At 60.7% G+C, this 54,008-nt stretch carries 58 protein-coding genes (1 of these 58 running past the window's edge); 27 read left to right on the top strand and 31 right to left on the bottom strand.

What is annotated here, in order from left to right; translation table 11 throughout:
- Nucleotides 1-1,023: the 5' portion of a methylenetetrahydrofolate reductase C-terminal domain-containing protein gene (locus tag ACF8EF_RS25230; protein WP_339534836.1), read on the bottom strand. 465 nt of this gene lie to the left of the window's left edge; the window shows 1,023 of its 1,488 coding nt (coding positions 1-1,023); the start codon lies at nt 1,021-1,023; the stop codon falls past the left edge of the window.
- A gap of 295 nt (nt 1,024-1,318) precedes the next feature.
- Between ACF8EF_RS25230 and ACF8EF_RS25225 the strand changes: the two genes are divergently transcribed.
- Nucleotides 1,319-2,143, top strand: coding sequence for a 5-methyltetrahydropteroyltriglutamate--homocysteine methyltransferase (locus tag ACF8EF_RS25225; RefSeq protein WP_176682522.1), 825 nt, complete (start codon nt 1,319-1,321; stop codon nt 2,141-2,143).
- Nucleotides 2,144-2,430: 287 nt separating this feature from the next.
- Here the strand turns inward: ACF8EF_RS25225 and ACF8EF_RS25220 are convergent, their stop codons facing one another.
- Nucleotides 2,431-3,609, bottom strand: a complete 1,179-nt coding sequence (locus tag ACF8EF_RS25220; protein ID WP_392462180.1) for an acetyl-CoA C-acetyltransferase — start codon at nt 3,607-3,609, stop codon at nt 2,431-2,433.
- 301 nt (nt 3,610-3,910) lie between these two features.
- On the opposite strand from ACF8EF_RS25220, the gene fabV reads away from it, so the two are divergent.
- Together fabV and ACF8EF_RS25210 are read left to right on the top strand one after the other, a co-directional pair.
- Nucleotides 3,911-5,122, top strand: a complete 1,212-nt coding sequence (gene fabV / locus ACF8EF_RS25215; protein WP_176682524.1) for an enoyl-ACP reductase FabV — start codon at nt 3,911-3,913, stop codon at nt 5,120-5,122.
- A 143-nt stretch (nt 5,123-5,265) separates the two neighbouring features.
- Nucleotides 5,266-6,174 (top strand): alpha/beta fold hydrolase, encoded by a 909-nt coding sequence (locus ACF8EF_RS25210; protein ID WP_176682525.1) that lies wholly within the window; start codon nt 5,266-5,268, stop codon nt 6,172-6,174.
- Nucleotides 6,175-6,218: 44 nt separating this feature from the next.
- Here the strand turns inward: ACF8EF_RS25210 and ACF8EF_RS25205 are convergent, their stop codons facing one another.
- Genes ACF8EF_RS25205 through ACF8EF_RS25190 form a run of 4 tightly spaced genes read right to left on the bottom strand, consistent with a single transcriptional unit; the run spans nt 6,219 to nt 8,190 of the window.
- Nucleotides 6,219-6,560: a HopJ type III effector protein gene (locus tag ACF8EF_RS25205; protein ID WP_003251646.1), complete on the bottom strand. Its 342-nt coding sequence runs from the start codon at nt 6,558-6,560 to the stop codon at nt 6,219-6,221.
- Entirely contained in the window at nt 6,553-6,849 is a 297-nt protein-coding gene (locus tag ACF8EF_RS25200) for a DUF1244 domain-containing protein (RefSeq protein ID WP_010955294.1), read from the bottom strand. Before ACF8EF_RS25200 ends, ACF8EF_RS25205 begins: the two co-directional genes overlap by 8 nt.
- A gap of 9 nt (nt 6,850-6,858) precedes the next feature.
- On the bottom strand, nt 6,859-7,596 hold the full coding sequence (gene folM / locus ACF8EF_RS25195; protein ID WP_176682527.1) for a dihydromonapterin reductase: 738 nt from the start codon (nt 7,594-7,596) through the stop codon (nt 6,859-6,861).
- A 33-nt stretch (nt 7,597-7,629) separates the two neighbouring features.
- Complete coding sequence (locus ACF8EF_RS25190; protein ID WP_176682528.1) at nt 7,630-8,190, bottom strand: antibiotic biosynthesis monooxygenase; 561 nt, start codon at nt 8,188-8,190, stop codon at nt 7,630-7,632.
- Between the two features lie 219 nt (nt 8,191-8,409).
- Here ACF8EF_RS25190 and ACF8EF_RS25185 point away from each other — a divergent pair, with 219 nt between their 5' ends.
- Complete coding sequence (locus tag ACF8EF_RS25185; RefSeq protein ID WP_392462178.1) at nt 8,410-9,345, top strand: MerR family transcriptional regulator; 936 nt, start codon at nt 8,410-8,412, stop codon at nt 9,343-9,345.
- On the opposite strand, the gene ACF8EF_RS25180 is transcribed toward ACF8EF_RS25185, so the two are convergent.
- A complete protein-coding gene (locus tag ACF8EF_RS25180; RefSeq protein WP_176682530.1) occupies nt 9,330-9,947 on the bottom strand; it encodes a hypothetical protein in 618 nt (205 codons plus the stop codon). The genes ACF8EF_RS25185 and ACF8EF_RS25180 overlap by 16 nt on opposite strands.
- Nucleotides 9,948-10,006: 59 nt before the next feature.
- The gene (locus tag ACF8EF_RS25175; protein ID WP_392462176.1) at nt 10,007-10,435 is read right to left on the bottom strand and encodes a PAS domain-containing protein; all 429 of its coding nucleotides are present in this window, start codon (nt 10,433-10,435) and stop codon (nt 10,007-10,009) included.
- Between the two features lie 115 nt (nt 10,436-10,550).
- Here ACF8EF_RS25175 and ACF8EF_RS25170 point away from each other — a divergent pair, with 115 nt between their 5' ends.
- A complete protein-coding gene (locus ACF8EF_RS25170) occupies nt 10,551-11,006 on the top strand; it encodes a flavodoxin (protein WP_339444055.1) in 456 nt (151 codons plus the stop codon).
- Between the two features lie 21 nt (nt 11,007-11,027).
- Here ACF8EF_RS25170 and ACF8EF_RS25165 read toward each other — a convergent pair whose 3' ends face one another.
- Nucleotides 11,028-11,909, bottom strand: coding sequence for a LysR family transcriptional regulator (locus ACF8EF_RS25165; RefSeq protein ID WP_392462175.1), 882 nt, complete (start codon nt 11,907-11,909; stop codon nt 11,028-11,030).
- 97 nt (nt 11,910-12,006) lie between these two features.
- Here ACF8EF_RS25165 and ACF8EF_RS25160 point away from each other — a divergent pair, with 97 nt between their 5' ends.
- The 4 genes from ACF8EF_RS25160 to ACF8EF_RS25145 all read left to right on the top strand — a co-directional run bounded on the left by ACF8EF_RS25160 (nt 12,007) and on the right by ACF8EF_RS25145 (nt 17,767).
- Nucleotides 12,007-12,393 (top strand): CidA/LrgA family protein, encoded by a 387-nt coding sequence (locus tag ACF8EF_RS25160; protein ID WP_101196255.1) that lies wholly within the window; start codon nt 12,007-12,009, stop codon nt 12,391-12,393.
- Nucleotides 12,383-13,069, top strand: coding sequence for an LrgB family protein (locus ACF8EF_RS25155; RefSeq protein ID WP_392462173.1), 687 nt, complete (start codon nt 12,383-12,385; stop codon nt 13,067-13,069). Before ACF8EF_RS25160 ends, ACF8EF_RS25155 begins: the two co-directional genes overlap by 11 nt.
- Nucleotides 13,070-13,245: 176 nt before the next feature.
- Complete coding sequence (locus ACF8EF_RS25150) at nt 13,246-14,151, top strand: alpha/beta fold hydrolase (RefSeq protein ID WP_392462171.1); 906 nt, start codon at nt 13,246-13,248, stop codon at nt 14,149-14,151.
- A 391-nt stretch (nt 14,152-14,542) separates the two neighbouring features.
- Nucleotides 14,543-17,767 (top strand): hypothetical protein, encoded by a 3,225-nt coding sequence (locus ACF8EF_RS25145; RefSeq protein ID WP_392462170.1) that lies wholly within the window; start codon nt 14,543-14,545, stop codon nt 17,765-17,767.
- On the opposite strand, the gene ACF8EF_RS25140 is transcribed toward ACF8EF_RS25145, so the two are convergent.
- Complete coding sequence (locus tag ACF8EF_RS25140) at nt 17,698-18,531, bottom strand: IclR family transcriptional regulator (RefSeq protein WP_209963520.1); 834 nt, start codon at nt 18,529-18,531, stop codon at nt 17,698-17,700. The two genes, ACF8EF_RS25145 and ACF8EF_RS25140, sit on opposite strands and share 70 nt — an antisense overlap.
- Nucleotides 18,532-18,643: 112 nt before the next feature.
- Here ACF8EF_RS25140 and hmgA point away from each other — a divergent pair, with 112 nt between their 5' ends.
- The 3 genes from hmgA to maiA are packed head-to-tail and all read left to right on the top strand — an operon-like array spanning nt 18,644 to nt 21,886.
- Complete coding sequence (gene hmgA, locus ACF8EF_RS25135; protein WP_392462168.1) at nt 18,644-19,945, top strand: homogentisate 1,2-dioxygenase; 1,302 nt, start codon at nt 18,644-18,646, stop codon at nt 19,943-19,945.
- A gap of 3 nt (nt 19,946-19,948) precedes the next feature.
- Nucleotides 19,949-21,241, top strand: a complete 1,293-nt coding sequence (fahA, locus tag ACF8EF_RS25130; protein ID WP_392462166.1) for a fumarylacetoacetase — start codon at nt 19,949-19,951, stop codon at nt 21,239-21,241.
- Nucleotides 21,242-21,253: 12 nt separating this feature from the next.
- Entirely contained in the window at nt 21,254-21,886 is a 633-nt protein-coding gene (gene maiA, locus ACF8EF_RS25125; RefSeq protein ID WP_209963526.1) for a maleylacetoacetate isomerase, read from the top strand.
- Here maiA and ACF8EF_RS25120 read toward each other — a convergent pair.
- Nucleotides 21,880-22,686, bottom strand: coding sequence for a SirB1 family protein (locus ACF8EF_RS25120; protein ID WP_209963528.1), 807 nt, complete (start codon nt 22,684-22,686; stop codon nt 21,880-21,882). The genes maiA and ACF8EF_RS25120 overlap by 7 nt on opposite strands.
- Before the next feature lie 124 nt (nt 22,687-22,810).
- Between ACF8EF_RS25120 and ACF8EF_RS25115 the strand changes: the two genes are divergently transcribed.
- The gene (locus ACF8EF_RS25115; protein ID WP_176682543.1) at nt 22,811-23,830 is read left to right on the top strand and encodes a Glu/Leu/Phe/Val dehydrogenase; all 1,020 of its coding nucleotides are present in this window, start codon (nt 22,811-22,813) and stop codon (nt 23,828-23,830) included.
- A gap of 57 nt (nt 23,831-23,887) precedes the next feature.
- Here the strand turns inward: ACF8EF_RS25115 and ACF8EF_RS25110 are convergent, their stop codons facing one another.
- The 3 genes from ACF8EF_RS25110 to ACF8EF_RS25100 form a co-directional block, all read right to left on the bottom strand.
- On the bottom strand, nt 23,888-24,151 hold the full coding sequence (locus ACF8EF_RS25110; protein ID WP_176682544.1) for a YebG family protein: 264 nt from the start codon (nt 24,149-24,151) through the stop codon (nt 23,888-23,890).
- A 376-nt stretch (nt 24,152-24,527) separates the two neighbouring features.
- Nucleotides 24,528-24,791 (bottom strand): DUF3077 domain-containing protein, encoded by a 264-nt coding sequence (locus tag ACF8EF_RS25105; protein WP_176682545.1) that lies wholly within the window; start codon nt 24,789-24,791, stop codon nt 24,528-24,530.
- A gap of 162 nt (nt 24,792-24,953) precedes the next feature.
- Entirely contained in the window at nt 24,954-25,196 is a 243-nt protein-coding gene (locus ACF8EF_RS25100; protein ID WP_176682546.1) for a hypothetical protein, read from the bottom strand.
- A 449-nt stretch (nt 25,197-25,645) separates the two neighbouring features.
- Here ACF8EF_RS25100 and ACF8EF_RS25095 point away from each other — a divergent pair, with 449 nt between their 5' ends.
- Nucleotides 25,646-25,978 carry a phosphate-starvation-inducible PsiE family protein gene (locus ACF8EF_RS25095; RefSeq protein ID WP_392462164.1) on the top strand — a complete coding sequence of 111 codons (333 nt, stop codon included), beginning with the start codon at nt 25,646-25,648 and terminating at the stop codon, nt 25,976-25,978.
- The gene (locus tag ACF8EF_RS25090; RefSeq protein WP_392462163.1) at nt 25,975-26,448 is read left to right on the top strand and encodes a phosphate-starvation-inducible protein PsiE; all 474 of its coding nucleotides are present in this window, start codon (nt 25,975-25,977) and stop codon (nt 26,446-26,448) included. The genes ACF8EF_RS25095 and ACF8EF_RS25090 overlap by 4 nt, the downstream gene beginning before the upstream one ends.
- Nucleotides 26,449-26,506: 58 nt before the next feature.
- Here ACF8EF_RS25090 and ACF8EF_RS25085 read toward each other — a convergent pair whose 3' ends face one another.
- The 4 genes from ACF8EF_RS25085 to ACF8EF_RS25070 form a co-directional block, all read right to left on the bottom strand.
- The gene (locus tag ACF8EF_RS25085; protein WP_280076536.1) at nt 26,507-27,121 is read right to left on the bottom strand and encodes a hypothetical protein; all 615 of its coding nucleotides are present in this window, start codon (nt 27,119-27,121) and stop codon (nt 26,507-26,509) included.
- 88 nt (nt 27,122-27,209) lie between these two features.
- Entirely contained in the window at nt 27,210-27,902 is a 693-nt protein-coding gene (locus ACF8EF_RS25080; RefSeq protein ID WP_392462161.1) for a hypothetical protein, read from the bottom strand.
- Between the two features lie 23 nt (nt 27,903-27,925).
- The gene (locus tag ACF8EF_RS25075) at nt 27,926-29,020 is read right to left on the bottom strand and encodes a hypothetical protein (protein ID WP_392462159.1); all 1,095 of its coding nucleotides are present in this window, start codon (nt 29,018-29,020) and stop codon (nt 27,926-27,928) included.
- A gap of 2 nt (nt 29,021-29,022) precedes the next feature.
- Nucleotides 29,023-30,108, bottom strand: a complete 1,086-nt coding sequence (locus ACF8EF_RS25070; protein WP_392462158.1) for a hypothetical protein — start codon at nt 30,106-30,108, stop codon at nt 29,023-29,025.
- A 168-nt stretch (nt 30,109-30,276) separates the two neighbouring features.
- On the opposite strand from ACF8EF_RS25070, the gene ACF8EF_RS25065 reads away from it, so the two are divergent.
- The gene (locus ACF8EF_RS25065; RefSeq protein ID WP_392462156.1) at nt 30,277-30,528 is read left to right on the top strand and encodes a phosphate-starvation-inducible PsiE family protein; all 252 of its coding nucleotides are present in this window, start codon (nt 30,277-30,279) and stop codon (nt 30,526-30,528) included.
- A gap of 3 nt (nt 30,529-30,531) precedes the next feature.
- Here the strand turns inward: ACF8EF_RS25065 and ACF8EF_RS25060 are convergent, their stop codons facing one another.
- Entirely contained in the window at nt 30,532-30,822 is a 291-nt protein-coding gene (locus tag ACF8EF_RS25060; protein ID WP_176682547.1) for a DUF3509 domain-containing protein, read from the bottom strand.
- 143 nt (nt 30,823-30,965) lie between these two features.
- On the opposite strand from ACF8EF_RS25060, the gene ACF8EF_RS25055 reads away from it, so the two are divergent.
- Complete coding sequence (locus ACF8EF_RS25055) at nt 30,966-32,921, top strand: TadG family pilus assembly protein (protein WP_392462154.1); 1,956 nt, start codon at nt 30,966-30,968, stop codon at nt 32,919-32,921.
- Here ACF8EF_RS25055 and ACF8EF_RS25050 read toward each other — a convergent pair.
- Complete coding sequence (locus tag ACF8EF_RS25050) at nt 32,906-35,551, bottom strand: ATP-binding protein (protein ID WP_392462152.1); 2,646 nt, start codon at nt 35,549-35,551, stop codon at nt 32,906-32,908. The two genes, ACF8EF_RS25055 and ACF8EF_RS25050, sit on opposite strands and share 16 nt — an antisense overlap.
- Nucleotides 35,548-35,991, bottom strand: a complete 444-nt coding sequence (locus tag ACF8EF_RS25045) for a TadE/TadG family type IV pilus assembly protein (protein ID WP_176682549.1) — start codon at nt 35,989-35,991, stop codon at nt 35,548-35,550. The genes ACF8EF_RS25050 and ACF8EF_RS25045 overlap by 4 nt, the downstream gene beginning before the upstream one ends.
- A 75-nt stretch (nt 35,992-36,066) precedes the next feature.
- Between ACF8EF_RS25045 and ACF8EF_RS25040 the strand changes: the two genes are divergently transcribed.
- A complete protein-coding gene (locus tag ACF8EF_RS25040) occupies nt 36,067-36,489 on the top strand; it encodes a prepilin peptidase (protein ID WP_392462150.1) in 423 nt (140 codons plus the stop codon).
- A 70-nt stretch (nt 36,490-36,559) separates the two neighbouring features.
- Here the strand turns inward: ACF8EF_RS25040 and ACF8EF_RS25035 are convergent, their stop codons facing one another.
- Genes ACF8EF_RS25035 through cpaB form a run of 8 tightly spaced genes read right to left on the bottom strand, consistent with a single transcriptional unit; the run spans nt 36,560 to nt 44,005 of the window.
- Entirely contained in the window at nt 36,560-36,823 is a 264-nt protein-coding gene (locus ACF8EF_RS25035; protein WP_176682551.1) for a DUF3613 domain-containing protein, read from the bottom strand.
- Between the two features lie 15 nt (nt 36,824-36,838).
- Nucleotides 36,839-37,540: a tetratricopeptide repeat protein gene (locus ACF8EF_RS25030; RefSeq protein ID WP_176682552.1), complete on the bottom strand. Its 702-nt coding sequence runs from the start codon at nt 37,538-37,540 to the stop codon at nt 36,839-36,841.
- 10 nt (nt 37,541-37,550) lie between these two features.
- Nucleotides 37,551-38,438, bottom strand: a complete 888-nt coding sequence (locus tag ACF8EF_RS25025) for a type II secretion system F family protein (RefSeq protein WP_176682553.1) — start codon at nt 38,436-38,438, stop codon at nt 37,551-37,553.
- A 2-nt stretch (nt 38,439-38,440) separates the two neighbouring features.
- Entirely contained in the window at nt 38,441-39,322 is an 882-nt protein-coding gene (locus ACF8EF_RS25020) for a type II secretion system F family protein (protein ID WP_392462149.1), read from the bottom strand.
- Nucleotides 39,319-40,575 carry a CpaF family protein gene (locus ACF8EF_RS25015; RefSeq protein ID WP_176682555.1) on the bottom strand — a complete coding sequence of 419 codons (1,257 nt, stop codon included), beginning with the start codon at nt 40,573-40,575 and terminating at the stop codon, nt 39,319-39,321. The genes ACF8EF_RS25020 and ACF8EF_RS25015 overlap by 4 nt, the downstream gene beginning before the upstream one ends.
- A complete protein-coding gene (locus ACF8EF_RS25010) occupies nt 40,572-41,762 on the bottom strand; it encodes a pilus assembly protein (protein ID WP_176682556.1) in 1,191 nt (396 codons plus the stop codon). The genes ACF8EF_RS25015 and ACF8EF_RS25010 overlap by 4 nt, the downstream gene beginning before the upstream one ends.
- The gene (locus ACF8EF_RS25005) at nt 41,759-43,033 is read right to left on the bottom strand and encodes a type II and III secretion system protein family protein (RefSeq protein WP_176682557.1); all 1,275 of its coding nucleotides are present in this window, start codon (nt 43,031-43,033) and stop codon (nt 41,759-41,761) included. Before ACF8EF_RS25005 ends, ACF8EF_RS25010 begins: the two co-directional genes overlap by 4 nt.
- Before the next feature lie 18 nt (nt 43,034-43,051).
- Nucleotides 43,052-44,005, bottom strand: coding sequence for a Flp pilus assembly protein CpaB (cpaB, locus tag ACF8EF_RS25000; protein WP_176682558.1), 954 nt, complete (start codon nt 44,003-44,005; stop codon nt 43,052-43,054).
- A 293-nt stretch (nt 44,006-44,298) separates the two neighbouring features.
- On the opposite strand from cpaB, the gene ACF8EF_RS24995 reads away from it, so the two are divergent.
- Together ACF8EF_RS24995 and ACF8EF_RS24990 are read left to right on the top strand one after the other, a co-directional pair.
- The gene (locus ACF8EF_RS24995) at nt 44,299-44,469 is read left to right on the top strand and encodes a Flp family type IVb pilin (protein WP_176682559.1); all 171 of its coding nucleotides are present in this window, start codon (nt 44,299-44,301) and stop codon (nt 44,467-44,469) included.
- Nucleotides 44,470-44,491: 22 nt separating this feature from the next.
- The gene (locus ACF8EF_RS24990) at nt 44,492-44,905 is read left to right on the top strand and encodes a response regulator (RefSeq protein WP_176682560.1); all 414 of its coding nucleotides are present in this window, start codon (nt 44,492-44,494) and stop codon (nt 44,903-44,905) included.
- A gap of 55 nt (nt 44,906-44,960) precedes the next feature.
- On the opposite strand, the gene ACF8EF_RS24985 is transcribed toward ACF8EF_RS24990, so the two are convergent.
- Entirely contained in the window at nt 44,961-45,308 is a 348-nt protein-coding gene (locus ACF8EF_RS24985; protein ID WP_176682561.1) for an HPF/RaiA family ribosome-associated protein, read from the bottom strand.
- A gap of 256 nt (nt 45,309-45,564) precedes the next feature.
- Here ACF8EF_RS24985 and ACF8EF_RS24980 point away from each other — a divergent pair, with 256 nt between their 5' ends.
- The 6 genes from ACF8EF_RS24980 (at nt 45,565) to ACF8EF_RS24955 (ending at nt 51,914) form a co-directional block, all read left to right on the top strand.
- On the top strand, nt 45,565-45,870 hold the full coding sequence (locus ACF8EF_RS24980; protein WP_176682562.1) for a DUF3649 domain-containing protein: 306 nt from the start codon (nt 45,565-45,567) through the stop codon (nt 45,868-45,870).
- Nucleotides 45,867-47,444 carry a PepSY-associated TM helix domain-containing protein gene (locus ACF8EF_RS24975; protein WP_392462147.1) on the top strand — a complete coding sequence of 526 codons (1,578 nt, stop codon included), beginning with the start codon at nt 45,867-45,869 and terminating at the stop codon, nt 47,442-47,444. The genes ACF8EF_RS24980 and ACF8EF_RS24975 overlap by 4 nt, the downstream gene beginning before the upstream one ends.
- Complete coding sequence (locus ACF8EF_RS24970; protein ID WP_392462146.1) at nt 47,444-47,770, top strand: DUF3325 domain-containing protein; 327 nt, start codon at nt 47,444-47,446, stop codon at nt 47,768-47,770. Before ACF8EF_RS24975 ends, ACF8EF_RS24970 begins: the two co-directional genes overlap by 1 nt.
- 5 nt (nt 47,771-47,775) lie before the next feature.
- Nucleotides 47,776-48,351 carry an RNA polymerase sigma factor gene (locus ACF8EF_RS24965; protein ID WP_392462144.1) on the top strand — a complete coding sequence of 192 codons (576 nt, stop codon included), beginning with the start codon at nt 47,776-47,778 and terminating at the stop codon, nt 48,349-48,351.
- The gene (locus ACF8EF_RS24960) at nt 48,348-49,328 is read left to right on the top strand and encodes a FecR family protein (RefSeq protein ID WP_392462142.1); all 981 of its coding nucleotides are present in this window, start codon (nt 48,348-48,350) and stop codon (nt 49,326-49,328) included. The genes ACF8EF_RS24965 and ACF8EF_RS24960 overlap by 4 nt, the downstream gene beginning before the upstream one ends.
- Nucleotides 49,329-49,523: 195 nt before the next feature.
- On the top strand, nt 49,524-51,914 hold the full coding sequence (locus ACF8EF_RS24955; RefSeq protein WP_392462140.1) for a TonB-dependent siderophore receptor: 2,391 nt from the start codon (nt 49,524-49,526) through the stop codon (nt 51,912-51,914).
- A gap of 30 nt (nt 51,915-51,944) precedes the next feature.
- Here ACF8EF_RS24955 and ACF8EF_RS24950 read toward each other — a convergent pair whose 3' ends face one another.
- The gene (locus ACF8EF_RS24950) at nt 51,945-52,820 is read right to left on the bottom strand and encodes a helix-turn-helix domain-containing protein (RefSeq protein WP_176682568.1); all 876 of its coding nucleotides are present in this window, start codon (nt 52,818-52,820) and stop codon (nt 51,945-51,947) included.
- A 185-nt stretch (nt 52,821-53,005) separates the two neighbouring features.
- Between ACF8EF_RS24950 and ACF8EF_RS24945 the strand changes: the two genes are divergently transcribed.
- Nucleotides 53,006-53,908, top strand: a complete 903-nt coding sequence (locus ACF8EF_RS24945) for a DMT family transporter (RefSeq protein WP_176682569.1) — start codon at nt 53,006-53,008, stop codon at nt 53,906-53,908.
- The last annotated feature ends 100 nt before the right edge of the window (nt 53,909-54,008 follow it).

The raw sequence follows: 54,008 nt of genomic DNA, 5'->3' as shown, positions 1-54,008 counted from the left end.
CAGGTGATAGCGGGCTTTTTCCTTGAATGAGGCATCGACCCGTGACTCGCCCAGGCGCCAGCCCGCCTGTGGCGGATGAAAGGTTACCGCTGGCAGGCCGGGCATCTGCCAGCTGGCGTGCCAGGCCGGTGTCCATTGCTCCATTGACTGAACCTGGGTTTGCCAGTGCTCGATACGGGCCTCGAGGGCCAGCAGCTGTTCGAGTGTGTGAACCCCTGACAGGTGCACACCGGCGTAACCCATCAGCTTTGTACCGATAATCTGCAAGGCCAGACGGTCAACACTGCGCGCCTGGGCAAAGGCCTTGGACTGCGCCGTCTCCGCTTCGAGCATGTCGCGCATGGAGAGCGTGACAGTGACGCCGGCCACGTGGTCGAGCATCGCTGCGCGCCCGTGGGTGAGGCTCATGAGGCAGGCCAGCATGGGCTTGGGTGACGCCTGGCGGCGCATCCAGTGTATGGCTTCCTGGTGCTTGGCGGCATCGAAGCCCAGCTGCAAGGTGAAGAAGTCAGCCCCCGCTGCCAGCTTTTTCTCGGCCTTGAAATACTGGGCGCCGCCTTCTTCCTCGTGGTACTTGAACGGGTTCAGCGCCGCGCCCAGCAGCCAGTGCGGGCAAGCCTGGCGGGCAATCTGCAGGGCAGCGACCGATTCCAGATAGCGCACCGGGCGCTGGCCAGGTTCATGGCCGGGCAGGCGGTCGCCAGTCAGCAGTAACAGCTGGTCGAGGCCGGCGGCGTCCATGCGCTGCAGTTGGGCGAGCAGGTGGTGGCGCTCGCGATCCTTGCCCGAAAAATGCGGCAGGGCAGGCACCGGGTTGCTGAACGAGGCGAGGGCGTCCAGCGGTGACATGTCCAGCGGGCTGCCGACACGATCACCGATGGCCACGGTCATAGGCCAGCCGCACAGGTGCGCACGGGCCATGATCGCTTCCATGGCGGCAAAGCGTTCTGCGGAAGGTTTGGGGACGAACTCCATGACGCAGACGAAGTTCTTTTCGCGCAGGGCGGTTTTCAGCAGGCTCATGTTGGCCGGGCACCTGGTGTGGTCAGGGTGGCATTGTGCGGCAGAAGGCGAGCCGGGTCATGTCCGGATGCGCAAGGTGGTGATCTGAATGAGACATGGGGGCCGGGAAGATCATGAGAGCCGTGTAGGACTTGCCCGTGAAAGGGCCGGCACAGCCACTGCACAATCATGATCATGATCATGATCATGATCATGAAGATTTCTTGGGTTCATCTCAAATTTAATGAGTTTGTCTCAACACCCCGCCAGCCGGAGAATCTCCCTCATTCATTAAAGCATGCTGAAGGGACAAGACATGGCACTGGCACATAACCTGGGCTTTCCACACATCGGCCGTGACCGCGAGCTGCGTGCCCGCCACTGGCAGGTGCAGAAAGACGCTGGCATCGAGCTGCTGCCGGTCGGCGACTTCGCCTGGGACAGCCACGTGCTTAGCGCAGGCGATCAGCCGTTCGTTCTGAACTGGGAACCACTGTTCGAAGAAGTGGAGCACGCCAAGGCTCTGGGCCATGCAGTCAAGCCGGTAGTGATCGGCCCCTTGACCTACCTGTGGCAGGGCCAGACCCTGGGCGGTGACTTCGACAAGCTGGAGCTGCTTGACCGCCTGCTGCCCGTGTATGACCAGCTCCTCAACCGCCTGGCCGCCCTGGGCGTTGAATGGGTGCAGATCGATGAACCCATCCTCGCCCAGGCGCTGCCCCAGGACTGGAAAAATGCCTATGAACGCGTCTACAACATCCTGCAACGCGCACCGTTGAAGAAGCTGATCGCCACGTACTTCGGTGGCCTTGACGGCAACCTCGGCCTGGCCGCCAACCTGCCAGTGGATGGCTTGCACGTCGATCTGGTTCAAGCCCCTGAGCAATACCAGAGCATTCTCGACCGCCTGCCGGCTTACAAGATACTGTCGCTGGGCCTGGTCGACGGTCGCAACGACTTGCCTTGCGATCTGGGCAAGACCCTGGGGCTGCTGCACGAGGCCCATGAACGCCTGGGGGAGCGGCTGTGGTTGGCGCCGGCCTGTTCGCTGCTGGAGAGCCCAGTGGATCTGGCCGTGCAGAAGTGCCAGGAAGTGGCGGTGCTGGCTGCTTCGCTGGAGCAGGACCGAGCCGCGGCTTGAACGGTTGCTGCCTGTGCCGGCCTCTTCGCGGGTGAACCCGCTCCTACAACGGCCTGCGCCCAATCACCGATGTGTGTCCACCACCGATCAGTGTAGGAGCGGGTTTACCCGCGAATACGGTGGCGAATGCAACGGTGAATGGCTGGTGGAGATTGGCCAGCAGGCCCGGCCCTTTCGCGGGTAAACCCGCTCCTACAACGGCCTGCGCCCGATCACCGATGTGTGTCCATCACCGATCAGTGTAGGCGCGGGTTCACCCGCGAAGAGGCCGGGCCTGCTTGAATCAATCAGCGCTCGATGGCCAGCGCCACCCCTTGCCCGCCACCAATGCACAAGGTGGCCAGGCCTTTCTGGGCATCCCGCTTGATCATCTCGTGCAGCAGGGTCACCAGCACCCTGCACCCGGAAGCACCAATCGGATGGCCCAGGGCAATCGCCCCTCCATTGACGTTAACCCGTGCGGCATCCCATGCCAGCGCATTGCCCACGGCCAGCGCCTGGGCGGCAAAGGCTTCGTTGGCTTCGATCAGGTCCAGTTCGGCCAGTTGCCAACCGGCCTTGTCCAGGCAACGCTGGGTCGCCGAAACCGGACCGATACCCATGATCGCGGGGTCTACCCCGGCACTGGCATAGGCGGCGATCTTCGCCAGCACCGGCAGGCCCAAAGCCTCGGCCTTTGCGGCGCTCATCAAAAGCACGGCGGCGGCGCCGTCGTTCAGGCTGGAAGCATTGCCTGCGGTGACGCTGCCGTCCTTCTTGAAGGCCGGGCGCAGTTTGCCCAGAGACTCGGCGGTGGTGTCCGGGCGTGGTTGCTCGTCACGGGCAAAAACCTTGGGCTCTCCCTTTCTCTGCGGCAGCACGATGGGGGTGATTTCAGCGTCGAAACGGCCGGCCTCGATCGCCGCCATTGCCTTGCGCTGCGATTCGGCAGCGAAGGCATCCTGCTGTTCACGGGTTAGACCGTACTTGTCCACCAGGTTTTCGGCAGTGATGCCCATGTGGTAGTCATTGAAGGCATCCCACAATCCGTCCGTGATCATGCTGTCGATCAGTTGGCCATGGCCCATGCGCTGCCCGGTACGGGCGGAGGGCATCACGTAGGGGGCAAGGCTCATGTTCTCCTGACCACCGGCAATCACCACCTCGGCATCGCCGCAGCGAATCGCCTGGGCGGCCAGGTGCAGGGCCTTGAGGCCCGAGCCGCAGACCTTGTTCAGGGTCAGGGCCGGTACGCTGAAGGGCAGGCCAGCCTTGATCGCCGCCTGGCGTGCCGGGTTCTGACCGGCACCGGCAGTGAGCACTTGGCCGAGGATGACTTCGTCGACCTGCGCCGGGTCCAGCCCGGTTTGTTTCAGCAGTTGCTTGATCACGGCGGCGCCGAGGTCGACCGCAGGCACTGTGGCCAGGGCGCCCTGGAAGCTGCCGATGGCGGTACGGGTTGCGGCGACGATCACCACGTCGTTCATGTTGTTGTTCTCCGTGCAATGGGCGTAGTGCCGCCAGCATCGGCGGGTTTGGCTTATTTGTTAAGTTTGTTTTTCTTTCGGATTGATGTGAAAAGCAAATCAATGGGTGGCGGACGTTTTAACCCGCCAATCTGGATTTCGTGCTGCCATGTCCCTCCTGCACAGAAGAACTCTGGTTTTGCATCCCTCTGATCACCCCGTAATATGTGTCGGATAACCTGCGGGGGTAGTCTCACCCTCTGATCAATCGGAATCGCCCCAAGCGGCGCTTCCCCGGCATAAACCTGACGAGGTACAGACATTGGCCATCATTCATCCTAAGGTTCGCGGTTTCATCTGCACCACGACTCACCCGAAGGGCTGCGAGCTCAACGTCCGTGACCAGATCGAAGCCACCCGCAAGCTGGGCGTACGCGAGGATGGCCCGAAGAAGGTCCTGGTCATCGGTGCTTCCAGCGGCTACGGCCTGGCAGCCCGCATCACCGCGGCGTTCGGCTTCAAGGCCGACACCCTGGGCGTGTTCTTCGAAAAACCAGGCACCGAGACCAAGGCCGGCACTGCTGGCTGGTACAACGCTGCTGCCTTCGACAAGTTCGCCAAGGCCGAGGGCCTGTACAGCAAGTCGATCAACGGTGACGCCTTCTCCGACGAAGCCCGCGCCAAGGTCATCGAGCTGATCAAGAACGAAATGGGTGGCAAGGTCGACCTGGTCATCTATTCGCTGGCTTCGCCCGTGCGCAAGCTGCCGCAGACGGGTGAAGTCATCCGCTCGGCACTCAAGCCGATCGGCCAGCCGTACAAGTCGACCGCCATCGACACCAACAAGGACACCATCATCGAGGCCAGCATCGAGCCGGCCACCGAGCAGGAAATTGCCGACACCGTCACCGTCATGGGTGGCCAGGACTGGCAGCTGTGGATCGATGCGCTGGCTGGCGCCAATGTACTGGCCGAAGGCGCTCGCACCGTGGCCTTCAGCTATATCGGCAGCGATATCACCTGGCCGATCTACTGGCACGGTGCACTGGGCCAGGCCAAGCAGGACCTGGACGAAACTGCCCTGCGTCTGAACCAGAAGCTGGCCGGTGAAGTGAAAGGCGGCGCCAATGTGGCGGTGCTCAAGTCGGTGGTTACCCAGGCCAGCTCGGCCATCCCGGTGATGCCACTGTACCTGTCGATGGTCTTCAAGATCATGCAGGAGAAAGGTGTTCACGAAGGCACCCAGGACCAGCTTGACCGCATGTACCGCGACCGTATGTACCGTACCGACGGTGCGCCGGCAGAAGTCGACGAGAAGGGTCGCCTGCGCCTGGACGACTGGGAGCTGCGTGACGACGTGCAGAACGCTTGCAAGGCCCTGTGGCCCAAGGTGACCACCGAGAACCTGTTCGAGCTGACCGACTACGCCGGTTACAAGAAGCAGTTCCTCAACCTGTTCGGCTTCGAGCGCGCTGACGTCAACTACGACGAAGACGTAGCCACCGATGTGAAGTTCGACTGCGTCGAGCTGTAATCGGGTAAGCCTGTACCGGCCTCTTCGCGGGCAAGCCCGCTCCCACAGGTTCTCCCCCTGCAGGAGCGGGCTCACCCGCGAAGAGGCCGGTACAGGCTACAAAATCTTTGCTAGTTTTGGCGCACAACGACAGGGAATGCGCCATGAGTAGCCTCACCCAACCCGCTACCCCATTTCACCACCCCGCGGCCGACGGCTACCGCCTCGGCGGCTTCTGCTGGCGCCACGCCCAACCTGACCCCCAGCGCCCGCTGGTGATCATCAACGCTGCCACTTCGGTACGCTGCCGCTATTACGCCCGCTTTGCCGACTACCTGTTCGCCCACGGCTGCGATGTGCTGACCTATGACTACCGTGGTATCGGCGAATCCCGGCCTGCGTCGCTGCGTGGTTTCCAGGCCTCCTGGAGCGACTGGGGCCGGCTGGATTTCGAAGCCATGCTGGCGCATGCGGCAGCGCATTTCCCAGGTCAGCCGGTGGACGTGGTGGGGCACAGTTTCGGCGGTTGTGCAGTAGGCCTGGCACCGTCGGCTGGCCAGATCCGTCGGGTCGTCATGGTTGGCGCGCAGTTCGCCTACTGGCGCGACTACGCGGCCAGCCAGCGCTGGCAACTGTTCGGCAAGTGGCATGTGGTCATGCCGCTACTGACCCGGGTATTCGGCTACTTTCCCGGCAAGCGCCTGGGTTGGCTGGAAGACACGCCAGCCGGCGTGGTGCATGACTGGACCACACGCACCCCACGTTATGAGCACCGCCCCAGCGGGCGGGCGTTGGCGGCGCTACCGTTCGCCCAGGTGCGTGCGGCGACGCTGGCCATCAGTCTGACTGACGACCCTTTTGGGACCGTGGCGGCGACCGAGCGTTTATTGGGTTATCTACAGGGGGGCGAGCGCCAGCACCTGCGCATTGCACCTGTGGATATCTCGGCCGAGGAAATTGGCCATTTCGCGTTCTTCCATGACCGGTTTCGCGAAAACCTGTGGCCGGTGGCCTTGCAGTGGTTGCGGCAGGGGAGGCTGGAAGGTGGGGGGCCTGGCACCATCATGGGTTGATGGTGGGCGCAGGACAGTGGGGCCGCAAAGCGGCCCCGGCTATCTCAAGCCTTGCGCGCAAGCGGCTGCGCAGCAAACTTCACACCCGCCAGACCGTGTTTGATCAGCGCACGGATGTTGCCATGGTCGCTACCCTCAGGCGTGGCCACCACATCACGGTAGTGCTCGCCGAAGGCCAGCAGTGCTTCCTGGTCGCTCAGCCCTTCAAGCAAGGCCAGGCCCAGGGTTTTGCACGAACCTTCGTTCTGCCCTGCCGCATTCTCCACGCCGCCGTTGTTGAAGGCCTGCGGCTGGTAGCTGTAATTGTCGGCAATGAACGCCAAGGTATCGGCAAATACATGTTGGCCGCTGGCCAGGCTTGCGCGCAGGGTATTCAGATCAGTCACGAGGTTTTCCTTTTTCGAACGCCGCTTGTTGTTCGGCGCTGGCTTCTTTCTGGTATTGGGCTTTCCACTCGGCGTAGGGCATGCCGTACACCGCTTCGCGGGCATCATCCAGGCTCAGGTCCAGCTGACGCTCGTCAGCGGCGGCCTTGTACCACTTGGACAGGCAGTTGCGGCAGAAACCGGACAGGTTCATCAGGTCGATGTTCTGTACATCGGTGCGCTTTTGCAGGTGTTCAACCAGGCGCCGGAATGCGGCCGCCTCGAGCTCAAGCTGTTGTTGTGGGGTCATGGTCTTCTCTCAAGTCATGCGGTTCTTCAGGTGGCGGCCACCGTTGATGACCACCTGGCTGCCGGTGCTGTACTGGCTGGCGAGCAGGTACTTGACGGTCTCGATCAGCGGGCCGGCGCCGGGTTCGAACTCCAGCAGGGCCTTTTTCAGGGTTTGCTGGCGGTAGGCTTCGTCCCCCCCTTCCTTGAGGATCAGCAGCCCGGGCAGGATACCGTTCACATGCACCGTGGGCGCATATTTTTCGGCGAATGACAGCACCATGTTCTGCAGCGCGGCCTTGGTGGCGGCATAGCCGATGTGGCTTTTACTGCCGCGCGAAGAGGTTTCGTCGCAGATGTGGATGATGTCGGCCTTTTCCACCTTGGCCAGCAGGTCGCCCAGGGCCAGGTTGAGGTGGTAGGGCGCTTCGACGTGCAGGCGGAACATGGTCTCGAGGTTGTCGAGGCTATCGTCGAGCCATAGTGAGGCGTTGTGGATGATGGCGCGCAGTCCGTCGTAACGATCGTGCAGGTGATCGATCAGCGCCTGGCGGTCGCCCGCGTGGCACAGGTCGGCCTGAAACTGCACGATGTTGGGGTGGGCTGCCTGCGGCTGGATGCTGCGGCTGGCACTGACCACCGTATGGCCGGCCTGTGCCAGTTCGAGGGCCAGGGCCAGCCCGACGCGCTGGCTGGCTCCGGTAACGAGAATGGGGCTGTTCATGTTCGGGGTGGTCAACTTGTCTGTCCTTTGGTTGCCACCCAGCATACCCGAACTGTTTCCCTGTTGTATGGCCTGGCCTCAGCGGCTGCGCAAGGCGCCGGCAGTGGGTGGGGAGGCCTGCAGCCAACTGGCTAGCAGGCGGGTGGACAGCGGGATGAACAGGTACACCATGACCGGCGTCAGGGCCAGGGTGCTGAGCAGTACCCGGGGTATGAGGTCGAGCGCCGTCAACCAATGGCCGAACAGCAGGTTGAAGGCCAGCGAGACTGGAAAAAACGCCAGCCAGATGGCCACGGCCTGCTTCCAGCGTGGCGGTTTTTGCACCCTGTTGGTGCCGAACCAGTCGTCGATACCGCTGACGCGCGCCTCTTTGGGGCGCTCGAACAGGCCGTTGCCGCGTTGTAACCATGCGCGGCGAGAGGCGGAGTGTTCCCAGGCATGCAGGGTCGGCTCGTCGCTGAAGCGGAAGATGATCTGAAATTCGTCGCTATCCTGAGGCGGGGCAAGGATGCCCGAGCCGAGGTAGCCAGGGAAGTCGGTGGCCAGCTGTTCGCCTTCGTGCAGCCAGGCCAGCAGGTCCTGGTAGCGGCCATGGGCGGCGCGGCGCGACACCATGAGGGTAACGGGTGGGGTAGACATCGTGTATCTCCTGGCAACGGGGCTGGCGGGTAGCTGGCCCCTTTGGCTGTGTGGCCCGGGGTGATGGGCGACGCAGTCGTGCATGCAAGAATCGGGCGCGCATTATCGCGCAGTTGCGATCTTCGGCAAATATCGGCAGTTAAACGGTGGCACCAACAGACCGACACAGTCGTAGTAAGCTATGTGCCCAGTTTTTCGCACTCAGGGTACTTCGTGCAGATGAACGAACAGGGACGTAAACCGTTGATCGATGCGAGCTTCGAGCAGCAGGAGCTGTTTCCGATTCGTGAAGTGTCACGCTTGACCGGTGTCAACGCCGTCACCCTTCGTGCCTGGGAGCGCCGTTATGGACTGATCCAGCCCATCCGTACCGACAGTGGTCACCGCTTGTATTCCCAGGCTGATATCGATGAAATCCGCCGTATCCTCGGGTGGCTGGAGCGCGGCGTGGCGGTCAGCAAGGTGGGCAGTATTCTGGCCCGCGGACATGCCCTCTCCGGGCAGGCTGGCGGCGCGGTGGACACTAGCCTGCGCTGGCAAAACCAGATTCGCCTGGCGGTACAGCACTTCGATGTGGCGGGCCTGAATCGCCTTTATGACGAGGTGTTCGCAGCCAGCACCCTGGATCAGGTTTTCGCGGATGTACTCATGCCGGTGTGGCATGACATGGTAGTCCGGCAAGGTGGCTATGGGCAGGCCAGCGAATGGCTGTTCTATGACCAGTTCCTGCGCGGTCGGGTTTTCGCCCGCTTGCAGCTGGCCCGTGTGCCGTGTAGCCGCACCGTGCTATTGGCGCCATTGCCGGGGCAGTGCCATGAGCTTGAGTTGCTGGTAACCAGCCTGATCCTGGATAGCGACGAAGTTCGCGTGATCCCGTTGGCGAACGGGCAGCCGCTGCAAGAGCTTGCGCTGGTCTGCGAACGGCTGAAGCCGGACGCCCTGGTGCTGTTTTCCCATCAATCGCCCACAGCAGAACTCGCCCGGCACTTCAAGCGCCTGGCATCGATGCTGGAATGCCCATTGTTACTGGCCGGTGAAGCGGCGGAAGCGGTACAGGACAGCCTGGCTGGCAGCCCTGTAGCCTGCCTGGGCGCGCAGGGCAGTGTGATGCGCCAGCGCTTGCGGCAGTTTCTAGCCCGTCAGCTCGATACCTGAGTGTGCAGCTCGGGGTGGGCGCGGCGGTGCGCCTGGAGGATGTAGTCGCGCAGGCGTTCGATTTCTTCGGCTGGGCTTTGGCTGAGGTCGTAGGCAGCCAGGTCCGAGCCGATGCGCCGGCCCAACACACCATGCAGTTCGATCGGGTTGATGCCGCCCGGGGCGAAGCGCAGCGCGAAGCGGGCGGGTGCTGCTGGCAAATCACGGACTTCCAGCAGCACACCCTTGAAGGAAATCTCGCGTACCCACAGGCCGCTTGTTTCGTCATGGGCATCGAGCAGTGCGCTCGGCTGGTCCATCGCCAGGCGCCATGGGCGCAGCATGGGGCCGTCTTCGTAGATTTCCGGTGAACCCAGTTGCAGGTGCAGGGCGTGGAACTCGTCCTCTACCAGCTGCAGCGGGAAACTGATTTGCTGGTTGTTGAACTGGGCCTGCAAGGTCACCTGCTCGTTAGCCACCAACCGGGTGAGCAAGCTTTGTATGCGGCGGTCGCCATTGACCAGCAGGCTCGACATGGTGTCAGCCAGGTTCAGTTGCGGCGAATGCTGCATGTTCTGTATGAAATCCAGCTCGTCCTGGGTCAGGAGCGCGTCTGCTTGCATGATCGAACTCGGTGGTGGCGATTTCTTCAACGGAATTGACCGTGCGTGGCGGACTTGGTTCAGGCGCGTTCGTCGGGTTTCGGACGAGCGCGCAGTTCTGCCAGCTCCCGTTCCAGTTCGACCTGGCGGCTGACGTCTTTCTGGATGCCGATAAAGTAAGTGCGCTGGTCAAAGTCGCTCTTCACCGGCGTGATCGACAACTCGTTCCAGAAGGCGCTGCCATCCTTGCGATAGTTACGCAGCACTTCGCGACATGGGCGGCCCTCGGCCATGGCCTTGCGGATGCGTGCGCGGCCAAGCTGGTCACGGTCGTCAGCCTGCAGGAACCGGCAATCCTGATAGAGAATCTCGTCACGGTTGTAGCCAGTGAGGCATTCGAAAGCGGCGTTCACGTAGATCAGGATGGTGTCGTCGCCTTCCTTTTCGGCAACCACGATGCCGTCATTGGACGCATCGACCATCGATTGCAGCAATTGCGCGTTGATCATGTCCGGGCCATAGGTGAAGGAAAACGGAAGATGGCGACTTTGGTAAGGGCGGCCTTTTGCCAGCGTTGAATGCTAGTATCCTACGTTTTCACTCAGTTTCGGAATCCTCTACTCGATGAAAGTCGCCATTATTTCCGGCTCGGTCTATGGCACCGCCGAAGAAGTCGCCCGTCACGCTGAATCGCTGCTCAAGGCGGCAGGTTTCGAGGCTTGGCATGCTGCGCGTGCCACCCTTCAGGATCTTCAGGGTTTTGCCCCTGACGCCTTGCTGGCCGTGACCTCGACCACCGGTATGGGTGAGCTGCCGGACAACCTCATGCCGCTGTACAGCACCCTTCGTGACACGCTGCCCGCGGCCTGGCGCGGCCTGCCTGGCGCGGTGATCGCGCTGGGCGACTCCAGTTATGGCGATACCTATTGCGGTGGTGGCGAGCAGATGCGTGAGCTGTTCGCCGAACTGGGCGTGCGCGAAGTGCAGCCAATGCTGCGCCTGGATGCGAGCGAGACGGTGACCCCGGAAGCGGATGCCGAGCCTTGGCTGGCTGAGTTGGCGAACGCACTGAACGCCTGACCCGGCACCTGTGCAGGTGTGTTAGCCGTGGGGCTCGCGCAACAAGGCCAACCACGCCTGCGCTGCCCGTGACAGGTAGGCGCCGCGTCGCCAGATAAACGCGATATCCCAACGCAAATCCTCCTGCGTATTCAACGGCACACGCACCACCCCGGGGCGTTCCAGCGCTTTTGCCACCACCCGGGGCAGCATCACCACGCCCTGGCCGGCTGCCACCAGCGCCGCCAAAAAATCCGCCTGGCCGCTGCGCCCGCCTTCCTTGGGGGTGAAGCCCTGCTGCTGGCACGCCTTCAGCAGCCGGTCGTTGAGCACAAAACTGCGCTGGTACAGCAGAAACGGTGTATCGGCCAGTTGCTCCAGGCCCACGGCGTCCAGGCCGGCCAAGGCATGGCCAGCCGGCAGCAACGCATCCAGCCGTTCGTTGCAAAAGGGCTGGTAGTCGAATGCCTCGTCGGTGGGCGTCAAACAGCCGCCCAGTTCCAGTTCGCCACTTCTGACGGCCTGTTCGATGCTGCGGCTGCCGCCTTCCAGCAGTTGGATGGCGATGTTCGGATGGCGCCGCCGGTACTCGGCGAAAAAGCCGGCGAACAGCGTGTCGCTGCCAAGCATCGGCAAGCCCAGGCGTAGTTCGCCACGCTCCATCTGGCTGAGATCGTCCAGCTCGTTGAGCAGCGCCTGGCGCTGACGCAGCAAGGCTTCGCCACGCTCCAGCACGATGCGGCCGGCAGCGGTCAAGTGCAGTTGCGAAGCCTGGCGCTCCAGCAGCGGCTGGCCCACATCTTGCTCAAGCTGGGCCACCTGCTTGCTCACGGCCGACTGACTGATGTGCAGGGTCTGTGCCGCCTGGGTAAAACCGCCGCGGTGGACCACTTCGATGAAGCTGCGCAGTTGTTTGAATTCCATGCTTTGGATTCCATTTTGGAATGGTGAGCAGTCTAACAATTCGCTTCTGGCCTAGGCAGCCAAATCTTAAAATGAGGGCCTGTCGAGGAACCCCGCCATGAAACCTGCATTATTGAAAAAAGCCCTGCGCCTGCTTGTCGAGCTGGCGGTTCTCTGTGCGCTGTTCCTGCTTGGTGGTCAGATTGCCAGTTGGCTGGGCTGGCCGATCCCCGGTGGTGTGATGGGCCTGGCACTGCTGTTGATACTGTTCGCTTCGGGTGTGCTCAAACCGGCCATGCTGCAATTGGGTGCTGGCTGGCTGATGGCTGAGATGCTGTTGTTCTTCATCCCGGCGCTGATGAGCCTGCTCGACTATGGCTCACTGATCCGTGATGAGGGCTGGCGCATCTTGCTGGTGATCGCCGTGAGCACGCTGATGGTGATGATAGTGACCGCCATGACCGTTGAGCTGGTGTGCCGCTGGAGGTTGCGCCATGAGCCTTGAACCCATGCCGCTGTTCTGGTTGGCCTTGACCTTGCTGGCTTACCTGGGCAGCCGCTGGTTGTACCGGCGTAGCAAACGCTACCTGCTGTCACCGTTGATCCTGGTGCCGGTGTTGCTGTTGGCTGTGGCCGTGCCACTGCATACAGCCTATGCCGAGTATGCGCGCAACACCCACTGGTTGATGAGCGTGCTCGGCCCGGTGACCGTAGCCTTCGCGGTGCCGATCTGGCAGCAGCGGGCCATGCTGGCGCGCCACTGGCCGGCCTTGATGGTGGGCATGGTCGCTGGCAGCAGTGCCTCGATCGCCAGCTCCTGGGGGCTGGCGCACCTGTTGGCGCTGGACAGCGCAACCAGCCTGTCGCTGGTGCCGCGCTCGATCACCACGCCCTTTGCCATGCCCATGGCCCATGACCTGGGTGGGGTGCCAGAGCTGACAGCGGTGTTCGTGATGTTCACCGGCGTGCTCGGTGCCATGTTCGGCGGTGTGCTGTTGCGTTGGTTGCCGCTGCGTACGCCGCTGGCACGAGGTGCGCTGTTCGGTGTTGGCGCGCATGGTGCCGGGGTCAGCCGGGCGCAGGAAGTGGGCCGTGAGGAAGGCTCGGTGGCCGGCCTGGTGATGGTCCTGACCGGGCTACTCAACCTGTTCGCGGCCCCCTTGTTGGCCTTGCTCCTCTGACCGTTCGTGCCACTGACTCGCTCAGTCATCAAGCTGGCTGGCAACGCAAGTTCCAGCCAATGGGCTGCTGGCTAGACTTTGCCTCGACATAGAGAGCACATGTAAGTGCCGAGGTGACATGCAATGAACGCAGCCTTGCCCTATTCCGCCAACACCACTACACCGGGACACTTCTGATGCCTCTGGCCGAGATTCCATTGTGCGTCTGGCGTACCCGGGCACAGAGTTTCATCTTCCGGGGCCAGAGCATCCGCTACTGGACCGCAGGGCAAGGAGAGCCTCTGCTTCTGTTACACGGTTTCCCCACCGCCAGTTGGGACTGGCACTACCTGTGGGGCCCTCTGAGCCAACGTTTCCGGGTGATCGCTTGCGACATGCTCGGCTTTGGTGATTCGGACAAGCCCGTCGATCACACTTACAGCCTGATGGAGCAAGCAGACCTGCAGCAGGCATTGCTTGCCCACCTGCAGGTCACAGAGCCGGTACACCTGTTGGCTCACGACTACGGTGGCAGCGTCGCGCAGGAACTGCTGGCGCGACACCATGAGCAGCGTGCCGACATTGGCAGCTGTGTGTTCCTCAACAGCGGGCTGTTCCCCGAAAGCTGCCGCATGCTACTGATCCAGAAGCTGCTGCTCAGCCGGTTTGGCTGGCTGGTCGGGCGCTCGTTCGGGCGTGACGACCTGGTGCGTAATGTGATGCAGGTCTACGGCCCCTGCACCCATCCCAGTGAAAGCGCGCTGGATGACTTCTGGAGCCTGATCGCTGCCAACCGGGGCACGCGCATCCTGCACAAGCTGGTGGGCTACATGCCGGAGCGCAGGTTGCACCGCGAACGCTGGGTAGGGGCGATGCAATGTAGAGGCGTGCCGCTGCGCTTGATCAATGGCATTGTCGACCCGCTTTCCGGCGCGCACATGCTTGAGCGCTACCGGCAACTGGTGCCGGAGCCAGACACCGTGCAGTTACTGGGCATTGGCCATTACCCGCATACGGAAGCGCCAGTGCAGGTACTGCGCCACTACCTGGCCTTTCGTGAGCGGCCGCTGAGCTTTTACCCGCCGAAAGTGGCGTGGTCATGACGAGGCCTTTGCGCAAATGGAATAGAGCGCTGTCCGTGCGGCGCTCGGTCTCATCGACGCTGAAAATATCGACGGCCACGTGACAGGCAGCGTGCATTTTCAGTCGCCCAAAAAAAAGGCCGCTGCAAGCCGCAGCGGCCAATCGAGACGTCAGATCAAGGAGCTTCAAAATCTACGTCGGTGAACCTCGCAGGCCTGAAAAGCGGGGGGGAGAGCCCTTCAAGCCGGCCAGTGAGTTAAGAATAAGCGCTTGATCCGTCTGGAAAAATAGCTTCTGTCGACATTCACCTTTACGTTTCAGGCAACAGTGCCAAGTGCTGGATAAGCTTCCCTGCGCTATTGCCTTTGTCATCCGTTCACTCTGCTGCTCCCTTGTTTTGGAGCGCAGTTCATGTCTTTCGATTTCAATCTTGGCATCACCAATTTCGGTCAGGGGTGCCCGGATGCACGCTCTGTGAAAGAACAGGTGAAGGCCATGATGGCTCACGCCCAGGAGCTGCAACAGCTGATGGCTACGGTTGCGCAACTGGCCAGCCTGATCCCGGAGGCTCATCGACAACAGTTCACCGAGCAGAAGCGTTTGCCGTTGGCGGTTGTCGAGTCGCTTGTGCCGCAAAGGCAGGCAGTGCTTGACCAGTGGTGGGAGCAACAGTCCAGGTTAAGTTCGAAATCACTTACCCTGGCGTCCCATTTGATCCAGCTGATGTTTGCCGAAACGCGCCTCAAGGCCCTTACGTTCAAGGCCTGGGAAGCCGGTATCGAGGCCCTCGAGCAGGGCGGGGACGTAAACAGGCATGAGGTGTACCTGGTTGCCGGAGATTTGCGTTTTCGCTTGCCGGGTGTCGTTGCCAGCAGTCATGACCTCGAACAGAACCCGGACGCACCTGCGGATTTTCTGATCTACAGCCTGGCCAGCGGTTGCTGGTTCGACACTGAGCGCGAGCGCGCAGCCCGTGAACTCGCCCCTGCCTTTGCTGAAGGCAGCCCGTTGCGTTGGCTGTTGTCTTCGCAAGAGCGGGCAGCGCTGTCTACAGAGGGTTTGACACTCGATTTCGTGCCGCTGCAGGTGCCACTTCACAGGTATTTCATCCGTGATCTGCAGGCTATCCAGCTTGAAGCCACCCAGCGCAGCCTGCGGAGCAAGGTCGATGACGCCCGGCGTCTGGCCCAGCTCGACAGTGCGGCTCGGCTTGAGCCTCTGGTGGCTGCGCTGCAGAAACGTGCGGCGCGGCATGTGCGAGCTTACCGCACCAGCCTGCTGCCCGAATGGCGGCGGTTCATGCAGGGCGAGGAACTGCAAGCCTATCGACATCTGGAAGATGACCTGCAGGTGAAGGAGAAGCGTTGCACCGAGCGTCTGGCGCAATGGCGCGACCTGCGCAGCTTCGCCAAAAAACAGGTCCAGCAAGCCCTTGGCCTGGATATCGACCCCGAGCAGGTGCGGCTGCGAGTCAGTCACGTCGATGACCCTGAGCAGGCGATGAAACACACCCTGCTCGATTGGGCGTTGAGTGGTGGCTACAGCGGGTGCCAGCTCAAGGTTGAAGTCCTGGGTGAGCGGCACCGTTCATTGTTGGGGGGCACCTCTGTCCAGCGGGTGATCGAGAAACTGGATTTGCGCGTAAGCTACGTCAAACAGATCCGTACGCTCTATGACGACACGTTGACCATGGCCGCACTGTGTGAGGTTCTTGATGCGCGGCTGGCGCTGGCCAATCAGGCCGCTCGTCATCAAGGTTTTCACCCGGCGGCGTTCGATCTGTTGCACCACGCACGCCGGGGGGAAATGCAGGCCAATGGCATCAGCGCCGGTCTGGTTTGCCTCAATGGTGCGCCAACGCCCTTGAAGGACCTGCTGTGCCTGGTACAGGGCGATCAGTACCTGCTCTATGCCCCCGGCGCACCGGGAGGCGATTTTCATCTTTTCGACTCACTCGAAAAAATGGCGCTCGAAATCGGTAGCTGGACCTTGTTGCCGGTAGGCAGTGAGTACCTGCTGGGGCAATGCTCGCGGGCCCAGCATGATTCGCTCAAGCGCCATTTGCGCAAGGTCGGGATGCTGCCCACCGACTGGTCCATGCACAGCGTGACGCTCGCGCCGGTCAAGTCGCAGCAGTGGCCGGATGTGCTCAATGCCCTGGCCAGGCGCAAGATCACTGCCCTGATCGAGGATCAGCAGGCCACCACGCCAAGCTGGTTCATCAAAGCCAGTCGTACCGAGCAGCAGGCACTGGTTGATATCGACCAACTGCTCAAGCTGGCACAGGCCAGGTATCAGTCGCTGATGAAGATGCCGAGCTTTCGCACCTTCGCTCATCGACAGGTGACGGAAAAGGTCAATTCATACCCGGGCAATCGCGGCGGCCCAATCAACCCGGATCAGGTATTGATAGCGCTGGAAGAGGATGCTTTTCGCACACTGACGCAGACCGTCATCAAAGGGTATCCCACGTATTACAATTTTTCCGGCTTTGCCCGCATCACCTCGGCTACGGGCCAGGATATCTCGCACCTGAGCCCGGCGCTGCTGGGGAGCTACATCCGCGCTGCCGACCTGGGCAACAAGTACATCGAAGAAGTGAAAGCGCAGTTACTCGACCGCTCCAGGCCTGAATATGAAAGGCTCAGGCAGTGTTATCGCACGCTCTTCGCTTTGAAGATCAGGCGTGCCGTGCTCAGCGAGAAACTTCAGGGCAGCTTGTCGGGTCGCCATGCGCAGTGGCTGGCGTCAGTGATCGACAGCTTTTCCGGGACCTCGATCGACGCGGCGTGCAACCTTTATCCGTTATGGATGGACGATTGCCCCGTCCAGGGTGCCTACCTGCTGAAACCTGCTCGGGACCGCGAACTTGAGCCTCTGGTCTATCTGCCAGAAATCGAGCAAGGGCCCACTCTGCGGACCCTCAGTGAGCTGGCAAGGACCTGGCGTGAGCACGACTTGGCAGGTTATTGCCAGGACCGCGTGCCGTTATCGAGCCAGTCGCGCATGAACGCATTGATCGAAGAGCAACTGCGCGCCGGAGATGGCATTGAGGTGGTGCTGGACGCCGTTGCCCGAGGCAGGGGCGTGCGGGCGCCGATAGGGGAGACCGGGCGTATCGGGGATCCTGTCCAGGACCTTGAAAAGCGGATCAGGCGGATGATCAACGAAGCCGCTGAAGACAGCGCAGGCGCTGCCGAGCGTATTTCGGCCGTGGTGGTGGAGTGGGGGATCGTACTGGCTGGCATCCTCACGGTGCCGTTTCCACCGGCGGCCATGGCCGTCGGGCTTTTCTGTGCGGCCAGGTCCTTCGTCACCGGGGCCATCGCATGGAGCGATGGCGACCGTTCTGCCGCCTTGCTGTCGTTCGCGGCGGGGGTGGCAGGAACGGTGGCTTCCACGGGGGTCTTGGTACGGCTGTTCGGTGCCGCGCAGAAATACATCACCGTGCTTTCCCGGGCAGAGGTGTCGCAGCCCACGGCCTTCTCGCGTGTGATCGGGCGGCTATGCGATGACTACGGCGATTTGGTGAGCGAGGTGGCGCCCGCCCTTTATGATGGCTTCTCTCAGGAACTGCTCTGGCTCGTCGAGGAGGAAACGCTAGACGTCGAAGCGCAGTGTGGGTTGCCCGCGTAACCCATGCGCCAGCTCACGGTTCGTGCGGCCGTGAGCAGGCGCTGCGCCGCCGGCCCATGTTCATCGGCATGGAAGATCGACGTCGGCCCGACCACGGTCATCACCGCGGCGATCTGCCCCATGGCGTTGAATACCGGCGCCGACAGCGCATCCACCCCCGGCATCAGCAGGCCATGCACATGGTGCAGGCCCTTTTCGCGGATGCCGGCCAGCAGTGTGTGGTAGTCACTGGCGGTTTGTTGCAAAGCGGCCAGTTCCCTGTCGCGCAGCTCCTGGGTTTCTCGCTCGGGCAGATAGGCGGCGAATACCAGCCCGGTGGACGAACTGAGCAATGGCAGCACCGAACCGATCTGGGTCACCACGGTGACCGCGCGCACGGCAGGTTCGATGCTTACCACCGTGGCCCCCTGGTTACCCCACACGGCGATGAAGCAACTTTCGTTGAGTTCATCTCGCAACTGCGACAACGGCATTGCCGCCACCTTGAGCACATCGATGCTGCCCAACGCCGCCAGCCCCACCCGCAGTGCCTCACGCCCCAGCCCATAATGGTTGGTGGCGGCATCCTGTTCGGCAAAACCACTGGCAATCAGCGCCTGCAGGTAGCGATGCACTTTGCTTGCAGGCATCTGCACGTGCTCGGCCAGGCGTGATAGTGAAGTCGAGGGTGAGAGTTCTGCGAGGGCCTTGAGGATATCGGTGCCGACTTCCGCCGAGCGGACCTTCTGCTTGCCGGTGTCGGTGGGGGAGTTGGCTTTGGCCATGGGCGGGGAGGTTCCGGATTTATCGTGTCGCCTTTATAGCTTGACGCCTTGAGCGGAGCAAATTACGTTATTCGTAATCTGATTACGATAAAAACAAAATCCGGAGGCATCGATGAACCGCGACACGTCGCCCGACCTTCACTACCTGAGCGGCTTCGGCAACGAATTCGCCAGCGAAGCATTGCCCGGGGCGCTGCCTGTCGGGCAGAACTCCCCGCAGAAGGCCCCGTATGGCCTGTATGCCGAGCTGCTGTCGGGCACGGCGTTCACCATGACCCGCAGCGAGCTGCGCCGTACCTGGCTATACCGCATTCGGCCTTCTGCCTTGCACCCACGCTTCGAGCGTCTGGCGCGCCAGCCGCTCGGCGGGCCACTGGGTGGCATCAACCCCAATCGCCTGCGCTGGAGCCCGCAGCCGATTCCTACTGAACCGACCGATTTCATCGAAGGTTGGCTGCCCATGGTCGCCAACGCCGCAGCGGAAAAACCGGCTGGCGTGAGCATCTACATCTACCGCGCCAACCGGTCCATGGAACGGGTGTTCTTCAACGCTGACGGTGAGCTACTGCTGGTGCCGGAACAGGGCCGCTTGCGTATCGCCACCGAGCTGGGCGTGATGGAGGTCGAACCGTTGGAAATTGCGGTGATCCCACGTGGCATGAAGTTTCGCGTCGAACTGCTCGACGGCCAGGCCCGTGGCTATATCGCGGAAAACCACGGTGCGCCGCTGCGCCTGCCGGACCTGGGCCCGATCGGCAGCAACGGGCTGGCCAACCCCCGCGACTTCCTCACGCCTGTGGCCCACTACGAAGAAGCCGAAGGCCCGGTGCAACTGGTACAGAAGTTCCTGGGTGAGCACTGGGCCTGCGAGCTGCAGCACTCGCCACTGGACGTTGTGGCCTGGCATGGCAGCAACGTGCCGTACAAGTATGACCTGCGCCGCTTCAACACCATCGGCACGGTCAGCTTCGACCACCCGGACCCCTCGATCTTCACCGTGCTCACCTCGCCCACCAGCGTGCATGGCATGGCCAACATGGACTTCGTGATTTTCCCGCCACGTTGGATGGTGGCCGAGAACACCTTCCGTCCGCCATGGTTCCACCGCAACCTGATGAACGAGTTCATGGGCCTGATCAATGGCGCCTACGACGCCAAGGCCGAGGGCTTCCTGCCGGGTGGTGCCTCGTTGCACGGGGTGATGAGTGCCCATGGCCCCGACGCCGAAACCTGTGAGAAGGCCATTGCCGCCGATCTGGCGCCGCACAAGATCGACAACACCATGGCCTTCATGTTCGAGACCAGCCAGGTGTTGCGCCCGAGCCTGCAAGCCCTTGAATGCCCGCAATTGCAGGCCGACTACGATAGTTGCTGGGCAACCTTGCCGAGCACCTTCAACCCGAACCGGAGATAACCCATGAACCACACTGCCAATGCCCGTAGCTGGGTCGAGCACGCCAACGGGCACAGCGACTTCCCCCTGCAGAACCTGCCATTGGGCATCTTCAGCCGGCCGGGTGAAGCCAGGCGCTGTGGCGTGGCCATCGGCGACGCGATCCTCGACCTGGAGGCGGTGCTGGCCGCCGGCCTGTTCGACGGGGCGGCCAAGGCCGCCGTTGAAGCCACCCGCGGCGGGGCTCTGAACGCATTCTTCGCTTTGGGCCGCAACGCCCGCGTAGCCCTGCGCGAGCGTTTGCAGGTGCTGCTGGGCGAGCACAGCGAACACCAGGCAGCCCTGAAGCCGGCGCTGCTCCCGGCCAGCGACTGCCAGCTGCACGTGCCAGCGCAGATCGGTGACTACACCGATTTCTACGTTGGTATCGAGCATGCGAAGAACGTGGGCAAACTGTTCCGCCCCGACAACCCACTGCTGCCCAACTACAAGTACGTGCCGATCGGTTATCACGGCCGCGCCTCCACCATCCGCCCGTCCGGCACCGACGTGCGCCGGCCCAAGGGCCAGACCCTGCCGGCCGGGCACACCGAGCCGAGCTTCGGCCCTTGCGCTCGTCTGGACTACGAACTGGAACTGGGTATCTGGATTGGCCAGGGCAATGACATGGGCCAGGCAATTCCGGTAGGCGATGCCGCCGAGCACGTAGCCGGGCTGTGCCTGCTCAACGACTGGTCGGCGCGCGATATCCAGGCTTGGGAATACCAGCCACTGGGGCCGTTCCTGTCCAAGAGCTTCATCACCACCATTTCGCCCTGGGTGGTCACCGCCGAAGCGTTGGAACCGTTCCGCTGCGCCCAGCCGGCCCGCCCGGAAGGCGACCCGCAGCCACTGTCGTACCTGCTGGACAAGCGCGACCAAGCCAGCGGTGCATTCGATATCGAACTCGAAGTGCTGCTGCTGACCGAGCGCATGCGCGAGCAGGGCATTGCCCCGCACCGCCTGACCCTGAGCAACACCCGCAGCATGTACTGGACCGTGGCGCAGTTGGTGGCGCACCACAGCGTCAACGGCTGCCAGCTGCAGCCGGGTGACCTGTTCGGTTCGGGCACGCTGTCGGGTGCCACGCCGGGATCGTTCGGTAGCCTGCTGGAGATCACCGAAGGCGGCAAACTGCCGATCGAGCTGGCCAGCGGCGAGGTGCGCAAATTCCTTGAAGACGGCGACGAAATCATCCTGCGTGCCCGCTGCACACGTGATGGCGTGGCCAGCATCGGTTTCGGCGAATGCCGCGGCACGGTCATCGCAGCCAACTGAGGAGGCAGGGGTATGGAGCTGTACACCTATTACCGTTCCACCTCGTCCTACCGGGTGCGCATTGCCCTGGCGCTGAAGGGGCTGGCTTACCAGTCCCTGCCGGTCAACCTGCTGCAGGGTGAGCAGCGCGGTGAGGGCTATGTAGCCGTCAACCCGCAGGGCCGCGTACCGGCCTTGCGCACCGATGGTGGTGAGGTGCTGGTGCAGTCGCCGGCGATCATCGAGTACCTGGAAGAGGTTTATCCACAGCCTGCGTTGCTGCCGGCCACAGCCGAGGCACGGGCCAAGGTACGGGGGGTGGCGGCCATCATTGGATGCGACATTCACCCGCTACACAACGTCAGCGTGCTCAACCGGCTGCGCCAGGCCGGTCAGGACGAAGGGCAGGTCAACCAGTGGATCGGCCACTGGATCACCCAGGGGCTTGCGGCAGTGGAACAACTGATTGGCGATCACGGTTTCTGCTTTGGCGACACACCAGGGCTGGCGGATGTGTACCTGATCCCGCAGTTGTACGCGGCCGAACGCTTCAACATCGACCTCCACAGCTTCCCACGCATCCTGCGGGTTGCCGCATTGGCGGCCGCGCACCCGGCGTTCACCAAGGCCCACCCCGCCCAGCAACCGGACAGCCCGGCTCAGTGAAGTGAACGGTTCGCCGCCGGAAGCTTGCCGATTTGCTCGGACAGCTTCAGGCGCTGGACCGGGTCTTCCGTCAGTAGCAACGCATGCTCCAGGTCGAAGCGCTCGGCCTGCGGGCAATCCAGATGATGGTAGAGCGAGGCGCGGGTCATATAGTCGCTCACCTGTACCGGGCCCAACTGCATGATCCGCTCTGCATCGATCAACGCCGCCAGGTGGTTGTCATTACTGATGTGCAGTTGGCGCAGGTTGCGTGACAGGCGTTGCAGCATCTGCATCGGGCTGGCGCTGCGCAGGTGCTCTGCTGTCAGCGCCTGGTGCGGGCCGAACTGCCGCGCCAGCAACTCGCGGCAGTCGCTGGGGTACAGGCGCCGGCCGCCGCAGGGATCGAGCAGGTGGTCGGCACCCGGCACGCGCAGCAGGAAATGGCCAGGGAAGCCCACACCCTCCAGCGGTATGGACAGGCGCCTGGCCAGTTCCAAAGCGAGGATGGCCAGGGTCAGTGGTTGGCCGCGGCGGCGCTGCAATACCTTGTCCATCATCGCTGCATGCGGGCGCAAGGGGTGGTATTCATCCTGCTGAAAGCCCAGCGCATTAAGCTGGCGCAGCAGTGGCTGGGCCAGTTCGCACAGCGGCAGCATCGGCAGGTTGGCGCTTATCTCGCGCTGCAGGTCGTGCAGCGCAGCAAGGCTGGCCGCGGGCTCGACACCAGGGTCGTGCTCGGCGGCAATCCACAATGCGGCTTCCAGCAGGTCGACAGGCTCGCGTTCCAGGCAGGCCAGGCAGGCTTGACGTGGCTTCATGGGGCATCTCCACACACGTTTGAGTATTAGCCGTGGCGCGTGGTTTCGTCCAGTGGTCCGGCGGCGGCGTCAACGCCGAGGCCGTGCCTATACTGGAAGGAGCACCTCGTAGGGGAGCCGGTCGATGTTCGCGCTGATGCAAAGCACCCGTACCCAGTCACTGCACCTGTTCAATGACCCGTCTACGGGCCTGAAAGCCGTTGTGGCAATCCACAGTGAGCAGTTGGGCCCTGCCATGGGTGGGTGTCGTTACCTGCCTTACGCCGATGACGAAAGCGCCATGACCGACGCTATTCGCCTGGCCCAGGGCATGAGCTACAAGGCAGCACTGGCCGGCTTGCCGATGGGGGGGGGCAAAGCAGTGATCATGCGCAACCCGCATGTGGAAAACCGCGCCGCGCTGTTCGAGGCCTTTGGCCGCTTCATCGATACCTTCCATGGCCGCTTCATCATTGCCGTGGACAGTGGCACCTCGACCTTGGACATGGACTGCATTGCCCACAGTACTCCCTACGTGACCAGCACCACGGCGTCGGGCGACCCATCGCCACATGCGGCGATGGGTGTGTTCGCGGGCATACGTGCCACAACCTCGTTCCGGCTGGGCAGCGATGACCTGAGAGGCTTGCGGGTAGCGGTGCAGGGGTTGGGCAATGTCGGTTATGCACTGGCGGAGCAATTGCATGCGGTGGGCGCGGAACTGCTGGTCAGCGACCTGGACCCGGGGCGGGTGCGGCTGGCGATGGAGCAGTTCGATGCCAAACCGGTGACCAACGATGCGTTGATCAGTACCCCTTGCGATATCTTTGCACCCTGCGGCGTGGGCCCGGTACTGAACGGGCAGAGCGTGATGCAACTGCGTTGTGCGGCAGTGGCGGGGGCGGCCAACAACCAGCTGACTACCTTGCAGGTGGCAGACCAGCTGGAGTCGCGCGGCATATTGTATGCACCTGACTACGTGATCAATGCCGGTGGGCTGATCTATGTGGCACTCACCCACCGTGGCGAAGACCAGGGCACAATTACTGCGCACCTCGCGCGTATCCCTTCACGGTTGACCGAAGTGTTTGGCCATGCGCAGGCGGAGAAGCGTTCGCCGGCAAGGGTGGCGCAGATGTTGGCGGAACGGTTGTTGTATGGCTGAAGGTGATGATGGCGTTGTGGGCCACTTCGCGGGTAAACCCGCTCCCACACCTCCAGATCACTCGGCAGCAGCATCCTCAAGCAACTCGGACAACGCATCCGGCTGGCTTTTGAACGCCCGGGCGAACACATCGCGGTTCTTCGCCATGTAGATACCGGCTTCCTCGACCTGCTGCTCGGTCAGCGACGGCACCGCCTTGTGCAGCACCTCGGCCAGGCGCTCGGCCAGTTCGAGCATTTTGTCGTGACGGTCTGCTTCGGCCTTATCCATGAACAAGCGCTCCGGGTCGCGGCTGCTGCGGTACACCACTTCGACGGCCATTCATCACCTCTATGCCTTTTTGCTGGTTGTGTTGCGGTTTACTGTATCTATATACAGTAATGGCAATGCTGGTTGGTTCGCAAGCAGAAATTGTAGCGTGGCATAGACCGAGCGAATGCGGTGGCGGTTGCGACGGTGAATGGTCGGGGGATATTGGCCGGCAGGTCCGGCCTATTCGCGGGTGAACCCGCTCCTACGGGGGCGTTAACGGCTGGGTTTTGCGTCAGGCACGTGATCGCAAGGAGAGCAGTCTGGCTCAAGACATGCGCTGTAGATGTAGTAGATCGAGCGCCGCCCGCGCGGCGCTCGATCTCACAGGCGCTGAAACTGCTGCGGCAAACACATAGAGGCCTTCATCCAACCTGAAGCGAAATCCTCACGGCTTCATACCCAACTCGGCATCATCCATCAGCGCCTTGGCCATGGCACTCAGATAATGGGCGGCCCAGATCATCATGGGTTTCTCCTCCATCAGGCCAGTAATGGTCAATTCACGCACATAGCCCATCAATTCCGACGACTGCTCGCGGGCGTCCCTGCAGGGGATGCCGGGCTCGATGCGGAACAGTGGATGGGTGCTGTTTTCGCCTTGATAGAAAGTGGTCTTGCCGACGGTGAATTGGGTGTCTTCTGTTGTCATTGTTCAATCCCCTGAAGTTTCTCTAGTGCCTGGCCGACCCTTTCGCGGGCATGCCCGCTCCCACAGGCTCCCACAGGTACTGTGCAAGTCTTGAGGCTGTGGTGATCCTGTGGGAGCGGGCGAGCCCGCGAAGAGGCCGACCTCCCGGCGCATTAACCAGCCTTAGTGCGAAGTCCTGGGCTCAGCGGGCATCTGCACCTGAACCAGTGCCGACTCAAGCAGAGCCCGCAGCGCCTCCAGCTCATGCATCGAGGTCATCATCAGGATCGAAACCGGTGACTTGGGCTGAAGCAGCAACGCCTGATGCACCACGGTAGCTGCGCACAACGCGTAGTCGGTGGCCTGGATCAGGGTGTCTTCGAGGGAATGGAGGTTATGGGGTGGATCGGGAACTACTTTCAGCATGGTGAAGGCCTGTTCAAAGTTGGGGCCACCACCTCCTGCTGTCAAACAATGAGGCGGCAGCTGTACATGGGTTGACAGACCGGTGAACAGAACCAAAAGCCGGCGCACACGAGGTGCCCCATGACAGCTGCCATAAAGGCAAAGCCATGTGGTTAGTTCAGGGCGGCCTGTCAAAGCCGATCGCTGACTGGCAGCGACGACCCCAGACTAGTGCGCATGCCCGAACGCCACAATGGCAGGGAGTATCTTTGGGAAATGCCCTACAAGGAAGGGGCTAAATCTGATTTTTCCCCAAGCACGGCCGTGCATTTCTGCAATGCGCCATGCCTCAAGGTGCCTTGCGGCAATCGGTCGCCTTCCAAGACAGGGGCTTGGCCCTTTAACTGCATGGCACAAGCGTCACATCAGCGACGCATCATCCTTAAAGACGTATCGGGGAATGGAACATCGTGAACATCAAATGGGCAGAAAAACTGCGCAAGGGCCTGCACGGCTCGGCCGACTCGCTGGGCAACCTTTGCGTCGAGGCGTTCCATTACCTGGCGCTGTTCGGCATTGGCGCGATCACCGCCTACGCGGCGGTGGTGACGTTCCTGGACATGCTGGGCAAGGGCGGGATCAGTGTCGATGACATCCTGCTGTTGTTCATCTACCTGGAGCTGGGGGCGATGGTGGGGATCTACTTCAAGACCAACCACACGTATCTAACACACACCATTGTTTCCGGCGGATTATCCATACAGCAGACTGAAACTAGCTATGATTGGAGTATTCGGGTATGAAATGGGCAGAAGAAAGCCGAAAAAATATGCATGGCAAAGCAAATTCCATGGGGAATTTACTGGTAGAAGGCTTTCACTATCTTGGATTGTTTGCGATTGGTGCTGTGACGGCGTGGGCTTCTGTTATGGCTTTCTTGGAAATGGTAGAGGCAAGACATGCAAGTGTAGATGATATTTTGCTTTTGTTTATCTACTTAGAGCTTGGGGCGATGGTTGGTATTTATTTTAAAACCAATCATCTACCTATAAGGTTTCTATTGTACATCGCAATTACAGCTCTGACTCGATATCTGATAGGAGATGTCTCGCACCATAAAGCTCCTGATGTTGGTCTGATATATCTTTGTGGCGGTGTTTTCTTATTGTCTCTGTCAGTTTTGGCTGTTAGATATGCATCCTATAAATTCCCCTCAAGTAAAGCTATCGACGCATCTGGGGAAGTAATAGGGGAACAAGTTTTAGATAAGTGATTTGAGGATAAACATAGGAGGTGCTTAGCAGGTTGCCCCTCCTGTTTTTTGGCGTTCGTTAGGCCACATTTGCTTTAGAAATTAGCTGATCTCTTTCTTTTTGCGACAGGTGAGCTGTGAATATTTCTATGGCGGGATATGTTTTACTGCCATCTGCTACTTTTCGGAAATTTTTGAGAACCTCGTGCCCATCAGATGGGCGGAAAAGATAGCCGAACTGAGATTCTATAATTTCTTTGTCAACTACCGAGTACTGCCATGCTACTAGAGTGAACTCCAAAGAATTTAGATACGATACAACATGCCATCTCAGTTCTGTTGATTGAGCTTCTGAAATAGTTATTGTCTCTGTCGGCTCGTTCAGTCCGTCAAGATTTTCGCCAAAAAGTTGAATTAATAAATTTGCATACTTTTTGTTAATTTTAACCTCATTCTGTCCGAATATATCTCGGCATTGCTCCTCGCTGAGGCACTCAACAATTTTCCTAGCAACAGAGCCCTCCTTCTTTAGATTCTTAGCCCATTCCAGTAATATATCTACAGATTTTTCCCTTCTAGATCTTTCATGGTCTGATTTCACTTGCTTATGTGCAATATAAACTTGCAGTGATAATCCGACAACAGCAAATGACCCTATAATTGTGGCAACGTTTGCCCATTCTTGGAGCGACATCTATGACCTGATTTAAGTAATTTGTATGGCTAAATGATATCATAATAGTATGATTTTTGTCCATATAAGATAGTTTATGCTCGGAAAATTAAAGCTCACTTTGAGTGCTGAGAACGTATCGCAGCAGGAGTTTTTCGATTTCTGAGTTGGATTCTGAGATGCTGTATAAACAGTTACTCTTTATGTCGATTTTCAGAATATTACCTTGTCTGGAAGTTTGCATTCGTATTCGATCAAATCTAATTGTGCTTCCATTCATGATTTTGTTTGCAGCGGTTAATGCATTTTCGATGCTGTAAATGGAAAATGAGATTTTCTCGCTTTTGGAAATTACTTGGTTAGAGGTGTAGGCGTGTGTAATTGTGATTTGTGTGGGGCTAGAGCTTTTCAGATGAGTGACGAGGTTGGTAAGAGAAATCTCTATTTGAGAAATGAATACTTTTGTACCGGTCGCCTCTTGCAGTAGTTTAATCAATGGTTTGATTGATCGCGAAGATGAATCGATAATTAGTAGATACTCAAACTTCTTGATGCTCTGTAGCGTGAAGGCGAATTTATTAACTTTGTAAAAAGTTAAAGTTTCACCTGGAGTATGTAAATCTAGCTCGTTTGAAATTATTACTGTTTCACGGGCCCAGAAAAAACCAGAGACTGTATTATCTTCTCTAGCTAGATCGTAGAGTCCATGGTCCAGTGAGTTATGGTGCACGTGATGTAGTAGTTTCTCGAAGAGCTCTGCGGGAGGGCATTCGGAAACTTTGATGTTGAATATTTTTTTCACTACGAAGCTCCTTGTGATGTGCGTTATTTTGTAAGGTTTTCAATTAGCTCCCGAGCCTTTGCTTCAATTTTTGACTGGATTAGCTTTTCAATCGTACCCGTAGGTGGAAATCTATTTGTGGAATGCTTGTCACTGGAAATGTAACGATAGAATCCTTTAACTTTGTGAGAGAAGCTTGTGCAGTTGTCAGAGTCTTCAAACTTAACTTCTATCTCATATATGTCAGGCGTGGCCGAATCTTCTGTACAGGTCCATACTGCATGATAGGTATAAAAGCCTTTGCTATGTAGGAGATCAATTTCTTTGGAGTTGAGTACACCTTTTCCATTTAGGGATGCTTTGAATACATGGATGTCTGATCCAATGTCTTCCTCTTCATTCTCTGCTTGATCTATTTCTGACTCTTCGCGGCTATTTTTCTCGGGGTTAAAGATGGAGACTTTTGAAACGTCCTTAAGAGAAAAACCATCAATGTTATTTATCAGGTCTTCTAAAAATTTAGATCTGAGCTCTGCATTGTCAATAAATTCTAGAGATATGGTCTCGGCTGTAACGGGCTGCTCTTTTTTTATGCTTAGTATTTCTATGAGGTGATTGGTCCATTTCTCTGCGTCCTCATTGTAAGGAGACCTGATTACAAGCTCGTCTGAATTTGAGGATATACTTATCACAGCTTCCTTGGTGACAACCTGCTGGAGTTGGCTCTTGTTCGGATTTATGTCGCTGTATGTGATTGTTAAAATTGTTTCGTTTAGGTGTTTGGATATCGAAGCATTAGCGTCCTTAGGATAGTCTTTTGAATTGATTATGTCTTTTAATTCAGTGGCTGCATCTAATGCTTCATGGCTTGCAATGTTTTTAATGAATCTAGAAGTTATTTTTTCGCGGTGCGTCGTTGATTGAAGATTGGATGTTAAGTCGTCAAAGTCTTTATAGCCTGTAAACATTCTAGAGTAGTATAGTGCTAATGGTTTTCTCTCTGTTTTTGGGGAGACTATTATTCCTCTTTTGAAAAATATTTCCGCTAGGCTTTGGTTGTTGACTTTTGAGCTTTGAACTGCGTCGCATATTGCCTTGTCATTAGGCATGTAGATGCTTTGGTTTTTCTGGTTTTCCATGGTCACCACTCGCATTCGATTTCTTGTGTGCTAAATGTGTCACTGACTGTAGGAATCAGTTCAAAGCTTATTCCTGTAAGTACTTCATTTTTACCCCATTTTTTTATGTATTCTTGTACGGCAGTTCTGAAATGATTTTGAGCCATCTCGCCTTGGTCTTGTGCAATTGCTCTTACAGATATTTTTTTATTGCTGTTAAGCATTTGATAGTTTGATAGTGAATCAAGAAGGAAGAAAATCTCTTTCCAACTTTCAATTTTTTCTTTGTAATAGATCTTGTATCCGGGATCGACACGCTTTACTTCTTCTTGATTTCCGTTGTAAAGCACATCTCCTTGATACTCGATGATCATAAATGGAGCGGAAATCAGTTCGAGAGTAGCAGGGCGGTTGATGGGCGAGTTGTTAGTTTTGTGCAGGTTAAGGTCAGGATAAAAGAACTGATAGCTTTTTCGATTGAATTCTGATCTTGAATCGAGTTTTTCAAGGTCGTCGAAAACGGTTTTTATATATTTTATGGTCTTTGGTTCTAAAATGTGGATTTGCTGATTTGCTTGGAGGTCGATATTTGATATGTTTATGTCATTCTCATTTTCGTGAGAGCTTTTGGATCTTCTTGGGTTCTTTTTTCCGTAAAAAACATCATAAAAATTATTGTCCCAACCGCCGTCGTGATTGTAAACAAATAGCATGCCTCGGATTTCAATGTCTTCTTCGCTTAGTGAGTATCTCTCCTTCCATTCATCACTGTAGCGTGCACAGTCAATAGTATGTGCCAGCGATTTTAGTGATTTTCTGATGCTGGATTGTGTGATGGAGTTTTTTGCATAGCTTTTCAGGTCAGTATTGATCGCTACAGTTTTCTCCGTGTAAGGATCAATGTATGAATAAACTACATCTGTCGGATGGTTGTGCTTCTGCTCTGAAGTGTCATCAGGCTCTGTTTTTGATTGCTTGTGTTTAGTGACTTGCAAACAGTTAAAATTTTGATCAGGAGGGTTGTGATAATTCCATTTAAGCCAAGGAAGTAGTTCGTTCGCCACTTTCACTGCAATCGCCGCAATTCCTGCTCTCTCGCCTCCAGCCATTTTATGCTCCTTATATTTTTCATTTATCCGCAATGGCCTCATGCCATCATAAGGATGTCTTTATGTCAATGATGCTTGCTTTCAGAGGTTGGCTGCCGAGAAAAAGTAGTGCTCTTGTGAATCGCGTGTTCGGAATGGTGGGAGATTTTGGGGCACGCAACGGAAAAAATGTTAGCTCCAACGGTCAAGACCAACCACATGCCGATCCGCTTCCTGCTGTACGTGGCAATCACCGCGCTCACTCGCCTGCTGATCGGCGATGTTTCGCACCACAAGGCACCGGACGAAGGGCTGCTGTACCTGTGCGGCGGCATCCTGCTGCTGGCGTTCTCGATCCTGGTGGTGCGCTACGCCTCGTACCGCTACCCCTCGACCAAGGTGCTGGACGCCAACGGCAAGGCAGTGGAGGAGGGCAAGTAGCCCTCAGTTGGCAACGGAATGGCGCGGCTCGTGACGGACGTCACGGGTCAGCGCGGCCAGCACTTGCATGGGGTTCTGGCCGAGTTCGATCGCAAGGCCCAGGCGGATGCTGTCGATCACCCGTTGCAGGCGCACCGGGTCGTTGCGTTGGGCCTGGGTGATGAGGCGCTTGGCGACCACGCCGGCGTCGTCGGACAGGGTTAGCATGATGCTGCCGTCAAGGTTGGTAATGCTCAGGTTGACCCGGTATTCGGGGGCGAATGCAGCACTGATTCGGTCGAAAGGGTTGTTCATGGCTGGGTGCCTGTAAAAAGGTATCTGCTGAAGTTGACCGGCTACCATCAGGTTGGTTCCTGGCAGGCAATTGGCCATTATCGCAACTACACTCCTGGAATCGCAGCCGCGACGCATGGCCAATGGCCGGCAAAGGAGTGCCCGTGGTTCCCTCATCTGCAGCCCGCCAGCGTGGCGCAATCGGCCTCATGGCGGTGGTTACCTTGGGCCTTGCCTTGTTGTTCATGCTGGTGGTGATCGACAGCGGCCGGCTTTTTCTTGAGCAGCGCAAACTGCAGCGCATTACCGACATGTCGGCGCTGGAGGCGGCAGGCCAGTTTGCCGTGTGTACCGGCAGCGGTCCCCAAGCCACCGTGATTGCCCGGACTGCCGCCACACGCAACGGCCATGCGGCCAGCAACCCGCTCACGGCCAGTTGCGGGTACCTGCAGACCGGCGCCAACAGCTTGCGTACCTTCACCAGTGACAACGATCGCAATGAAGCCATCCGGGTGGATGTGAGCAACACGGTGCCCACCAGTGTTGCTGCGGGGGTCTACACGTTGGCGCAGGGCAGTGGATTGCCGTTGACCACAACCTTGCATGCACATGCGGTGGCATCGTCGCCCCTGCCGCCGCAGGCTATGTTGAGTATTCGTACCACGCTGGCGACCGTCGACTCGCGGCAGTCGGTTCTGCTAAATGCACTGCTCGGCGCACTGGGCGGTGCGGTTCAGCTTGATGTGGCCGGCTGGCAAGGCATCGCCAGTACTCAGCTGAATCTGCTCAGCTACCTTGACCAACTGGCCGTCGAACTTGACCTCAAGGCAGGCGACTATCAGCAACTGCTCACTGCCGACGCCACTGCTACGCAGTTGCTGCAAGCGGCGGTAAAGGTACTGCAGCAGAGCGGTGCGGCGGCAGATGTGGTAACCAATCTGGGCAAGGTGGCACTGGGCGCCAGCAACAGTACGCTGCTGCAACTTGGGGACTTGCTCGATATTCAGAACGGCACGGCGCAGGCCGGGCTGGATGCCAGTATTCAGTTGCTGCAACTGGTGCAGGGGGTAATCCAGCTGGCGGTCAGCGAAAGTGCAGCAACGGTGGACTTGCCAATCAACGTGCTGGGGCTGGTCAATGGTCGGGTGCGGCTGAAGGTGATCGAACCCCAGCAGATTTCTGCGGTGGGAGACCCGCGTACAGATGAGTTGCGGGTGCATACCGCTCAGGTGCGGGCGATGATCTCGTTGGACTTGCCTTTGCTCAACTCGGTGCTTGGGTTGCTCAATGCAGTGTTGGACCTCGTCGGGCCGATAACCAGTGTGCTTAACAATCTGCTCAGCCTGAACCTCGCCAGTACATTGCAATCGGTGCTATGCCTGGTCGGCGTGCCATGTACGGTCACCGATATAATCCTGGTCCCGGATAAGTTGTCTCTGGACATCGGTCTTGAGGTGGCAGAAGCGACGACGAGGCTCAACCCGTTATCGCCAGAAACCTTCAGTTGCTCACCCAAGCGTTTGACGACACAGACTCAGAGTTCAGCCGCCAAGGTGGCGGTGGGGCGTTTTGAGTCGGTGGATGCGTTCTTCACTGGTGGCACTACTGTGGTCAAACCGCTGCCGCTGGTAGATATCGGTACCAAGCGTTGTAGCCAGATCTTGGGTATCGGCACTTGCCTGGCTCGTATACCTTTTGCCGCAGGCGGTCTCGGCCTGCGCGTCAACAGCACGGTGCTGGGCAGCGGAGCGGTCGAACGCCCGCTGGTATTCCAGCCCCCCAACAGCACGCCACCGAACATCGGCCTTCCCTCGGCTTACCAGAGCATGCAACCCGCCAACAACAACGTTGTCGGCAGCCTCACCGACACGCTGCTGGGAATACAGCTGGAAGCCTACAAGCCCACCGCCAACAGTGGCCTCGGCGAAGTACTGGTAATCGTCGGCAACGTCCTTGGCGGCGTCAAAGGCATCGTCGAACCCCTGATCAAAAATCTGCTAAGCCCGTTGCTCGACCCCTTGGTCAACGTGTTACTCAAGGTCCTCGGCATAGACTTGGTCAATGCCGAGGTCGGGGCCAACCTCAGTTGCTCCGGCGGCCGTGCTCAGCTAGCGCTGTAGACGGGCAACCAAACCTGGAAGCACGCACCTTCGTTGCTGTTGTGTGCTTCCAGCCTGCCGCCCATGGCCTCGACGATACTGTGGCTTACCGACAAGCCCAAGCCGGTGCCTGCTCCGGCGGCCTTGGTGGTAAAGAATGGTTCGAAGATGCGTTCGAGCAGGCGTGGCTCGATACCGCCGCCGTTGTCTTCCACCACCAGGCACAGGTGCCCTTCCTCGACGCGCTGGCTCACGCTGATCCGCGGCTTGGCAACCCGCCGTTCGAGCAGCGCGTCACGGGCATTGACCAGCAGGTTGATCAGGACCTGTTCGAGCTGGTCCTCATGGCCCAGTACTTCCGGACACAGTTCTGGCTCTTCGATATGCAAGGCTACACCTTTGCTGCCCAACCCCTCAGCCAGCAACCCCAGCGCACCCTGCACCGCCACCCAGGCGGCGAACACTTGCTGTTCGACCTCGGACCGGCGCCCATAGGTGCGCAGATGCTCGACCAAGCGCGCAATACGATCGACCTGGGCATCGATCCGCTGCAGTTTGCCCGCCACATACTCGGCATCGACCACGCCACTTTCCAGGCGCTTGAGAGTATTGACCAGCGCAAGGCGCATGGTAGTCAACGGCTGGTTGATTTCATGCACGAAGCCCGTAGCCAATTCGCCCAGCGTGGCCATCTTGGCCCCTTGTAGCAGTTGTTGCTGGCTGTGGCGTACTGCTGTGTTGTCGCGTCCCACCGCCTGCACTTCCTGCAACTGCCCGTGCTCATCGAACAGGCCACGCTCGGCCCACACCCACCAGGATGTTCGGCGCCCGGGCAATTGCAGGCAGATTTCAGCACTGGCCAACGGCTGGGTCGGCGTCAACATCGAGAGGCGTTGGAGGAAGGCCGCTCGCTGGCTGTCGGACAGCCACTGACCGAGGTTCATGCCCGTCAATTGTTGCGGCGTGCATTCCAGCTGTTCGGCAAGCGGGTGGTTGCCAAACAGCAGCTCAAGGTCTGGGCGATAGCGACAGATCATGGCCGGCGAGTCTTCTACCAGCACCCGGTAGCGCTCTTCGCTTTGGCGCACCCGCTCGGCCGTTTCGGTCAATTCGCTGACGTCCAGCCACAGCCCCACAGCCTCCACAGGCTGGCCCAGGTCGTCACGCAGCAGGCGGGCTTCGTCCAGTATCCAGTGGTAGGCGCCAAGGTGATCGCGCAGGCGGTAGCGGCTGCGCACCTGGCCATCGCGCAGCAGGGTGCGGGTGCGTTCGAGCCACGTCGGGTGGTCGTCGGGATGCACTGCCTGAGCAGGGTGGCGCGCCAGGTCACTGTCTCTGGGCCAGCCCAGCAATGGCATCAGGCTGGCGCTGAAAAATTCACTGTGCAGTGCACCTTCGGCATAGCGCTGGATGTAAATCACCGCGGGCGAGCTGGCGATCAGGTTTTCGAGCCGGGCGCGCGCGGCTCCGGCCTGCAGTTCCTGATCCTTCAACGCGCTGATATCGAGCACAAACCCCTGAACCTGATGGCCTTGCAACTGGCCTGCCCACTGTAGCCAGCGCGGGCTTGCCAGGCTGTTGGCTGGCAGCAGGCGCAGGTTCAGGTTCAAAGCAATGCCTGCGCGCAGTTGTTCCCACGCCATGCGTGCGGCTTCACGATCGGCCGGGTGCACCCGGCCCAACCATTGCTCGGCGGTGGCCTCAGCCGGTATGCCCAGGCGCAAGGCCAGCGCCGGGTCGAACTGCAGCGGCCCTTGCAGTGGCCATGACCACCAGCCTGCCCCCAGTTGCTGTTGCAGTTCATCCAGGTGGCGTGAACGTTCCCGCAACTGGTGCTGGCGCAGGCGACTGAGCAGGGGTTCGATCAGCGCTTGCAGCAGGGCCGCGACCGTTTCGCTCGCCGGTGGCCGTTGCGCGCCTGCGCACAGCAACCAGGCCTGCACGGTATGGCCGTGCAGGTAGGGCACGGCCAGCAATGGCAAGCCGGCACATGATGGCTGCAACAGCGAGTTTCCAGCAGCCACTTCTCGACCCCGTGGCGGTAGCGTTTGCAGCCAGGGTCGCAAGCGCTCGTCATCGGCCCAGGGCCAGTCGTTGTCGCTGCATGTGTAGGTGTACCAGCCGCAATCGCCCGCCAGCATCAGGCGCAGGGAGCCGGCATGCCAGTGCTCGGCCAGGCGCTTCAGTTGTTCGGTGGCCGTCAGCATCAGACGTTCTTCGTCGCAGTCACGTAGGGCGCGGCCAAGCGCCGCTGCCAGCGCCTGTTGCGTCAGGCGATGGTCTTGTTGCTCGAGTTCCCCCAGCAGGTCACCGATATCGAACAGCTGCAGCAGCCAGCCGTCGCCCTGCCGCTGGAGCCAGCCGCGGGTGTGCAGGGCAGGGCCGTGCACGGTCGTGAAGTCAAGGTCCAGCGGTTGCCCCTGCCAGTCGGCAGGGGGGCCTTCAAGTACCAGCCAGCTGTGCCGTTGCAGGTAGTCATGCACACGGGGGGCACTGTGCGAACTCGCAGGCAGCACCGTGCGCAGGGGACCGGCCAGGCGCAACACATGCCCAAGGTCATCCAGCCAGAGTTGCAGCCCCACCGCTTGCGGGGTGGGCGCTACCTGCGCGGTGGCCTGGTCACCCAGCCAGCGATCGAACAAGCCGCTCATAGCTGCAAGCTCGCTTCGGCCCTTAGGCGATCGGGCAGGCGCGGCACCTCACCGATCAGCGGCAGTACCAGCATAGGCAGCACGTTGTTCAGTTTCGTTTTGGGGTAGTTGATGGTCACGGTCAGCAATTTGTCGGCGCCCAGGGTCACCTGGGTATCACTGGCGGGCTGGAAGTCGAACGCGGCGGGCATCCACTGCAACTGTTGGCTGATGACCTGGTGGGCCAGGGTCTGCACATCGGCGCTGTAGCTGGCGCTGTCCGGGTCCAGGGCCACGCAGCGGCGCACGGCTTCGGCGCTGGCCTGGTTGAATGACTGCAGCATTAGCATGGGCAGGGTGTAGCTGACCAGGCCGTAGAACACCGCGAAAAAGATCATGAATACGGCCGCGAACTCAATGGCCGCTGCGCCTTTTTGCCGTTTTGCCGGGCCTGCTTTCATGATTGCGTCTACCCTGACCATGAATCCTGAGTAACAGCATAGAACCGATCGTCGAACAGGGATGGCCATTTGCCTATGCATAGCCTTGCAGTGCTTGTCTGGCTGGTCTTGTGCGCTGGGCAGGATGCCTGGGAGCGGCAGATTTCCAATGTCCTGACGCTGGGGGTTGCTGCCTGTGCGCTGGCCTGGTTGCTGGCCACCGGGCACAGTTGGCTAGGTGCTCAGGGCAGCGATGCAGCGCTTGCTTTCGTCATCGTCCTGCTACTGACGCTGCCCGGCTACATGCTCGGCCAGTTCGGGGCTGGCGACGTCAAGCTGCTCGGCGCGCTTGCCCTGGCCACCAGCCTGGACCACGTACTCGGCACGTTCATTGGCGCTGGTGTGGCAATGGTTGTATGGCAAATGGTACGGCGCAGGTCACGCCAGCCAGGGGAGAAAAGGCCGTTTGCGCCTTGCTTGCTGGCAGGCTTTGCCGTTTCGCTGGCCTGGGTTGGCTAAACATCTTCAAGGTATGCAAAGAATCTGTAGGCGATTGCCCAGCCCACAGAGCCCCCGCTAAGTCAGCGAGTCAGTTGTTTCGCTCTGCCATCTTTGTCCAGCGGTAGAAGTCGGGGATTTCGTACTTGTAGGTATCCAGCCAGCGCTGCATGGACTGGTCACGCTCCCGCGCGGTTTGCACCTGCAGGTGCCTGGATGCCTGCTCACCGCTGGACTGCAAGCGCAGCAGCCGTTCGGTCGCCGTCTCGTCCAGAGGGGGATGGTGCGGGTTTTCCTCGGCCAGTAACGTCGCGCTGCCAACGCAGCAGGCCAGTACCATCACATACCTGATCATGATCACCTCCGCGTATCAATTGACCATCATGTCCTGGGCCCTGGTCGACGCGATCGGGCCTCGGCCGCCGGCCTTGATCTTGCTGGCCCGCGCCTGGGCTTCGGCAAACTGCCCAGCTTTGAGCTGCAGCCGGTATACCAGGTCGGTGGCCTGTTGCCAGTTGTCCTGCACCAGCGCCAAGGTCACCAGGTTGACCGCAGGCAGCGTGTTGTCGTCCTTCAGTTCAATGGCCGTCAGCAACTCGAAGCGAGCTTGCTCATAGCGCCCCAGGTTCATCAAGACCACGCCAAGGTCGTTGCGCACCCGTTCGTCGGTAGGCGCAAGCCGTACTGCGCGTTGCAGGTGCTGCAGGGCCTGGACGTCGTCGCCCCGGGCTGAGGCCAATTGGCCCAGGCCATGTTCGCCTTCGGCGGCCAGGCAACCGCCAAGCAGGCTGCGGTACAAGGGCTCGGCTTCGCCGAGGCCAAGCAGCCGTGACACTTTGGCCTTGCGCAGGCGAACCTGTTCGAAGGTGTCCGGCAGTTGCTGCAAGTGGGCAAGGCTGGCGTGCGGGCGCCCGTCGTTGAGCATTTCGTCTGCCAGGTTCAGTGACAGTTGCTGGTCGGCGTCTGGCTTGCTGCAACTGGCGGTAGCGAACAACTGGCGCAGGCCTTCCGGCTGCTGCCCGGCGCATCCGGTCAACAACACCAGGCTTGCGCACAACAGGATTGTCTTCATCAATCAGTCCTCATGGGCTTAACGCCCGCGCCAATGCAGAGAAACCCGGGCCGGCAAGGACAATGAGCAAGGCCGGGAACAGGAACACCATCATCACTGCCGACATCTTTGCCGACATCATCGACACCCGTTCTTGCAGGCGGGTCAGGCGACGGTCGTCGAGCAGCGCCTTCAGTGCCTGCAACGACTTCATCGCGCCACTGCCCTGTGTCAGCAACTGGCGCAGGATCACGCAGGTATCGGTGAACTCATCCACAGCCAGCAACTGGGCGACCTTTTCCAGCTCCGGGCCCAGCGCCATGCCTGAGTCCACCCGCTGCAGCACTTGGCGCAACTCTGCGCTGGTGTGCGGGATCAGCGTCCGGCCTTCCTGGCTCAGCACGCGCAGTGCCTGTTCAACGGCCAGGCCGGTCTCGAATAAAATCCGCAGCAAGGGGATCAGCAGGCTGACTTCTTCTGCAATGCGCTGCTGGCGACGTGCCGCAGCCACGGCCAGCAGTCGCTTGGGCAGCAGGTAACCTACGCCCAGCGCGCACGATGGCCAGACCAGCCAGCCGGCTGCGGCGCTGCCCTTGAACACCTGTTGCAGCAGCAGCGTCATTGCCACGGCCAGCAGCGGCAGGCCCAGCTGAACAGCGGCAAACAGGGCACGCTGGCGGCTGCGGCGCCAGCCGATACGTTCGAGCAGGGCCTGGCTTTCGCCGTCAAATCTCTGTAGGCGCTGCCCCCACGGGCTGCTGCCCAGCCAGTGCAACCAGTCCCCCAGGCGCTCGTCGCGGGTCAGCCGCCCTTGCAGCCGTCGGGCCACCAGTACTCGTGCGCGCCATTGGCGAACAGCCTGCAGGCCAAACAGGCAGGCAGCGATGAACAGGCACAAAGTGCAGATCAGCAAGGCCATGGTCACAGGCTCCTCATCATTCGCCACAGCACCAGGCAGCCGAGCACCTGCAGGGCAAAGGCCAGCAACAGCATCATCTGGCCGCTGCTGTCCCGCCACATGGTCAGCAGGTAATGCGGGTTGGCCATCAGGAAGTAACCGACCATCGCCAGCGGCAACGAGCCTAGAATGATTGCGGTGATGCGGGTTTCGCCGGTCATCGCCTTGAGCTGACGCGCCCCTTGTTCCCGCTCGCGGATCAGTTTGATCAGGTTTTCCATCAGCTCGCTGGCATTGCCGCCGTAGCGCTGGTTGATGCGCAAGCCGAGGGCGAACAGCCGCAGTTCGTCCTGTTTGTGCAGTTCGGCCAGCTCGCTCACAGCATCCTCCAGCGTCACGCCCAACTGTACGTTGCGACGCACACGCGCCATGGCTGAGCGCAGGGGATCGCGGCTACTGTCGATACCGCCCAGCACTGCATCATTGAGCGTGCGGCCGGCCTTGAGGCTGCGCACGCTGTAGTCCAGCAGGCTAGGCAACTGGTCGACGATTTGCCGCATCTGCCGGCGGCTTTGCCAGCTCAGGATCAGGTACGCAAGGGTTGGCAGGCCGACCAGCAGCATCAAGGCGGCCACCCAGCCGGCGGTGATCAGCGCCAGCACCACCACGCCCAGCCACGCCAGCAACCAGCGCTGTGGCTCGATGTCGCCAGCCCCCAAGCCAGCGCGCTGCAGCAGCGCGTCGAGCCATTCGCGCCGGGCGGTGCCATTGCGCACGATGCTGAACGCCCGCCCCAGGCGTTGCAGGATGCGCTCTTCTTGCCGCTTGTACAGGCCGCGGCGCAACAGCAGCAGGGCGACGCCCATCAACAGCGGGGACAGCGCCAGCAGCAGGGGGCCGGTCACAGCACGCCCTCTGCGCGCAGCTTGCTGCCCGCCGGGTTAGGTGCTTCGCGCAGAAAGGTATCGCCGCCGCGCCGATCGAGGCGGAACAGGGTGTTGGTCACGTACACCTCATCGCGCACGCCGATCACTTCCAGCACCTCGCTGACGCAACGTCGACCATCGGGCAGGCGGGTCAGCTGGATCACCACATCCAGCGCCGCGCAGACCATTTGCCGCAAGGTCTTTTCGGCAATCTGCCGACCGCTCAGGCCGACCAGGGTTTCCAGGCGCAGCAGCGCATCCTGCGCGGAGTTGGCGTGCACCGTGCTCATCGAACCATCGTGGCCGGTGTTCATCGCCGTGAGCACGTCGAGCACTTCGCTGCCGCGGATCTCGCCCAGAATGATGCGGTCGGGGCGCATGCGCAGGGCGTTGCGGATCAGTTCGCTGGCCTTGATTTCGCCATGCCCTTCGGCATTCGGCGGGCGAGTTTCCAGGCGCACCACATGGGGGTGGTGCAGTTGCAGTTCGGCGACGTCTTCGATGGTCACCAGGCGTTCGCGGGGCGCGATCATCTGGCTGAGGATGTTCAGCAGGGTGGTCTTGCCGGTGCCGGTACCGCCACTGACCAGGATGTTGCAACGTTTGCCCACGGCGCGCTCGAAGAAGTCGAAGATGGCCTGGTCGATGGCGCGGGTGGCCAGCAGGTCGGCACTCTTGAGCATGTCCTGGCGGAACTTGCGGATCGACAGGCACGGGCCGTCCAATGCCACAGGTGGGATGATCGCATTCACCCGGCTGCCGTCGGGCATGCGCGCGTCGACCATTGGCGAGGATTCGTCCAGGCGTCGGCCGAGCGGTGCGAGGATGCGCTGCATCACCCGTTCCACATGGTGAGCGTCGATAAAGCGCAGGTCGGTCTGTTGCAGCAGGCCCGCCCGCTCCACGAACACCCGGTGGGGGCCGTTGACCAGGATTTCCGTGACGGTGGGGTCACGCAGCAACACTTCCAGCGGGCCGAAACCGGTCAGCTCATCCACCAGCTCCTCGGCCAGGCGCTCCATTTCGTAGCGCGACATGGCCAGGTGCAGGCGCGCGACGTAATCGCCCACCTGCTCCAGCACGAACTGGGTCAGCGCTGGCCGCGCGCCTTCCAGCAGGTTGCGGCCGCTGTCCTCGATGGCGTCGATGGCAAAGCGGTGCAGGGCACGCTTTAGCGCGTAGGGGTCGCCCGAGGCGTGTTGCTGGCCACCAAAGGGTTGGTCATTGCTCATTTGTTGCCCCAAAGCCGACGCAGCCAGGTGAAGCCTGGTGGTGCGAGGTTTTCCGAGCGCCGTGCCAGGCGCTCACCCAGGCTGCGCAGGGCTTGAGTGAGGCTTTCACGCGGGGCCAGTTCGAACAGGCTCAGGCCCTGGTTTTTCACGTTCAGGCGTACTTCGGGGCTACAAGGGATGGCCTTGAGCAAGGGCAGCCCGTAACGTTTGGCGAGGGTGTCGGCGTCGGGGGCAACGTTGCCCAGGTAGCGGTCGACCAGCAAGCTGGCGTGTTCCAGCTTCATGCCGTTGTCACGCCACAGGTCGAGCACTTCAAGGTTGCGCCGGCAGTCGAGGATATTCTGGTCGGTGTAGACAATCAGTTTGTCGCAATGGCTCACCAACGTGCGCAGGGCTTCGCTGTCGGCATGCCCGGTCAGGTTCACGACAATGTGCTGGAAGTGCTGGCGCAAAGCGCTCAGCAGCATGTACAGCTCGGCGGCGCTGGTTTGTTGCAGCGGTTCATCGGCCTCGGCGTAGGTCAGCAGGCGCAAGCCCTTCTTGTCACGCGTGAATGCGCTGTCGATCAGTGTGGTGTCGAGGCGGCGCAAGTGGCGCAGGGCGTCGCCGAAGAAGAACGAAGCCTCCAGGCCGAGTAGCGCCAGGCTGTCGCCACGCGGCAGGCCCAGGTCCAGCAGCAGGGTTTGCTGGCCGCTTTCCTGCACTACGCGGGCCAGGTGGGTGGTGAGCAATGCCCCGTCCGCATTGGCTTGTATGCCGAACAGCACCGTAAGCCCGCCAAGGCTGGGGTTGCTGGCCACCGTCGGCATGCGCTTGCCCAGGCGCCGCACCAGCCCGGCCACCTCGCTGGCGCGTGAGCCATAGGCGACAAAGTCGCGGGCGCCTGCGCGCATGGCATGCAGCACCAGTTGGTTGTCCATGCCATCGCCGAGGGCGACGATTGCCAACATCGGCCTGGCCTCCAGCACCCCCTCGATCAAGGCGCACTGGCTGACCAGCTGTTCGCGGTCCAGGCCGATGAACATCAGGTTGCTGTAGGTGGCATTGACCAGTGCCAGCAACTCGTCGAGGCTGCCGGCACTGGCCCCGATTACCTGGCCTTGCGGCGCCAGTGCGCCCTGTAGCCAGTGGAGGTCCTCTTCGTTGCGGGTGATGGCGAGGAAGGTGGGGTTCAGGCTCTCGTTCATTGGGATAATCCGCCCTTGCCATCGAAGTTGCCGTTCTCGAGGAAAAACAGGCGCCCCCAGCTGGGGTCGTAGTTGCGCAGGTTCTCGCCCGGCAGTTCTGGCAGCCGTGCGTTGGCCGCCAGGGGCTGGACCAGGTGTGGAGTGACGATCATCAGCAGTTCGGTTTCTTCGCGGCGCATGGCCGAGTTGCGGAAGAACGCACCCAGTATCGGCAGGCTGCCCAGGCCGGGTAGCCGGTCTACTGCGGAACGCGTGTTGTTGCTGACCAGGCCGCTGATGATGAAACTTTCGCCATCGGCCAGGGCAATGCTGGTGTCGGTGCGCCTTACCGTCAAACCCGGCACCTGTGTGCCGGCGATGGTTACCACGTTGTTGTAGTCCAGTTCGCTGACCTCTGGCGCCACCTTGAGTGTGATCCTGCCTGGGCTAATGATGGTTGGTGTCAGCGCCAGACGTACGCCGAACTCTTTGTATTCGATCGATACGTTGTCGCTGCCTGCGCTGGGCACCGGGATCGGAATTTCACCGCCTGCCAGGAAGCTTGCTGTCTGGCCGCTGAGCACGGTCAGGCTCGGGCGCGCCAGGGTATAAGCGAAGCCGCTGTTTTCCAGAGCGTTGATCATGGCCAGGAAGCGGCTGCTGCCGCCGCCCCAGACGATGTTGAAGACGGTGTCGTCGAGGGGGATACCTGGACGCACATCCGCATACGTAACCGGGTTCTCACCTGTCTGTATTCCCGGTACATAATCAGGTCGCACGACAGTATTCGGTACGGTACCCGGCGAGCCGATCAGGCTGTTGTTCGACCCCTTGAAGAACAGCCGTGCACCGGCCTCCTTGTATTTGGTGCGGCGTACTTCCACGAAACGGATGTCGGCCTGCACCTGGCTGATCAGTTGCGCATCCTGCGACGGCAAAAAGCTGTCTTGCGCCATGTCGGCACTGGCCCGGCCTTTGACGAACACCATGGCACGGTGCGGTGACGGGGCGCATGCTGTCCACAGCATCAGGGTGGTATTACCCTGGCCCACCGCGGTAATCACCACGCCGCGCTCTCCGCTGGCCTGCACATCAGCCACCTTGGGTTCGCCTACGGCAACCCGGCTGATCGCCAGTGGCAGGCGCAGTTCCTGCTGCAGGCCCTGGTCTATCTCGATGACCGAGGGCAGTTGATTGAACGCCTCGCAGGCTTTGCCGGATGCCTGGGCCTGGGGCAACAGCACGGCCAGCAGCCCGGTACAACATGCTTGTCTCAAAAAGGAACTACGCATCGCTGCATCCTTGCCAGGTCAGGGGTTTTTATTCGTATCGTCAGCCTGTGCGCCACGGATGATGTGCATGGCGGGTTTGGGTTTACTGGTCGCCAGGCTGGCAGCGTTGGCCACCGGCGACTGGGATAGCTGGCTGAAACGGTAGAGTTCGCGGTTGGCGGCGTCGACCTGCGGTTTGGCATCGGGTTCGTTCCAGTACCGCGCCAGGCGTTGTTCATCGGCACTGCGCACGGCCAGGCGCAACGTACCGGCCTGGGCAGCCAGCATCAAACGGCTGACCAAGGCCTCGGGCACTGCCAGCGCCACGGTGCGCGTCCCCATGCCATGGCTCAGGCTGGCTTGTTCGCGCCGGGCCTTTTGCTCTTCGGCGGTCTGCGCCGGGCGGCCGTCGTTGGCCAGGCCCGTCTGCTCGCCAACACTGAGTACGCGCAAGGCCGGCAGCACCACCTGGGCGGAGGATTGCGGGTTGTTCGGCTCTTCACGCAGGAACAGCAATACGTCTACGTAGTCGCCCGGGCGCAGTTGGCCGGCGGCGCCGACCACTTCGTCCACTCCGACTGCCACGGCCCGCTCGCTGGTGCGGATCATCCGCGCCAGCGGCCCGCCGGGTTGGAAGCTGAACTCATCCAGCCAGGTGCCTGCTGCAAGCGGCCTGGCGCTGGTGCGCCCGATTACCTGCGCGGTTTGCTGGTAGGCCCCTGCGGGGGCAACCTGCAGGCGTTCGATCAGCACATCGTCTTGAGTGACCGGCGTATTGGCTGGCAAAGCCTTGCGCAGTACGACAACGGCAGTACGCGGTGGCTCCGGTGGGGTGGTGGGCGGTGGGGCGATGGCTGCAATCGGTTGTTGGGCCGTAGGGGTAGCCGGTGCGGGCGCAGTCGCAGGGCGGCTCAGCACCACACCCCAGTAGCCTGCCAACAGTGCTGCCAGCAGGAAGAACGCAGCCAGGCATAGGGTCAAGCGACTGCTCATCTCGGCCTCCCTGCACGCATCGACTGATGTCAAAAAGTCATCATTTCGCTATAGAACGGTAGCGCAGTCATCGCCATTTGCCATGCGTGAGAGGTTTTTTTTGGGGGGCGTGTGATTAAGTCGAGGCAATACAGACAGTTAGCAATTTTGCGGGTGTTAATCCTCTTGAGCTAATACTTTGTAATTAATCCTTTAATACATTTGCAGTCCGCCTCAGCTTGGCAATTCTTTGATGGCAAATGGGTGTCACTTTGATATCGCAATCGCCGGCATGTGCCGCAAGGAGCTGAGACATGAAACTGTTCATTCTGCACTGCATGAACTTCCTGCATCGCAAGGACGGTGCGTCCGGTATCGAATATGCGGTCATCGCGACGATGGTCGCAGTGGTGCTTGCCGCCTTCGTCGGGGACATCTCCACGGCCGTCAACACCACCTTCACCACGATCAAAGATGCCCTTTGACCGGTGAGCAGGAGCCAACGCCATGTCGAACTCGAACGCTTTCCCGCGCCAGCAGATCCTCTTGGTGGATGACGAGCAGGACGCTTTGCTGGAGCTGACCGAACTTCTCGAGAACGAAGGCTTCGCTTGCTTGACCGCGACATCGGCAAAAGCTGCCTTGCAACAACTTACCCGTCATCCGGACGTTGCTCTGGTCATCACCGACCTGCGTATGCCGGAGGAAAGTGGTATCGGTTTGATCAGGCGCATGCGCGACCATACGGCCCGCCAGCACCTGCCAGTGATTGTCGTGTCCGGGCAGGCTGAGCTGGATGACGTCAGCGAATTACTGCACTTGCAGGTGGTGGATTTTTTCCGCAAGCCGCTTTATCACGCGCGCTTGCTGAATACACTGGAGAACCTGTTCCCCGTACCCAAGCTGAGGATAGTGAATTGAGGGAGGCCTTGAATGAAAACGCCCGGCACTTGGCCGGGCGTTTTCATTGGTGCGATCAGGCGTCCGGGTCACTCAGTTCCAAGACGCCGCGCTTGCTGCGCAGCTTGCCGTAGAAGTGTTCCAGCGCGTGATTGAGCTTGGTGGCGGCACCGTCGACTGCCTGGTCCAGCGAAGTGGCGGTGTGGGTCACGGAAATCGGTTGGTGGCCTTTCGGGCGAGCCTCCATCTGGCAGCGTTTGTCATGCGGTCCGGGCTTGACGCCGTTCTCGTCGCGCAGGTGAACCTCGATGCGGGTGAGGTCTTCTTCGTAACGTTCCAGCGAGTTCTGCAGTGTGCTGCGGACCCACTGGTCGAGCCGGGCGTTACCGTCGAAATCGTTGCTGCTGTTGACCTGGATTTGCATGATTCAATCCTTATTCAGCTTGCTCGCATGGAGACGCGCTCAGGTCCTTGAGACCCTTGGAATTTCTGCGCCTCTTGACTCTAAGGTCAGGCAAGCGCGAGACGAATTCAAGCCCTTTTGGAAAATAAATTTCTTGTTGCAGATTGGCGGGCTGCGACGTGCCGCTATCGTGGCCAAACGGGGAGAGGATTCTGGGCTTTGCTTATGAGAATTGAAATCATTATTATTGCAGCCTTTAAAACGCCCGGACCCCGCCATGACGCGCAAAACCGCCGGCCTTCCCCTCAGCTATCGCCTGGCCGTGACCTCCCGTAGCCTTGCCGCGTTGCTGGGTGGCTACCTGCTGGCGTCCCTCGCGAGCGTCTGTATTGCCTTGCTGGCCCCACTGCCAAAGGTCGATGCCACGCTCACCGGCCTGCTGCTGTCATTCGTCTTCTACCTGCTGGCGTTTATCTGGTGTTTTGCCTGCCGCAGCGCCTGTCGCGCCTGGTTGGGCGTATTGGCGCCAAGCCTGCTGCTGGGCCTGATCAGCGGCGTTGCCTACTGGATGAAGAACGCATGAAAGAAGGCTTCCGCCAGGCCATGGCCTGGCTGCACACCTGGACTGGCCTGATCTTCGGCTGGCTGTTGTTCGCCATCTTCCTGACCGGCACGCTGTCGTACTTCAAGGAAGAAATCACTCATTGGTCGCAGCCTGAAGTGCGCAGCCATGCCCTGGACCCGATCAATAGCCTGGCTGTCGCTCAACGTTACCTGCAGGACAATGCAGGGCATTCGCGTACCTGGTTCATTCGCCTGCCGAACGAACGGGAGGCCGCCTTGAGTGTGGGCTACCGCGACCCCAACGGCGGCCCACGTGGCTTTGTCAGAAAAACCCTCGATACCCAGACCGGCCAGCCGGTGGCAGCACGTGACAGCCGCGGTGGTGAGTTCTTCTACCGCTTTCACTTCCAGCTTCAGATGCCTTACCCGGTTGGCCGTTGGCTCTCGACGTTCTGCGCTTTCATCATGCTGCTGGGGTTGGTCACCGGCATCATTACCCACAAGAAGATTTTCAAGGAGTTTTTCACCTTCCGCCCTGGCAAGGGGCAGCGTTCCTGGCTGGACGGGCACAACGCCATCGGCGTGCTGGTGCTGCCGTTCCACCTGATGATCAGCTACAGCAGCCTGGTGCTGTTCATGTACATGGTGATGCCGGCGGGCATCATGGCCAGCTACGGCAATGACACCGACAAGTACTTCAACGACCTGTTTGGCCGCAACGATGCGCCCAAGGCGGCCCAGGTGGCCACGCCGCTGGTAGCGCTGCCGAGCCTGTACGCCAAGGTGCAGGAGCTGCAGCCGGGGGCGCGTGTCGGCAACATCCAGGTGCAGAACCCGGGCGACAGCAATGCCCGCGTCACCTTCACCCAATCGGCAGCCGACCACGTGGCCTATCGGCGTAGTGCCAACTGGACATTCGATGGGGCCAGTGGTGCGCTGTTGAGCCAGGGCAAGCCAGAGAGCGGAGTAATGATGACCGCCTTCAGTTTCGCCGGGCTGCACATGGGTAACTTCGCCGGGCCTTGGCTGCGCTGGCTGTATTTCTTCTTTGGCGTGGCCGGTACTGCAGTGATTGGTACCGGGTTGGTGATGTGGCTGGGCAAGCGCCAGCTCAAGCACGCCAGGAACGGGCATATGCCAGGTGAGCTGCGTTTGGTCGAGGTGCTCAATATTGCCAGCATGAGTGGCTTGTTGCTGGCGGTGGCGGGCTTCTTCTGGGCCAACCGCCTGGTGCCCTTGGCTGTCGAAGGCCGGGCTGACTGGGAAGTGAATGCTTTCTTCATCGTCTGGGGCTTGTCGCTGGTGCACGCCGTGCTGCGTAGCGGGCGCAAGGCCTGGGGCGAGCAACTGGCGCTGGGTGCGCTGGCCTTCGCCCTGCTGCCGTTGCTCAATGGCCTGACGACTGACCGGGGCTTGAACCATTCGGTACTGGAGGGTGACTGGGCCATGGCCGGCTTCGATCTGACAGCCCTGGGGACCGGCCTGTTTCTGGCCTGGCTGGCCCGCAAGATGCTGGCCAGCCCCACGCCCGTAGCCAAGCGCGCCGCGCGTGCGACAAAAAAGCCGAGCATTGAAACGGTGGGGGCGAGCTGATGCTGGGTAACGCACTGATCGCCTTTGCAGGCTTCGTTGCCCTGTGCCTGGCGATGGAAAAGCACTTCAGCGACTTGCTCGGGCGCAAGCCGCGCCCGCGCCACTTGCACCTGTTGCGTGTCGCAGGTTGGCTGCTGCTGATACTGTCGCTGGTGCTCAGCGTGCACCAGCGTGGCTGGGCCCTCGGCCTGGTGGAGTGGACCGCGGTGATGATGGCCGGGGTAACACTGTGGGTGTTCGGCCTGCCGTACCAGCCTCGTCTGCTGCTGGGCCTGGCCGCCGTCAGCGTGGTGCTGGGCCCGATGCTCGCCGTGTTTGCCATGTGACCCCCGTGAGTGAGCCAGGGGATATCATCGAGCCTCACGCTGACAGCGCAGGCGCACGTGCACGTTTCGTTCAGGTGTTCCAGGCCCAGCGTGCGCGTATGGAGGCGCTGGTAAGCCGTCGGGTCGGCTGCCGCGCCACCGCTTCGGACCTGGTCCAGGAGTTGTTCCTGCGTTTCTGGCGTCGCCCCGAGGTCAAGGTCGAGGCGCTGGACACTTACCTGTTGCGTTGTGCGGGCAACCTGGCCATAGACCACCTGCGCAGCGAAAGTAGCCGCGAACGCGTGGCCGAAGCCACTGTGCCGGTGAACGAGGCGAGCCTGGCCCAGGCCCCTGAGCAGGCCGTGGAGGTCGACCATGACTTGCAGCGTATCGAGGCCACCTTGCGTGCCTTGCCCGAGCGCACCCGGCAGATCTTCCTGCTCAACCGCATTCACGGCTGCAAGTACAGCGAGATCGCCAAAGCCATGCAGCTGTCACAGAGCGCCGTGGAAAAGCATATGATGCGCGCCCTTGAAGCGTGCAAGGCGAGTGTTGCCGAGCCCGCGTCCACCCCACGCCGGCCAGGGAGCGCCCGTCGATGAGCCGTTTACCGCCGATCACCGAGGCGCAGTTTCAGGCTGCCCTGCAATGGTTCAACCGGATCAACGGGCAACCCGGGCAAGCCGAAGGGGCGGCATTCAAGCGCTGGTTGCTGGCCGACCCCGCGCACCGCGCAGCCTACGAACAGGCCCAGGTGCTGTGGCAGAAAAGCGCCGCCCCGGCGGCGCGGCTGGCGGACGAAGAGCAGGACGCCCTGCAGCGCTACCTCGATGCCATGGCCAGACCACCGGCGCGTGGCGGCTGGCGGCGGGTGGCAGGGTTGGCGTTGGCAGCCTGCCTGGTGCTGGCCGTGGGCGTCGCTGGTGGTTGGCACCCGGGGTACTGGTTGCGGGACCTGCAGGCGGACTACAGCAGTGCCGGGCAGATTCGCCAGGTGACCTTGGCCGACCAGTCGCAGGTGACGCTTGATGCCGGTAGCGCCATTGCGGTCGATTTCGCCCAGGGTGAGCGCCGTGTGCGGTTGCTGCATGGCGCGGCGTTCTTCGAGGTTACCCATACCGGTGAGCCGTTCCTGGTGGAAGCTGCCGGCGGCGAAGTGCGGGTGCTCGGCACCCAGTTCGAGGTGCGTGAGCAAGGCGAGGGTGCCCAGGTGACGGTACGCAGCGGGCGTGTGGGCGTCAGCCCCGCGCAGGGCACTTTGGCGCGAGAACTGACTGCCAACCAGCAGGCTACCTACAGCGCGGGCAGGGTAAGCGACACCCTGGCGGTGGACAGTGACAACCGTCTGGCCTGGCGCCAAGGGTGGCTGAACTATTATCAGGTGCCGCTGGCGCAGGTGATCGAAGACCTTGGGCGTTATTACCCAGGGCGCATCCTGTTGCTCGATGGTGACCTGGGGCAGCGCAAGGTCAGCGGCAGCTTCCCGGTGGCCGAGCCGCTGCTGGCGCTGGATTCGCTGGGCAAGGTGATGGGTTTTTCACGGCAGACCGTGTTGGGGCGTTTGACCCTGATTCGGTAGTTGCCTGTGCCGGCCTCTTCGCGGGTGAACCCGCTCCTACAGCGTCCACCCCCCTGTAGAAGCGGGTTTACCTGCGAAGAGGCCGGCACAGCAAAAATATTTCCAGGCACAGGTGAGGTAACAGCACGTGGCATCCGTGTAATGAGTGAAAGTGCGATTGATTCGCAATAATCACCCTCTCACAGGTCAGCGTCCATGAAGTTCTCCCCGCGTTGCGTTCCTCTCTGGTTCGGCCTTGCTGCGCTCCCGGCCTTCGCTGTCGCCCCCCTGGCAAGCGCTGCCGAGCAGTTGCAGGCCTATACCTTCGCCCAGCCGGCCCAACCCTTGGCCCAGGCCCTGAACGCCTTCAGCCGCACCACCGGCCAGAGCGTGGTCTACACCCTCGAACTGCCGGGCGTGCAAGCGCCAGCGCTGAATGGTCGGTTCAGCGCCGAGCAGGCGCTGCAACAACTGCTGGGCAACGTTGGGCTGGCCTGGCGCCGCGTCGACGCGCGTACCCTGACCCTCGAACCTGTAGACACTTCCGCCGCCCTCAACCTGCAGGCCACCACCGTGACCTCGCAGCTGGACGACTACAGTTACCAGCCCCCGGCCAGCGCTTCGATCATGCGCGGGCAGGGGCCGAACCAGGACATCCCCCAGGCAATCAACGTGGTACCGGCACAGGTCATCCGCGACCAGGCCCCGCGCAACCTCGATGACGCCCTGACCAACGTCAGCGGCATTACCCAGGGCAACAACTTCGGCGGCACGTCCGATACGGTGATGAAGCGTGGCTTCGGCGACAACCGCGACGGCTCGATCATGCGCGATGGCATGCCCGTGGTGCAGGGTCGCAACCTCAACGCCAGCACCGAACGGGTTGAAGTGCTCAAGGGGCCTGCCTCGTTGCTGTACGGTATCCAGGACCCGGGTGGGGTCATCAACGTGGTCAGCAAGCGTCCGCAGTTGCAGCAGTACAACGCCCTGACTGTGCGCGGCTCGACCTATGGCCGCGGCAAGAACGGCAGCGGTGGCGGGCTCGACAGCACGGGCGCACTGGGTGACAGCAACTTCGCCTACCGCCTGATCGTCGACCACGAAGACGAGGACTACTGGCGCAATTATGGCGTGCACCGCGAATCGCTGGTGGCGCCGTCGCTGGCCTGGCTGGGCGAAGACACCCAGGTGGTGCTGGCCTACGAGCACCGTGAGTTTCTCTACCCCTTCGACCGTGGCACCGCGTTCGGCAACAACGGCCACCCGCTGAATATCCCCGCCACACGCCGCCTGGACGAGCCGTTCAACGACATGGAAGGGCGCTCCGACCTGTATCGCCTGGAAGTCGACCATCAGTTGGCTGATGACTGGAAGCTGCACGTTGGCTACAGCTTCAATCGTGAGACCTATGATGCCAGCCAGGTTCGCGTGACCGGCGTCAATGAAACCCAAGGCACGCTGACACGCAGCATCGACGGCACCCACAATGCCATGAGCCGTGACCAGTTCGTGACCCTGAGCCTCAATGGCAATGTCGAGCTGGCGGGGATGCAGCATGACCTGCTGTTCGGCATCGACCATGAAGACCGCAAGATCTTTCGCGGTGACCTGATCCGCCAGACACCACAGTCCACGTTCAGTTATCTGGACCCGGTCTACGGACAGGAAGTGGAGGGTTCCAACGTACGCGCCAGCGACAGCGACCAGACCGACAAGCTGCGCACCGATGCGCTGCTCGTGCAGGATGCGCTGCACCTCGATGAGCACTGGATCCTTGTAGCTGGTGCGCGTTTTCAGCAGTACGACCAGTACGCTGGCCGCGGTCGCCCGTTCAAGGCCAATACCGACATCAGTGGCCAGGCCTGGGTCCCCCACGCCGGTATCGTCTACAAAGTGGACGACCAGCTCTCGTTCTATGGCAGCTACAGCGAGTCGTTCAAGCCCAACTCGACCATCGCGCCGCTGACCGGCAATGTTGTGCTCGACGCCTCGGTGGCACCTGAGGAGGGCAAGTCGTGGGAGCTGGGCGCCAAGCTCGACATGCCGGGCCGCATCACGGGCACCCTGGCGTTGTTCGATATCACCAAACGCAATGTACTGGTCTCGAACATTGACGCCATCACAAGCGAGACGGTCTACAGCAATGCGGGTGAGGTCAGTTCACGCGGTGTGGAACTCGATGTGACCGGCCAGCTCAGCGAGCGCTGGAGCCTGATCGGCAGTTATGCACTGACCGATGCCAAGGTAACCAAGGACCCTGATCTTCAGGGCAACCGCCTGCAGAACGTGGCCCGGCACAGCGGCTCGCTGTCGGCGGTGTATGACTTTGGCAGCCTGTTCGGGGGGGACCGGCTGCGCTTCGGTGCCGGCGCCCGTTATGTAGGCGAACGTTCTGGTAACTCGACCAACACCTTCGACCTGCCGAGCTATACCGTTGCCGATGCGTTTGCCACTTATGAAACCAAACTCGACGAACACAACGTGCGCCTGCAGCTGAACGTGAAGAACCTGTTCGACAAGGTTTATTACAGCTCGGCGGTGAACCAGTACTTTGTGGCGGTAGGCGATGCGCGGCAGGTAAGTTTGTCGAGCACCTTCGAGTTCTAGGTCATCGGGGGCTGCAGAGCGGCCCCGGTTTCAGATGACAAAGGCGCTGCGGTATTCGCCAGGTGTGGCACCCAAGGCCTGTCGAAATCGGTTGCTGAAATGGCTGGCACTGGCAAACCCGCACAACAAGGCAATCTCCCCCAGCGGTAACACGCCCAGGCGCAACAGCTGGCACGCCCGGTGCAGCCGCCGGGCCAGCAGATACTGGTGCGGCGGGAGCCCGAAACTGGCGCGGAACATGCGCGCAAAGTGGTATTCGGACAGGTTGCAGCGCAGCGCCAGCTCGCCCAGGGTGATGGGCTGGTCCAGGTGTGCCTCGATGTAGTCGACCATTTGCCGGCGCAGGTTTGGCGCCAGCCCGCCTTTCAGGCGAAGGCCTTGGCGCAACCCGACCTGGCTGAGCAGCGCATGGTCAACGATCTCGTGCGCGAGGCTGCTGGCCAGCAGGCGCTCACTGGGCTCGTCCCAGTCCAACTGGATCAATTGACGAAAGCGTGCAGCTTGCTGCGGGTCGTCCAGAAAGGTCGCTTCCTGCAGTTGCAGCTCGCGCGGTTCCCGGTCGAGCAGACGCACACAGCCCAAGGCGAACTGCGCCTCGCTGACATACAGGTGCGCCAGGCGGATCGCGCCATTGACGACCCAGTTCGATTCCTGCCCGGCCGGCATCACGCACAGCTTGTCGGGTGCACCTTTGTCGGCCGGGCGCTGGCGGCGGTAGGTGCCGGTGCCGTCGGCGATGTAGCACGACAGGGTGTGATGGCTGGGCGCCTGGTAGTCGCGGGCATCGTCACGATTGCTCCACAACGCCGCCGCCAGGCCGTCACCCAGGTGCGCGCTCAGCTCCAGCCTGGCGTGGGGCGAGGCATGCATGGCGTTGAACACTTGCAACTGGTTGAGTGGCGTCATTGGCGGGTCCTCTTGCCTGCCATCCTACTGCGCACTGGATCGAGTGACATCTACCAGCGCAAGAAAAGCGCAAGTTTATGCAAGCTGACAGAGGCCGATCGAAAGAACACTGGTCATCCCTGTGGGGGCGGGTTTACCCGCCAAGCGCCGGGCACCGATTTCCAAAGGCCCAAGGAACTGCCGCCATGAACCTGTCACTCTACCTGCTCACCGTCCTGATCTGGGGCACCACCTGGATCGCCCTGAAACTCCAGCTAGGCGTGGTCGCGATCCCGGTGTCGATCGTCTACCGCTTCGCCCTGGCCGGCCTGATCCTGTTTGCTTTCCTGTTGATTACCCGCCAGTTGCAACCCATGAACCGCCGTGGCCACCAGATCTGCCTGGCCCAGGGCCTGTGCCTGTTCTGCGTCAACTTCATCTGCTTCCTCAGCGCCAGCCAGTGGATCGCCAGCGGCCTGATCGCGGTGGTGTTCTCAACTGCCACACTGTGGAACGCGCTTAACGCCCGAATTTTCTTCGGCCAGAAGATCGCCACCAATGTGCTTGGCGGGGGGGCCTTGGGCCTGCTTGGCCTGGGCCTGCTGTTCTGGCCGGAGCTCTCGCATCACGCAGCCAGCCGCGAAACCCTGTACGGCCTTGGCTTGGCCCTGTTGGGCACGCTGTGCTTCTCGGCCGGCAACATGCTGTCGAGCATGCAGCAGAAGGCCGGCCTCAAGCCGATGACGACCAATGCCTGGGGCATGGTCTATGGGGCGGTGATGCTGGCGGTGTTCTGTGTGGTCAGCGGCGTACCGTTCAGCATGGAGTGGAACGCGCGCTACATCGGTTCGCTGCTGTACCTGGTGGTGCCGGGGTCGGTGATTGCCTTCACTGCCTACCTGACCTTGGTCGGGCGCATGGGGCCGGAGCGGGCAGCTTACTGCACGGTGCTGTTCCCGTTGGTGGCGTTGAATGTGTCGGCGGTGGCCGAGGGTTATCAGTGGACGGCGCCGGCCTTGCTCGGTTTGGTGGCAGTGATGGCGGGGAATGTGCTGGTGTTTCGCAAGCCCCGGGCCAGGGGGGCTGAGGGTGTTGTGGTCGCCAAATAGATGATGGTTGCCTGGGCCGGCCCCTTCGCGGGTAAACCCGCTCACACACCCTTTGTAGGAGCGGGTTTACCCGCGAAGGGGCCAGCACAGGCACTCCAAA

It is taken from the genome of Pseudomonas sp. zjy_15 (assembly GCF_043101865.1).
Classification (GTDB): domain Bacteria; phylum Pseudomonadota; class Gammaproteobacteria; order Pseudomonadales; family Pseudomonadaceae; genus Aquipseudomonas; species Aquipseudomonas putida_Y.
The sequence above is the reverse complement of the archived record's forward strand: the minus strand, read 5'-3'. Positions and strand labels throughout refer to the sequence as shown.

Excerpts from the sequence above, each read along its gene's own strand:
- ACF8EF_RS25225 (WP_176682522.1), top strand. The coding sequence starts at position 1,319 with ATGGCACTGGCACATAACCTGGGCTTTCCACACATCGGCCGTGACCGC.
- ACF8EF_RS25220 (WP_392462180.1), bottom strand. The coding sequence starts at position 3,609 with ATGAACGACGTGGTGATCGTCGCCGCAACCCGTACCGCCATCGGCAGC.
- ACF8EF_RS25210 (WP_176682525.1), top strand. The coding sequence starts at position 5,266 with ATGAGTAGCCTCACCCAACCCGCTACCCCATTTCACCACCCCGCGGCC.
- ACF8EF_RS25200 (WP_010955294.1), bottom strand. The coding sequence starts at position 6,849 with ATGACCCCACAACAACAGCTTGAGCTCGAGGCGGCCGCATTCCGGCGC.
- folM (WP_176682527.1), bottom strand. The coding sequence starts at position 7,596 with ATGCTGGGTGGCAACCAAAGGACAGACAAGTTGACCACCCCGAACATG.
- ACF8EF_RS25190 (WP_176682528.1), bottom strand. The coding sequence starts at position 8,190 with ATGTCTACCCCACCCGTTACCCTCATGGTGTCGCGCCGCGCCGCCCAT.
- ACF8EF_RS25185 (WP_392462178.1), top strand. The coding sequence starts at position 8,410 with ATGAACGAACAGGGACGTAAACCGTTGATCGATGCGAGCTTCGAGCAG.
- ACF8EF_RS25180 (WP_176682530.1), bottom strand. The coding sequence starts at position 9,947 with ATGCAAGCAGACGCGCTCCTGACCCAGGACGAGCTGGATTTCATACAG.
- ACF8EF_RS25175 (WP_392462176.1), bottom strand. The coding sequence starts at position 10,435 with ATGATCAACGCGCAATTGCTGCAATCGATGGTCGATGCGTCCAATGAC.
- ACF8EF_RS25170 (WP_339444055.1), top strand. The coding sequence starts at position 10,551 with ATGAAAGTCGCCATTATTTCCGGCTCGGTCTATGGCACCGCCGAAGAA.
- ACF8EF_RS25165 (WP_392462175.1), bottom strand. The coding sequence starts at position 11,909 with ATGGAATTCAAACAACTGCGCAGCTTCATCGAAGTGGTCCACCGCGGC.
- ACF8EF_RS25160 (WP_101196255.1), top strand. The coding sequence starts at position 12,007 with ATGAAACCTGCATTATTGAAAAAAGCCCTGCGCCTGCTTGTCGAGCTG.
- ACF8EF_RS25155 (WP_392462173.1), top strand. The coding sequence starts at position 12,383 with ATGAGCCTTGAACCCATGCCGCTGTTCTGGTTGGCCTTGACCTTGCTG.
- ACF8EF_RS25150 (WP_392462171.1), top strand. The coding sequence starts at position 13,246 with ATGCCTCTGGCCGAGATTCCATTGTGCGTCTGGCGTACCCGGGCACAG.
- ACF8EF_RS25145 (WP_392462170.1), top strand. The coding sequence starts at position 14,543 with ATGTCTTTCGATTTCAATCTTGGCATCACCAATTTCGGTCAGGGGTGC.
- ACF8EF_RS25140 (WP_209963520.1), bottom strand. The coding sequence starts at position 18,531 with ATGGCCAAAGCCAACTCCCCCACCGACACCGGCAAGCAGAAGGTCCGC.
- hmgA (WP_392462168.1), top strand. The coding sequence starts at position 18,644 with ATGAACCGCGACACGTCGCCCGACCTTCACTACCTGAGCGGCTTCGGC.
- fahA (WP_392462166.1), top strand. The coding sequence starts at position 19,949 with ATGAACCACACTGCCAATGCCCGTAGCTGGGTCGAGCACGCCAACGGG.
- maiA (WP_209963526.1), top strand. The coding sequence starts at position 21,254 with ATGGAGCTGTACACCTATTACCGTTCCACCTCGTCCTACCGGGTGCGC.
- ACF8EF_RS25120 (WP_209963528.1), bottom strand. The coding sequence starts at position 22,686 with ATGAAGCCACGTCAAGCCTGCCTGGCCTGCCTGGAACGCGAGCCTGTC.
- ACF8EF_RS25115 (WP_176682543.1), top strand. The coding sequence starts at position 22,811 with ATGTTCGCGCTGATGCAAAGCACCCGTACCCAGTCACTGCACCTGTTC.
- ACF8EF_RS25110 (WP_176682544.1), bottom strand. The coding sequence starts at position 24,151 with ATGGCCGTCGAAGTGGTGTACCGCAGCAGCCGCGACCCGGAGCGCTTG.
- ACF8EF_RS25105 (WP_176682545.1), bottom strand. The coding sequence starts at position 24,791 with ATGACAACAGAAGACACCCAATTCACCGTCGGCAAGACCACTTTCTAT.
- ACF8EF_RS25100 (WP_176682546.1), bottom strand. The coding sequence starts at position 25,196 with ATGCTGAAAGTAGTTCCCGATCCACCCCATAACCTCCATTCCCTCGAA.
- ACF8EF_RS25090 (WP_392462163.1), top strand. The coding sequence starts at position 25,975 with ATGAAATGGGCAGAAGAAAGCCGAAAAAATATGCATGGCAAAGCAAAT.
- ACF8EF_RS25085 (WP_280076536.1), bottom strand. The coding sequence starts at position 27,121 with ATGTCGCTCCAAGAATGGGCAAACGTTGCCACAATTATAGGGTCATTT.
- ACF8EF_RS25075 (WP_392462159.1), bottom strand. The coding sequence starts at position 29,020 with ATGGAAAACCAGAAAAACCAAAGCATCTACATGCCTAATGACAAGGCA.
- ACF8EF_RS25070 (WP_392462158.1), bottom strand. The coding sequence starts at position 30,108 with ATGGCTGGAGGCGAGAGAGCAGGAATTGCGGCGATTGCAGTGAAAGTG.
- ACF8EF_RS25065 (WP_392462156.1), top strand. The coding sequence starts at position 30,277 with ATGTTAGCTCCAACGGTCAAGACCAACCACATGCCGATCCGCTTCCTG.
- ACF8EF_RS25060 (WP_176682547.1), bottom strand. The coding sequence starts at position 30,822 with ATGAACAACCCTTTCGACCGAATCAGTGCTGCATTCGCCCCCGAATAC.
- ACF8EF_RS25050 (WP_392462152.1), bottom strand. The coding sequence starts at position 35,551 with ATGAGCGGCTTGTTCGATCGCTGGCTGGGTGACCAGGCCACCGCGCAG.
- ACF8EF_RS25045 (WP_176682549.1), bottom strand. The coding sequence starts at position 35,991 with ATGAAAGCAGGCCCGGCAAAACGGCAAAAAGGCGCAGCGGCCATTGAG.
- ACF8EF_RS25040 (WP_392462150.1), top strand. The coding sequence starts at position 36,067 with ATGCATAGCCTTGCAGTGCTTGTCTGGCTGGTCTTGTGCGCTGGGCAG.
- ACF8EF_RS25035 (WP_176682551.1), bottom strand. The coding sequence starts at position 36,823 with ATGATCAGGTATGTGATGGTACTGGCCTGCTGCGTTGGCAGCGCGACG.
- ACF8EF_RS25030 (WP_176682552.1), bottom strand. The coding sequence starts at position 37,540 with ATGAAGACAATCCTGTTGTGCGCAAGCCTGGTGTTGTTGACCGGATGC.
- ACF8EF_RS25025 (WP_176682553.1), bottom strand. The coding sequence starts at position 38,438 with ATGGCCTTGCTGATCTGCACTTTGTGCCTGTTCATCGCTGCCTGCCTG.
- ACF8EF_RS25015 (WP_176682555.1), bottom strand. The coding sequence starts at position 40,575 with ATGAGCAATGACCAACCCTTTGGTGGCCAGCAACACGCCTCGGGCGAC.
- ACF8EF_RS25010 (WP_176682556.1), bottom strand. The coding sequence starts at position 41,762 with ATGAACGAGAGCCTGAACCCCACCTTCCTCGCCATCACCCGCAACGAA.
- ACF8EF_RS25005 (WP_176682557.1), bottom strand. The coding sequence starts at position 43,033 with ATGCGTAGTTCCTTTTTGAGACAAGCATGTTGTACCGGGCTGCTGGCC.
- cpaB (WP_176682558.1), bottom strand. The coding sequence starts at position 44,005 with ATGAGCAGTCGCTTGACCCTATGCCTGGCTGCGTTCTTCCTGCTGGCA.
- ACF8EF_RS24995 (WP_176682559.1), top strand. The coding sequence starts at position 44,299 with ATGAAACTGTTCATTCTGCACTGCATGAACTTCCTGCATCGCAAGGAC.
- ACF8EF_RS24990 (WP_176682560.1), top strand. The coding sequence starts at position 44,492 with ATGTCGAACTCGAACGCTTTCCCGCGCCAGCAGATCCTCTTGGTGGAT.
- ACF8EF_RS24985 (WP_176682561.1), bottom strand. The coding sequence starts at position 45,308 with ATGCAAATCCAGGTCAACAGCAGCAACGATTTCGACGGTAACGCCCGG.
- ACF8EF_RS24980 (WP_176682562.1), top strand. The coding sequence starts at position 45,565 with ATGACGCGCAAAACCGCCGGCCTTCCCCTCAGCTATCGCCTGGCCGTG.
- ACF8EF_RS24975 (WP_392462147.1), top strand. The coding sequence starts at position 45,867 with ATGAAAGAAGGCTTCCGCCAGGCCATGGCCTGGCTGCACACCTGGACT.
- ACF8EF_RS24970 (WP_392462146.1), top strand. The coding sequence starts at position 47,444 with ATGCTGGGTAACGCACTGATCGCCTTTGCAGGCTTCGTTGCCCTGTGC.
- ACF8EF_RS24960 (WP_392462142.1), top strand. The coding sequence starts at position 48,348 with ATGAGCCGTTTACCGCCGATCACCGAGGCGCAGTTTCAGGCTGCCCTG.
- ACF8EF_RS24955 (WP_392462140.1), top strand. The coding sequence starts at position 49,524 with ATGAAGTTCTCCCCGCGTTGCGTTCCTCTCTGGTTCGGCCTTGCTGCG.
- ACF8EF_RS24950 (WP_176682568.1), bottom strand. The coding sequence starts at position 52,820 with ATGACGCCACTCAACCAGTTGCAAGTGTTCAACGCCATGCATGCCTCG.
- ACF8EF_RS24945 (WP_176682569.1), top strand. The coding sequence starts at position 53,006 with ATGAACCTGTCACTCTACCTGCTCACCGTCCTGATCTGGGGCACCACC.